This is a genomic window from Rhizobacter sp. Root1221 (genome assembly GCF_001425785.1).
Classification (GTDB): domain Bacteria; phylum Pseudomonadota; class Gammaproteobacteria; order Burkholderiales; family Burkholderiaceae_C; genus Rhizobacter.
Window position 1 is genome coordinate 1 of record NZ_LMDI01000007.1, and the last position, 57047, is coordinate 57047.

The 57047-nt window shown below is 68.3% G+C and carries 48 protein-coding genes (1 of these 48 running past the window's edge); 22 read left to right on the forward strand and 26 right to left on the reverse strand.

Features of this window, described 5'->3' with window-relative positions; translation table 11 throughout:
- Positions 1–334 precede the first annotated feature (334 nt).
- The gene (locus ASC87_RS31635; RefSeq protein ID WP_157603875.1) at positions 335–1885 is read left to right on the forward strand and encodes a hypothetical protein; all 1551 of its coding nucleotides are present in this window, start codon (positions 335–337) and stop codon (positions 1883–1885) included.
- A gap of 7 nt (positions 1886–1892) precedes the next feature.
- On the opposite strand, the gene ASC87_RS06575 is transcribed toward ASC87_RS31635, so the two are convergent.
- Complete coding sequence (locus ASC87_RS06575) at positions 1893–2768, reverse strand: alpha/beta fold hydrolase (protein ID WP_056658532.1); 876 nt, start codon at positions 2766–2768, stop codon at positions 1893–1895.
- 100 nt (positions 2769–2868) lie between these two features.
- A complete protein-coding gene (locus tag ASC87_RS06580) occupies positions 2869–3705 on the reverse strand; it encodes a class I SAM-dependent methyltransferase (RefSeq protein ID WP_235582084.1) in 837 nt (278 codons plus the stop codon).
- Between the two features lie 137 nt (positions 3706–3842).
- Between ASC87_RS06580 and ASC87_RS06585 the strand changes: the two genes are divergently transcribed.
- Positions 3843–5399, forward strand: coding sequence for a hypothetical protein (locus ASC87_RS06585; protein WP_056658536.1), 1557 nt, complete (start codon positions 3843–3845; stop codon positions 5397–5399).
- Positions 5400–5403: 4 nt separating this feature from the next.
- Here ASC87_RS06585 and ASC87_RS06590 read toward each other — a convergent pair whose 3' ends face one another.
- Entirely contained in the window at positions 5404–6102 is a 699-nt protein-coding gene (locus ASC87_RS06590) for a helix-turn-helix domain-containing protein (RefSeq protein ID WP_056658539.1), read from the reverse strand.
- A gap of 175 nt (positions 6103–6277) precedes the next feature.
- Between ASC87_RS06590 and ASC87_RS06595 the strand changes: the two genes are divergently transcribed.
- On the forward strand, positions 6278–7162 hold the full coding sequence (locus ASC87_RS06595) for a class I SAM-dependent methyltransferase (RefSeq protein WP_056658541.1): 885 nt from the start codon (positions 6278–6280) through the stop codon (positions 7160–7162).
- Between the two features lie 179 nt (positions 7163–7341).
- Positions 7342–8736 (forward strand): YopJ family acetyltransferase, encoded by a 1395-nt coding sequence (locus ASC87_RS06605; protein ID WP_082568444.1) that lies wholly within the window; start codon positions 7342–7344, stop codon positions 8734–8736.
- Positions 8737–8806: 70 nt separating this feature from the next.
- Here ASC87_RS06605 and rraA read toward each other — a convergent pair whose 3' ends face one another.
- From rraA to ASC87_RS06620, 3 genes are read right to left on the reverse strand one after another with little or no spacing between them, the layout of a single operon-like run.
- Positions 8807–9304 (reverse strand): ribonuclease E activity regulator RraA, encoded by a 498-nt coding sequence (gene rraA / locus ASC87_RS06610; RefSeq protein ID WP_056658548.1) that lies wholly within the window; start codon positions 9302–9304, stop codon positions 8807–8809.
- A 59-nt stretch (positions 9305–9363) separates the two neighbouring features.
- Positions 9364–11079, reverse strand: a complete 1716-nt coding sequence (locus ASC87_RS06615) for a thiamine pyrophosphate-binding protein (RefSeq protein WP_056658551.1) — start codon at positions 11077–11079, stop codon at positions 9364–9366.
- Complete coding sequence (locus ASC87_RS06620) at positions 11076–12329, reverse strand: MFS transporter (RefSeq protein WP_369820738.1); 1254 nt, start codon at positions 12327–12329, stop codon at positions 11076–11078. Before ASC87_RS06620 ends, ASC87_RS06615 begins: the two co-directional genes overlap by 4 nt.
- A 97-nt stretch (positions 12330–12426) precedes the next feature.
- Between ASC87_RS06620 and ASC87_RS06625 the strand changes: the two genes are divergently transcribed.
- A complete protein-coding gene (locus ASC87_RS06625; protein ID WP_056658554.1) occupies positions 12427–13263 on the forward strand; it encodes a helix-turn-helix domain-containing protein in 837 nt (278 codons plus the stop codon).
- On the opposite strand, the gene ASC87_RS06630 is transcribed toward ASC87_RS06625, so the two are convergent.
- A complete protein-coding gene (locus ASC87_RS06630) occupies positions 13264–14292 on the reverse strand; it encodes an MBL fold metallo-hydrolase (protein WP_056658892.1) in 1029 nt (342 codons plus the stop codon). It abuts the gene before it with no gap.
- Between the two features lie 134 nt (positions 14293–14426).
- Between ASC87_RS06630 and ASC87_RS06635 the strand changes: the two genes are divergently transcribed.
- Both ASC87_RS06635 and ASC87_RS06640 read left to right on the forward strand, forming a co-directional pair.
- Complete coding sequence (locus tag ASC87_RS06635; RefSeq protein WP_056658558.1) at positions 14427–15095, forward strand: TetR/AcrR family transcriptional regulator; 669 nt, start codon at positions 14427–14429, stop codon at positions 15093–15095.
- Positions 15096–15171: 76 nt separating this feature from the next.
- A complete protein-coding gene (locus ASC87_RS06640) occupies positions 15172–16422 on the forward strand; it encodes a hypothetical protein (RefSeq protein ID WP_056658560.1) in 1251 nt (416 codons plus the stop codon).
- Positions 16423–16453: 31 nt separating this feature from the next.
- Here the strand turns inward: ASC87_RS06640 and ASC87_RS06645 are convergent, their stop codons facing one another.
- The 3 genes from ASC87_RS06645 to ASC87_RS06655 form a co-directional block, all read right to left on the reverse strand.
- A complete protein-coding gene (locus tag ASC87_RS06645) occupies positions 16454–17095 on the reverse strand; it encodes an ankyrin repeat domain-containing protein (protein ID WP_056658563.1) in 642 nt (213 codons plus the stop codon).
- Between the two features lie 23 nt (positions 17096–17118).
- Positions 17119–18654: a catalase gene (locus ASC87_RS06650; RefSeq protein WP_082568445.1), complete on the reverse strand. Its 1536-nt coding sequence runs from the start codon at positions 18652–18654 to the stop codon at positions 17119–17121.
- Between the two features lie 223 nt (positions 18655–18877).
- Positions 18878–19600, reverse strand: coding sequence for a hypothetical protein (locus tag ASC87_RS06655; protein WP_056658565.1), 723 nt, complete (start codon positions 19598–19600; stop codon positions 18878–18880).
- 356 nt (positions 19601–19956) lie between these two features.
- Here ASC87_RS06655 and ASC87_RS06660 point away from each other — a divergent pair, with 356 nt between their 5' ends.
- Both ASC87_RS06660 and ASC87_RS06665 read left to right on the forward strand, forming a co-directional pair.
- The gene (locus ASC87_RS06660; protein WP_082568446.1) at positions 19957–20997 is read left to right on the forward strand and encodes a helix-turn-helix domain-containing protein; all 1041 of its coding nucleotides are present in this window, start codon (positions 19957–19959) and stop codon (positions 20995–20997) included.
- Positions 20978–21442 carry an ester cyclase gene (locus ASC87_RS06665; RefSeq protein ID WP_162255136.1) on the forward strand — a complete coding sequence of 155 codons (465 nt, stop codon included), beginning with the start codon at positions 20978–20980 and terminating at the stop codon, positions 21440–21442. The genes ASC87_RS06660 and ASC87_RS06665 overlap by 20 nt, the downstream gene beginning before the upstream one ends.
- Here the strand turns inward: ASC87_RS06665 and ASC87_RS06670 are convergent.
- A complete protein-coding gene (locus ASC87_RS06670) occupies positions 21418–22326 on the reverse strand; it encodes a LysR substrate-binding domain-containing protein (protein ID WP_056658573.1) in 909 nt (302 codons plus the stop codon). The genes ASC87_RS06665 and ASC87_RS06670 overlap by 25 nt on opposite strands.
- Positions 22327–22455: 129 nt before the next feature.
- Entirely contained in the window at positions 22456–22890 is a 435-nt protein-coding gene (locus ASC87_RS06675) for a VirK family protein (RefSeq protein ID WP_056658575.1), read from the reverse strand.
- A gap of 203 nt (positions 22891–23093) precedes the next feature.
- On the opposite strand from ASC87_RS06675, the gene nadA reads away from it, so the two are divergent.
- From nadA to ASC87_RS06690, 3 genes are all read left to right on the forward strand, one after another.
- Positions 23094–24200: a quinolinate synthase NadA gene (gene nadA / locus ASC87_RS06680; protein ID WP_056658578.1), complete on the forward strand. Its 1107-nt coding sequence runs from the start codon at positions 23094–23096 to the stop codon at positions 24198–24200.
- Positions 24201–24217: 17 nt separating this feature from the next.
- The gene (gene nadC, locus ASC87_RS06685; protein WP_056658581.1) at positions 24218–25084 is read left to right on the forward strand and encodes a carboxylating nicotinate-nucleotide diphosphorylase; all 867 of its coding nucleotides are present in this window, start codon (positions 24218–24220) and stop codon (positions 25082–25084) included.
- Between the two features lie 112 nt (positions 25085–25196).
- Positions 25197–25487 (forward strand): late competence development ComFB family protein, encoded by a 291-nt coding sequence (locus ASC87_RS06690; RefSeq protein ID WP_056658584.1) that lies wholly within the window; start codon positions 25197–25199, stop codon positions 25485–25487.
- A 36-nt stretch (positions 25488–25523) separates the two neighbouring features.
- On the opposite strand, the gene ASC87_RS06695 is transcribed toward ASC87_RS06690, so the two are convergent.
- Positions 25524–26912 carry a polysaccharide lyase family 1 protein gene (locus ASC87_RS06695; protein WP_157603876.1) on the reverse strand — a complete coding sequence of 463 codons (1389 nt, stop codon included), beginning with the start codon at positions 26910–26912 and terminating at the stop codon, positions 25524–25526.
- Positions 26913–27087: 175 nt separating this feature from the next.
- The gene (nadB, locus tag ASC87_RS06700; protein WP_056658588.1) at positions 27088–28755 is read right to left on the reverse strand and encodes an L-aspartate oxidase; all 1668 of its coding nucleotides are present in this window, start codon (positions 28753–28755) and stop codon (positions 27088–27090) included.
- A 263-nt stretch (positions 28756–29018) separates the two neighbouring features.
- On the opposite strand from nadB, the gene ASC87_RS32685 reads away from it, so the two are divergent.
- On the forward strand, positions 29019–30284 hold the full coding sequence (locus tag ASC87_RS32685) for a hypothetical protein (protein ID WP_235582086.1): 1266 nt from the start codon (positions 29019–29021) through the stop codon (positions 30282–30284).
- Positions 30285–30292: 8 nt separating this feature from the next.
- Here the strand turns inward: ASC87_RS32685 and ASC87_RS31645 are convergent, their stop codons facing one another.
- On the reverse strand, positions 30293–31138 hold the full coding sequence (locus ASC87_RS31645; protein ID WP_056658595.1) for an AraC family transcriptional regulator: 846 nt from the start codon (positions 31136–31138) through the stop codon (positions 30293–30295).
- A gap of 111 nt (positions 31139–31249) precedes the next feature.
- Here ASC87_RS31645 and ASC87_RS06715 point away from each other — a divergent pair, with 111 nt between their 5' ends.
- Positions 31250–33433 carry a glycoside hydrolase family 52 protein gene (locus ASC87_RS06715; protein ID WP_056658598.1) on the forward strand — a complete coding sequence of 728 codons (2184 nt, stop codon included), beginning with the start codon at positions 31250–31252 and terminating at the stop codon, positions 33431–33433.
- A gap of 62 nt (positions 33434–33495) precedes the next feature.
- On the opposite strand, the gene clpB is transcribed toward ASC87_RS06715, so the two are convergent.
- The 9 genes from clpB to ASC87_RS06760 are packed head-to-tail and all read right to left on the reverse strand — an operon-like array spanning position 33496 to position 43028.
- On the reverse strand, positions 33496–36090 hold the full coding sequence (gene clpB, locus ASC87_RS06720) for an ATP-dependent chaperone ClpB (protein WP_056658612.1): 2595 nt from the start codon (positions 36088–36090) through the stop codon (positions 33496–33498).
- A gap of 48 nt (positions 36091–36138) precedes the next feature.
- Positions 36139–36534 carry a fluoride efflux transporter CrcB gene (gene crcB, locus ASC87_RS06725; RefSeq protein ID WP_082568448.1) on the reverse strand — a complete coding sequence of 132 codons (396 nt, stop codon included), beginning with the start codon at positions 36532–36534 and terminating at the stop codon, positions 36139–36141.
- Entirely contained in the window at positions 36531–37007 is a 477-nt protein-coding gene (locus tag ASC87_RS06730) for a molybdenum cofactor biosynthesis protein MoaE (protein WP_056658615.1), read from the reverse strand. Before ASC87_RS06730 ends, crcB begins: the two co-directional genes overlap by 4 nt.
- A gap of 3 nt (positions 37008–37010) precedes the next feature.
- Positions 37011–37262: a MoaD/ThiS family protein gene (locus tag ASC87_RS06735; protein WP_056658617.1), complete on the reverse strand. Its 252-nt coding sequence runs from the start codon at positions 37260–37262 to the stop codon at positions 37011–37013.
- Positions 37259–38503: a gephyrin-like molybdotransferase Glp gene (glp, locus tag ASC87_RS06740; protein WP_056658619.1), complete on the reverse strand. Its 1245-nt coding sequence runs from the start codon at positions 38501–38503 to the stop codon at positions 37259–37261. The genes ASC87_RS06735 and glp overlap by 4 nt, the downstream gene beginning before the upstream one ends.
- On the reverse strand, positions 38454–39005 hold the full coding sequence (gene mobB / locus ASC87_RS06745; RefSeq protein WP_056658622.1) for a molybdopterin-guanine dinucleotide biosynthesis protein B: 552 nt from the start codon (positions 39003–39005) through the stop codon (positions 38454–38456). Before mobB ends, glp begins: the two co-directional genes overlap by 50 nt.
- Complete coding sequence (thrC, locus tag ASC87_RS06750; protein WP_056658626.1) at positions 39002–40417, reverse strand: threonine synthase; 1416 nt, start codon at positions 40415–40417, stop codon at positions 39002–39004. Before thrC ends, mobB begins: the two co-directional genes overlap by 4 nt.
- A 15-nt stretch (positions 40418–40432) precedes the next feature.
- Positions 40433–41743, reverse strand: coding sequence for a homoserine dehydrogenase (locus tag ASC87_RS06755; protein WP_056658629.1), 1311 nt, complete (start codon positions 41741–41743; stop codon positions 40433–40435).
- Positions 41744–41795: 52 nt separating this feature from the next.
- Positions 41796–43028 (reverse strand): pyridoxal phosphate-dependent aminotransferase, encoded by a 1233-nt coding sequence (locus ASC87_RS06760; protein WP_056658635.1) that lies wholly within the window; start codon positions 43026–43028, stop codon positions 41796–41798.
- Positions 43029–43101: 73 nt separating this feature from the next.
- Between ASC87_RS06760 and ASC87_RS06765 the strand changes: the two genes are divergently transcribed.
- From ASC87_RS06765 to ASC87_RS06790, 6 genes are all read left to right on the forward strand, one after another.
- Positions 43102–43482 (forward strand): Mth938-like domain-containing protein, encoded by a 381-nt coding sequence (locus ASC87_RS06765; RefSeq protein WP_056658639.1) that lies wholly within the window; start codon positions 43102–43104, stop codon positions 43480–43482.
- A gap of 115 nt (positions 43483–43597) precedes the next feature.
- Positions 43598–44074 carry a peroxiredoxin gene (locus tag ASC87_RS06770; protein WP_056658642.1) on the forward strand — a complete coding sequence of 159 codons (477 nt, stop codon included), beginning with the start codon at positions 43598–43600 and terminating at the stop codon, positions 44072–44074.
- A 204-nt stretch (positions 44075–44278) separates the two neighbouring features.
- Positions 44279–45931: a PhoH family protein gene (locus ASC87_RS06775; protein ID WP_056658646.1), complete on the forward strand. Its 1653-nt coding sequence runs from the start codon at positions 44279–44281 to the stop codon at positions 45929–45931.
- Between the two features lie 243 nt (positions 45932–46174).
- The gene (locus tag ASC87_RS06780) at positions 46175–51235 is read left to right on the forward strand and encodes a putative Ig domain-containing protein (protein WP_157603878.1); all 5061 of its coding nucleotides are present in this window, start codon (positions 46175–46177) and stop codon (positions 51233–51235) included.
- Entirely contained in the window at positions 51232–51672 is a 441-nt protein-coding gene (locus ASC87_RS06785; protein WP_056658649.1) for a hypothetical protein, read from the forward strand. The genes ASC87_RS06780 and ASC87_RS06785 overlap by 4 nt, the downstream gene beginning before the upstream one ends.
- A complete protein-coding gene (locus tag ASC87_RS06790) occupies positions 51669–52217 on the forward strand; it encodes an SCO family protein (RefSeq protein WP_056658650.1) in 549 nt (182 codons plus the stop codon). The genes ASC87_RS06785 and ASC87_RS06790 overlap by 4 nt, the downstream gene beginning before the upstream one ends.
- A 94-nt stretch (positions 52218–52311) precedes the next feature.
- Here ASC87_RS06790 and ASC87_RS31650 read toward each other — a convergent pair whose 3' ends face one another.
- Positions 52312–52908, reverse strand: a complete 597-nt coding sequence (locus ASC87_RS31650; protein ID WP_235582087.1) for a hypothetical protein — start codon at positions 52906–52908, stop codon at positions 52312–52314.
- A 145-nt stretch (positions 52909–53053) separates the two neighbouring features.
- Entirely contained in the window at positions 53054–54949 is a 1896-nt protein-coding gene (locus tag ASC87_RS06800; RefSeq protein ID WP_056658653.1) for a propionate--CoA ligase, read from the reverse strand.
- Between the two features lie 243 nt (positions 54950–55192).
- On the opposite strand from ASC87_RS06800, the gene ASC87_RS06805 reads away from it, so the two are divergent.
- Both ASC87_RS06805 and moaA read left to right on the forward strand, forming a co-directional pair.
- Positions 55193–55903 (forward strand): C40 family peptidase, encoded by a 711-nt coding sequence (locus ASC87_RS06805; protein WP_056658901.1) that lies wholly within the window; start codon positions 55193–55195, stop codon positions 55901–55903.
- A gap of 43 nt (positions 55904–55946) precedes the next feature.
- A protein-coding gene (gene moaA / locus ASC87_RS06810; RefSeq protein WP_056658655.1) for a GTP 3',8-cyclase MoaA crosses the window boundary here: on the forward strand, positions 55947–57047 show its 5' portion. Its footprint extends 15 nt past the window's final position; the window shows 1101 of its 1116 coding nt (coding positions 1–1101); it begins with the start codon at positions 55947–55949; the stop codon falls past the right edge of the window.

The following is a 57047-nucleotide window of genomic DNA, read 5'->3' on the forward strand; positions in this document are numbered from 1 at the left end:
CCACTTCTACAACTGGCACCGCCAGCACCACGGCATCAATCTCAAGTCGCCAATGAGCCGTCTCTCGACTTCACGAAAGAACCTCTTGACTCTTCACAGCTAGCGGCTGGATTTTCGCGTCAAACCCGACACCTTCGCCCGCCTCGGGTTCGGCCCCGAAAGCCGGCGTGCTACAACCTTGGGTCGTTCGCGCCACTGGCATTCAAGCGATGCCCTTCTTGCAGGGTGGAAGCCGCAGCCGCCGCATCGTGTCGCCTCCCGCGACGCTGCCTGCAGCAGCCGGCCATGGGCGAACCAGAAGAAGAACCACCGCGTCGTTGCCGCCCCCGTCCTGATGCACATTCCCCGCCGATCCCTTCCCCACGTCCTCGTCCCGTCCCTCCTGAGCCTCGCCGCGTGCGCGGCGATGGGCGCCCCGGCAGACCCGGCGCCCCAGGGCCACGTCTTCCCGGAACGCCGTGAAGCCGCGCTCGAATTCAACTGGACACCGCTCGGGATGCCCAACGGCGACCGCACGGCGCTGCTGGGCGGCACCTACATGGTCGCGGTCAACCCCGACTGGGGCTTCGGCCCGTCGGTGTATGCCGCGGCCCAGGGCGACTACGGCGGCCTGTTCACCGTCGGTGTCACGGCGCAACGGCGCTGGCGGCTCCTCTCGTCGCAGTGGCATCTCGCGGCAGGCCTCTACGCCGGAGCAGGCGGGGGTGTCGGTTCGAAAAACGCGAACACCGGGGGCGGGCTCATGCTGCGCCCCGAACTGTCGTTGCGCCGCGCCTTCGGCCCGATGTACGCCGGCCTGGGCGTGGCCCACGTGACCTTCCCGAGCGGCAACATCCGCGACACCCAGTGGACCGTCGTCGTCGGGCGGTCCCACAGCTTCCTCAGCTTCCTGCCCACGGACGCCGGCCTGCCGGGCCGGGCCGACGACCGCAGCGGCCTCAAGTTCGACGAGTTCGCGCTGAGCGCGGGCGCCGAGAACTTCCGCCACGGCAGCCGCAGGCGCAATGGCGTGCCACTGACCGGCCGCCTCGACAAGGCGGGCGCCGACCTGCGCCGCTACACGGCGCCGGGCCGCTGGTGGGGTCTCGAGGCCTCCGGCGCGGCCGGGGGCGGCGTGGACGGCTACATGGAGATCCTCGGCAATGCCGGTGCCGACTGGGGACTCTTCGGCGAACGCCTGCGCGTTGGCGCCCAGCTCTCGGCAGGCCTGGGCGGCGGCGGCAACGTCGACACGGGCAGCGGCTGGTTGCTGCGCGCCGGACCGACGCTGCGCTGGATCACCCCCTGGGGGCCCACGCTGCGCGCCGACGCGTCGTACCTGACGGCACCGGACGGCCACTACCGATCGGAACAGTTGCGCCTGTCGCTGTCGCTGCCGCTGGAAGACATGGCGCGCGCGCGCGCCCCGTATTCGGTCCTCACCGGCACCGTGCGCGAGACGGCCTGGTACCTCACCACGCCGCACTTCCACAAGCTCCACCTCAAGGACGGCAGCGAGGACAGCGTGACCGGACTGGGCCTGTCCTTCAACCGCGACTTCGACCGCACCTGGTACGGCACCGCGCAGGCGGGAAGCGCTGCCTGGGGCAAGGCCGGGGCCTTCTCGTATGGCCTCGTCGGTGTCGGGGCGAAGACCCGGCGGATGAACGGCATGCGCCTGGGCATCGAAGGCCTGGCGGGCGCCGCTGGCGGCGGCGGCGTGGACGTGCGCGGCGGCGCGATCGCCAGCGGCGAGGTCTGGGCGCAATGGGAGGGGCTCGTGCCCAAGGACCGCCTGCGGGTGAAGGCCGGCATCGGGCGCATGCAGGCGCTGGGCGACGGCGGACGCGGCACCCCGGTCGCTTCGCTGTCCCTCGGCTGGGCCTTCGGCACGCTCACGCCCTGAAAAGCCATCACTGTCGAGTGCGGCTGATGAAGTCGAGCATCAGCGACGCGGCGGCGGCCGCATGCGTCTCGAGTAGCAGGTGGCCGGCGTCAAGGACATGGGCTTCCATCCTCGGGAGCGCGCGCATCCATGACATCACCTCGGCGAGATCGAAATAGATATCGTGCCGTCCCCAGACCATCAAGGCTGGGGGTTGCCAGCGCTCGAGGTACTTGGCGATGTCGGCGAAGCGGGCGGCGTAGTTCCCGTAGTCCCTGATCAGCGCTCGCTGCGTTTCCATGTGACCCGGGAGGTTCATCACCCGCCAATCCTCTTGCCAATGTTCGGAAGGGATCCGCTCGGCCACCTCCGGAGGGACGCCGGAGATGTACGTATCGCGCGTACCCTCCAAGGTCAGGTGCGCCGTGGCCAGCGCTTCGTTCTCCGCGTTCGGGTCCGACCAGTAGGCCCGCGTCGCGGCCCACCCGGATCCCCACCCCGTTCGATGCGCGTTGGCGTTCTGGACGATGAGGCCAAGGACCTGCTCGGGGGCCTGCATGGCGATCTGCAAGCCAACCGGCGCTCCCCAGTCATGCAGGTAGATGAATCGCCGCCCGATCGCCAGCCGGTCCAACAGTTCGGAGATCGCCTGACCGATGGCGGCGAACGAGACCCCCGGCAGCGCATCGGACCCGCCGTGACCAGGTAGATCGGGAGCGATGACATAAGCGGCCTGTGCCAGCGCTGCGGCAACCTGCCGGAACATCGACGCGGAGTTCGGTGTACCGTGCAGCAGCAGCACGGCGGGCCTGGATGCTTCGCCTGCAGTGAAGAACGACAACTCGGTTCCCATGGACAGGGAAAGTCGTTGCCGGATGGCTGACGCAGCGTTTTCTTCCGCCATGGCATCTCCCGTTCGCATCACTCTGCGCAGTGCCCTGTCGGGCAAAGGACGTGCCCGGACGCTGACTGATTCTTGGCGCCCTATGCGAAAGCACCGCCCATCACGCCACCCGCGCAACCACCAGGCGCGTGACACCCCCCAGGCGATACAGGCCATCCGCGCCGCGATGCCGCCCTGCCTCGGCCAGCATGTCCCTCTGCCACGCCTTGCGCACCGACTCCGGCTGCTCGGCGAGTTCACGGGGGAGCCCGAAGGCAAGGCACCATTCGACCAAACCGCCGGGCGTTGCGGCTTCCATGAGCGGTGTGTCCAGTTCTTCCTCTCGGTCGAACGAGAAGCCCGCGCCGGCCAGGTCAATGCGAAAAGCCTCTGACTTGGCGTAGCGGAAGGGACCCGGCGCCGTGCCATTGACCGGCGGCAGGCCGACGTGCCTTGCGAGGACTTCCCGGGGCATGGACCACCAAGGCACATGCTCGGGCGACGCCCACAACGCCGCGACCAGGGTGCCACCTGGCTTCAGGCGACGTCGTGCCGAGGCCAGCGCCTCGCCAGGGTGCTCGAAAAACATGAAACCCCAGCGGCACAACTCGGCGTCGAACGCCTGCTCCGGAACGCCGGCCAGGGCCTCGCCGCCAGTCACCACGATGGCCAGGTTCGTCACGGCCTCGGCGGCCACCCGTGCCCTGGCGAAATCCAGCATGTCGTCCGACACATCCGTCCCCACGACAAAACCGTCCGGGGCCACCCGGGCCGCGGCACGCAGCGCCGGCTCGCCACGCCCTGTGGCGATGTCCAGCACCCGGGCCCCGGGCCGCAGGCCCGCAAGGTCGAGCATGCGCTCGCTGACGTGCGCCGACAGGCGCTGCTCGTCGTGGTCGTAGCGCCGCCAGGCGTCCACGATGGACACAGGGCGGCCGCGAGGCTCGGAGGGTGACACGTGGTCGCGTTCCATCTGGCACAGGATAGAACATCACCGCACTTCGCGCCGCCACGCCGGGGCGCGACGGACGCCCGGCCCTATAGACTCACCGGCTCCGGCGCGGAGCGCGCCGCCTTCCACCGAGGACCACATCCATGTCAGAACAGATGCCGTCGCCTGGCGACGTGCTGGGATTTCCGATCGAACGAATCGGCCGGTTCGGGGCGTGCCAGGTCGTGGCCGCCGACGTCGAGAACCAGAAGGTCACGGTGGCGCTGCTGGACTGGACCGGCGAGCAGATGCCGACCCTGGGCGACGTGACCGAAGCGCCGCGCCTGGAGAAGAACTTCATGTTCTGGAAAGCGCAGGAGATGGTCAAGAACGTGCAGCTGCCCGCACCCTCACGATTCCGCGCGATTGGCAAGCTGCCTGTGCGTGGCACCACTGAATCGCGCAGCTATGGTGGCTGGGACTTCGACAATGACGTCGCCCGCCAGCGGTGGTGGAATACGCTGCCCACCGAGCTCACGGCGGCGTTCAAGGCCAGCCTCGACAGCGACGAGACCGTGTCCATCCCGGGGCTCGTGAACGAGCAAAGCGGCGAGCCCATGCAGACGCGCATTCGCACCGAGCGCTTCGGTGACGACGCGGCCTACCGCATTGCCAGCGACTTCCGCATGGCGTCACTGCGGGCCTGGCCGGCGCTGTACCAGGTCTTCCTGCACGCATGGCGCGAAGACCTGGTGCCCTTCCTGCGATCCGCGCCGCTGGTCTCGGAGCTGTCGCTGCTCGAACATGGCCAGCGCGAGATCGACCTCTCGGGCACACACCTCGATCGGCTCGTCATCGACATCGACGGGCTCGAGCGGCTGGTGCTGCCGAAGAGCATGGCCACGCTGGTGGTGCACGGCAAAGGCGCGGTCAACACCGTCGGCGCCACCGATGCCCCCCTGCCCCTGCAGGTCGTGGCCGAACAGAACGGGCGCTGGATCTCGGTGCGGGCCACCGGTGCCGTGCCGCCGTTGCACGGGCTCGACCAGGCGCGAGGGCTGCGCATGGACAAGGTGAACACGCTTGACCTCGACGACGTGGCCCACACCTTCCCGAACATCGAGTATCTGCATCTGTTCGGCTCCCCCGGCACACTGACCGGACTGGCGTCATTGTCCAAACTGCCGAAGCTGGAATCGCTGTGGCTGTGTGACCTGTTCGGCTACGCCGCCCACGAGTTCCCCGCACCCGACACGCTTGCGACCCTGACGAGCCTGAGCCTGGACAGCGTGCCGGCGGAAGTCGCGGCCGCCGTACGCAAGGCTTACAAGAAGGTGCCGCGCGTGGATCTGTCGGTGAGCAAGCCGCGCAAGCCCGAATGGCTCGCGGAGAACCTCGACAACCCGCTGCGTCACTGGGATGGCCGCGAAGGCATTCCGGCCGCTGCGGTCAAGAAGACGCACACGGCCTACGTGGCTGCGCTGCGACAGGTGCGCGAGGCTGAAGCCGTCCGTGTGGACGACGCCGCCTACGCCGATGTGGTCACCCGCGCGATCTCTGACTTCCTCGAGGTGATCGCCGGGCTGAACCGCAAGAACAGATTCCTCGACACGTTGGAACGCGACGAGGTGATCGATGCGGTGAACACGCTCACCGCGCAACTCCCCGCCGACGCGCGAGCCGCGCTGGAACCGTTGGTCGAGGACGCACTGGACGATTGAGTCGTCACCTCTCCGCGCGGGACGCTTCCCGCGTATTGGCGAACGCACTGCGCCCGAGCCAGCGCCACAAATCGCGTGCGTCACGCGCGGCACCACGCACGCGCACCGCACGGCTTTCCACGGCGTCGAGGGCATCGCGGTCGCCGGTCCAGATCTCGGTGAGCGCCAGTACCGTGGACTCCACCACCAGGGTGGGTTCAGGCCCCGGGTCGTCGCGGCACAGGTCGGCGCTCCCGCCCTCGACGACGAGCCACCAGCGGCGCTCGCCGGCGTGCGCGTCGGTGAAGCGGAACTGGATGTGCACCGAACGGTCGCGCGGGAACTCGTCGAGATGCACGAAGCGGCGGATGTCCCACATCAGGAAGCCCGCGTCGAGTTGACCGCGCTTGAGGCGGCTGCCGATCCAGCGCGCGCCCCACTCGCCCAGCGCCATGACCAGCGGGCGCAGCTCCTCGCCGGCGCCGGTCAGATGGTATTCGGCAGGCCCGCCGGCCGCACCGGCGACTCGCTTGACGACACCGGTCTCCTCGAGGCTGCGCAGCCGCTGCGTCAGCAGCGATGCCGACATGCGCGGCAGGCCGCGGCGAATGTCGTTGAAGCGCGTGCTGCCACAGAGCAGCTCGCGCACGACCAACGGCGTCCAACGTTCACCGAACACCTCCGCGCCGCGGGCGACCGTGCAGAACTGGCCGTAGTCGATCATGACCCAAGACTACAGGACGCAAGGCGGGTGCGCCAGTCCAGATTCTGGACTGGCCGTCGAGAGCGGGTGCGTAGTGCGCCAGGTGCAATTTCTGGACTGGCGCGACCGTCCGTCTGGAACCAAAGTTTCTCCATCCGCCGATACCCGGCGGGCTTCGACAACAGGAGACATCCAAATGAGCACCGTACTGCAACCCTCCGCGCCGGCCGCGTTCGACGCAGAGAAATTCAAGACCACGACCCGCGCGCAGTGGCAAAACGCCGCCGAGGCGTGGCACCGGTGGGGCCCGTTCATCGGCAGCTGGCTGGCCGATGCCACCGAGGTGATGTTCGAGGTGGCGCGTGTGGGCCCCGGATGCCGCGTGCTCGATGTGGCCGCGGGGGCCGGCGAGCAGTCGCTCGCTGCGGCGCGCCGCGTGGGCGCTGGCGGCCACGTGCTCGCCACCGACATCGCACCGGCGCTGCTGGCGTATGCCGAGCGCGACGCGCAAGCTGCCGGCCTCGGCGGCATCGTCGCCACGCAGGAAATCGATGGCGAGGCGCTCACGGGCTTGCCGGCGGCATCATTCGACGCGGCCATCAGCCGCGTGGGACTCATCTACTTTCCCGACCAACAACGCGCACTCGCCGGCATGAAGCACGCGCTGAAGCCCGGCGGACGCGTCGCGGCGATTGTCTACTCGACGCCCGACTGCAATGCCTTCTTCTCGATCCCCGTGAAGATCATCCGCGAGCGCGCCCAGTTGCCGGCGCCCCTTCCGGGCCAGCCCGGGCCGTTCTCCCTGGGCGGCGCGGGCGTGCTCGAGGCCGCGTTCGCGAAAGCGGGATTCAAGGACATCGCGGTCCAGCGCGTCCCCTCGCCGGTGAAGCTGCCGAGTGCAGCCGAGTGCGTGCGGTTCGAGCGTGAGTCCTTCGGTGCGCTGCACCAGATGATGTCCGGGCTCGATGAGCATCAACGTGCGCAGGTCTGGCTGGACATCGAGGCGGCATTGACCCAGTTCGAGACGAAGGACGGCTTCGTGGGTCCGTGCGAGATGCTGGTCGGCGTGGGGACGGCGTGAAACACCAGCGCGCGGCCGCCAAACGCACGCGTGCGGCGCGCGTGCATTCCGCCGGCACCTTCACCCCCAGTGTTTCGCGGAGTTCGTTCCGCGTGCCGCGGCTTCGCGCAGGATGAAACGCGACCCACGCCGTCGTGTACCAATCGCTCTGCTGCCTCCACTACCCCAACCGAAGAAGCATGTTGAACCCCATCGGCCTCGGCAAGTCCACGTTCAAGGAACCGCGGCAAGAACAAGTGGATGCGCAAACCTCCAAGGCGCCTTCCTCGAGTTCCGGCGGACACCATGAGGGTGAACTCGCGGGGCTGAAACCCCGGACGCTGACGAGAAGTCCCGTAATCCGAAGGAACGACAAAACCCGCGCCGAAAACCTCGGCATCCCGCCGACCGCTCGGGCGAGCGGGTCACGGCCGTCGACCAGCGTGGACGTTCCCAGCGCCCTGCCCTCTACCTCGCGGCCGCGCTCCAGCATGGTCACGGAGGGCAAGCAGGAGTTGCTCAGCAAACTCCAGACCATTCGGCAGCACTTCACCACGCTGCTTGCCGGGAACTGGTCGCCCGGGCCCATGGACGATGACTTTGACCACGCGATGTTGCCCATCATGGTCGCAGCGGAGAACAAGCGCACGCCGAATTTGAAGCTGACCGTGTTGCCCACCGGAACGGGACTCGTGCAATGGCTTGAAAACAAGCCGCAGCCGGAGCCCAAATGGTACGAAAAGGCGAAGCCCTACAACGAGCGGGTGATGTTCACCATGCCGGGATTTTCCGCCCACAAGGTCGTGGCCGATGTAATGCAAGACAGCAAGGGAAACGTTTCCGTGCTGGTGGTGGAGCCGCTCGGTTTCAAGGAGAACGCGCAGATAGCGATGCGTGACGTGGCGCTGCCGACAATATTGAAGGCCGTGCAGAACAGCCCCTTGGGAAAGAAGATTTCCGTGACGGTGCTGGCGCTCGACACGATGAAGTCCGACAACGACTGTCGCATCTTCGGATTGTCTGCCGCATCAAAGATGGCTGATCAACCCAAGTATTTCGAGGCCCTGCACGCGCAGAACATCAAGGGCCGAATGAAGGCGGCCAACGGGGGAACTGCACAAGTGCTGGCCGAACGGGGCGGCATCAAGATCATCGAGGGCAAGGACGTTCTGCCCTTTGGCTTCGTCAAGCACTCGCAGTCCGAGACCACCCTCAACCACTGGCGTGAAAAGAATCCGTCGGCAGCTGCCCATGCCGTCAACAAGAAGGGGCAGACATTGGCCGTGCGATATGCCGATCACAGGACCATTCGCCATGAGGATCCGGTCACGACACAGGGACGGCAGCGCATGGTTCGCGGAGTCCAGTCCAAAACGTCCCCCGTGAGTACGTCAATCGAGAAGAAGCGACTCGAGTACATCGATCGCACCATGCACTATCTCGCGAACCTGCCCGACACGGATGTCCAGGAGTTCATTGCACCGTTTGACCACGCACTTCGATTTCAAGGAGTCCCTGAAGTGATCGACCCACTCTATTACAAGCGCACACTGGGACCAAACCCTGCTACGTTGCCGTTCATGGCGGACATCTGACGGCGCATCGACAGATTGGCCGCGTTCGACCAAGGCAGGGTCTGAACGTTCAATGCACAGGTCACCACGTTCAGGTCAACACACAGGCCGACACCACGATGCCGTCTTCGTCGGCGTAGAGCCAGTCGCCCGGGCGCACCCACACGCCCTGCACCTTCACGGCCACGTCGCGCTGGCCTTCGTTGCGGCGCTCGGTGGGCAGCGGGATCAGCGCCAGCGCGCGGATGCCCACGTCGCACACCGCGAGTTCGGCGGTGTCACGCACGCAGCCGTCCACCACCACGCCCGCCCACCCGTTCCTGGCCGCGGCCGCGCCGATGTTGCCGCCAATCAGCGCACGGCGCAGCGAGGCGCCACCGTCCACCACCAGCACACGGCCGTCACCCGGGGACTCGAGTGCGGCCTTCACGAGCGAGTTGTCCTCGAAACACTTCACCGTGGTCACCTGCCCCGAGAACTTGCGGCGCTGCCCGTAGTCGTGGAACACGGGGGGCAGCACGCGGAAGGTGTCGTCCGAGGTGGCCTTGTGGGTGTCGCAGAAGTCGCAGGTCGCGAAGTTCGTGGTCATGCGATGGAGCCTTCCTGAGGATCGTTCGGAGACGTCGGTGGCATTGTAGGCATCGGGCCTCACCCCACCCGGCGGGCCTGCGCGGCCTGGCAAATGGCGGTGAGCGTGGTGCGGCTGGTGCTGACGTCGGCGTCGAGCCGCAGGTGCAGCAGCGTGGGCTGCCCGCTGGACAAGGCGGCGGCGAAGGCCGGTTCGAACGCCGCAGTGGTGTCCAAGGTGTCGGCCCGCCAGCCGAATGCCCGGGCGAGCGCCGCGAAGTCGGGGTTGAACAGGTCGCTGCCACTCACGCGGCCGGGGTACTCGCGCTCCTGGTGCATGCGGATCGTGCCGTACGTGCCGTTGTCCACCACGATGCACACCAGCCGCCGTGCGCCGTAGCCAGTGGCCGTGGCCAGTTCCTGGCCGGTCATGAGGAAGTCGCCGTCGCCTGCGATGTTGACCACGGTGCGCTCCGGGTACAGCAGCGCCGCGGCCACCGCCGCCGGCACCCCGTAGCCCATGGCGCCAGCCGTGGGGGCGAGTTGCGTGCGGCCGTGGTGCTGCAGCCCGTGGTACCGCACGAATCGGTGCAGCCAGCCCGAGTAGTTGCCGGCGCCGTTGGTGTACACGGTGTCGGCCGGGGCCAGGCGCTGCACGGTTTTCATCACCACCGCCATGTCGAGCGGTTCGACGGCATGGGTGGCGTGGTTGGTTTCGTAGTCGGCATGGGCGGCGGCCGTCCAGTCGGCCCACGGCAGCGTCACCGGCGCCGCCAGGGTCTCCAGCGCCTTCGCGGCGTTCTGCATCGACGCCTGCAGCATCAGGTCGGCGGCGTACACCCGGCCCAGTTCCTCGGGGCCGGCGTGCACGTGGATCAGCTGCTGGTCGGGGCGCGGTGCCTTCAGCAGCGTGTAGCCGCCGGTGGTCATCTCGCCGAGCCGCGGCCCCACCGCGAGGATCAGGTCGGCCGCACGCACCCGTTCGGCCAGCCGCGGGTTGATGCCGATGCCCACGTCACCCGCGTAGTTCGGGTGCCGGTTGTCGAACACGTCCTGGAAGCGGAAGGCACAGCCCACGGGCAACTGCCAGTTTTCCGCGAAACGTTCCAGGGCCTGGCAGGCGGGACCGTCCCAGCCGCTGCCGCCGGCGATCACGAACGGACGCTGGGATGCCAGCAGCAGGCGGCGCACGTCGCGCAGCGCACCCGGGGCGGGCCACGCGGTGGCCGGTTCGGCGCGCGGCAGCACTGGCGCGGTGGTGAGGTGGGTCAGCATGTCTTCCGGCAACACCAGCACCACCGGGCCGGGCCGCCCCTGCATCGCGGTGTGGAAGGCACGCGCCACGTACTCGGGCAGGCGGCCGGCGTCGTGCACCTCCCCCACCCACTTCGCAAACCCGAGCGTGCCGGGGCCGAACACCTGGCGGTAGTCGAGTTCCTGGAAGGCCTCGCGGTCGCGCTGGTCACTGGCCACCTGGCCGATGAACAGCACCATCGGCGTGCTGTCCTGGAACGCGGTGTGCAGGCCGATGCTGGCGTTGGTGGCCCCCGGCCCGCGGGTGACGAAGCAGATCCCCGGACGGCCGGTCAGCTTGCCCTGGGCCTCGGCCATGAACGCCGCCCCACCCTCCTGGCGGCACGCCACGAAACGGATGCGGTCGCGGTGTTCATGGAAACCGTCGAGGACGGCGAGGAAACTCTCGCCCGGCACACCGAAGACGGTGTCGATGCCCTGGGCGATCAAGGCCTCCACCAGGAGGTGGCCGGCCGGTCGGTTCAGCGGGGTGGCGTGTGTCATGCGGCCACTTTAAGCCCCCCGCGGCGGCGCGCCACCCCCGCCCCCACCAACGAGGCCGACAACACCCCGAGCGCCAGCGTCAGCGCCGAGCCGTAGAACACACCGCTCGCCGCCCCATGGTCCAGCAGCGAGCCGAAGATGGGCGCGGCCAGCGCGAATCCGAGGTCGAGGCCGGAGTAGACCGTGCCGTACACACGGCCGGTGGCCCCCGGGGGCGAGGCCTGCTTGATCAGCATGTCGCGCGACGGGCCCGCGAGGCCGGTGCCGAACCCGGCCACCGCGGCCACGCCGGCTGCCACCATGCCGGGCAACACGCCGGTGGCCACGAGGCACAGCAGCACGGCCGACGCCAGCAGGCACGAACCGATGATCTTCTCCAGGCGGTCCGCCCCGGCGGCCAGGAACCCGCCCACCACCATGCCGGCCGCACCGAACAGCATGTAGCCGGTCACCACGAACGCGGTGGCCTCGAACGGCAGGCCATACATGCTCTTGAGCGCCGGGCTCGCAAAGCTCTGGATCGCGCTCAGGGCGCAGGTGGAGAAAAAGAAGAACGAGAAGCACAACCACACCGACGGCAGTTGCAGGAACGCGAGCGGGTGTTCGGTGCGCGCGGCGGCACCGGCCTTCGCCCCACCCTCGTGGGCCCAGGCCCCTGCCCTGTCGTCGATGGCATCGCGGTTCCACCACAGGACGGCCATCACGAACACCGCCCAGCCGGCCATGCTGGCCGACGCGATGCGCCACGAACCGGTGGCCGCTGTCAGGCCCGCCAGGAACACCGGCGCGGCCGCCCACCCGAGGTTGCCGCTGATGCCGTGCACCGAAAACGCGTGGCCGAGCCGGGGCTGCGAGACCCGCTTGTTCAGGATCGTGAAGTCGACCGGATGGAAAGACGCGTTGCCGAGCCCGGCCAGGGCCGCGCCCAGGAACAGCCCCGGGTAGCCATTCGCCGTGGCCGTGGCGATGGCCCCGAGCACGAAGCAGCTCAGTGCAGCGAACAGGATGGGCCGCGCCCCCACGCGGTCCACGAGGAAACCCGACAGCGCCTGGCCCACGCCGGAGATCACGAAGAAGGTGGAGACCAGCAGGCCCAGTTGGGCGTAGTTCAGCCCGAAGTCCCGGATGAACAGCGGGAACAGCGGCGGCAGCATCAGGTGGAAGAAGTGCGAGGACCCGTGCGCCAGGCCGATGAGGCCGATGGTGCGGGCATCCTGTCGCAAGGGGGCAGCGGTAGCGGAAGAGGACATGCGAATGGTCGAACCAATCAAGGGGATTGCTGGACTCTAGGCGCCAGCGGCACGTCCGGGTTACGATAACTCGTCAAGTTCTATCGAGATCCTGCCAATGGCCCGCCCTGCCCCAGCCGACCGCCACCGCGCCAGCGTGCCACCGGTGGACCCGAACCAGTTCACCCCCACGCGGGAGCACCCGGTGCGCGCGAAGAGCCGCAAGCTGCAGGCCGACACCCGGATCGACCCGCACCAGCACCCGTGGGCCCAGGTGGCGTTTTCGATGACGGGCGTGATCCGCCTGACGGCCGGCCGGGGCTCGTACATCGTGCCGCCGTCCCGGGCGGTGTGGATTCCCCCGGGCGTGGAACACGTGGTGAGCGTGCTGGAAGACGCCGAGCTGCGCACCATCTACCTGTTCCAGGACGAGCACCACTGCGGCCCCGACGGCCCCGCGGCACCCGACTCACCATGGCGCGAATGCCGGGTGCTGGAGGTGTCGAGCCTGATGCGCGAGCTGGTGATGCAGCTCACCGTGGAACCCGGCGAACGGGCACCCACCGACCGCGAATTCCACCTGAGCATGCTCGTGCTCGACGAACTGCGCCGCGCGCAGCCGGTGCCCCTCGGCGTGGATCTGCCGCACGACAAGCGCCTGCTGGCGTTGTGCGAGGCCGTCATCGACGACCCGTCGCGCTGGAGCACGCTCGACGAATGGGCGCGCAGCATCGGCGCCAGCCCGCGCACGGTGGCGCGGCTCTTCCGCAGCGAGCTGGGCTCCACCTTCCTGCAGTGGCGCCAGCAGGTGCTGCTGTCGAAGGCCCTCGCGATGGCCGCGCGCAAGCTGCCCATGGCGGTGATCTCCGCCGAACTGGGCTACGCGAGCCCCAGCGCGTTCACGGCGATGGTGCGCCGCTCCGTGGGCGCGCCACCCAGCCGATTCTTCAGCTGATCAGCGCCACCACGCCTGGCCCGCGGCGGGCGCAAGCAGGTCCAGGCGCTCGCCCATGCGCGGTGTGCTGACGGACACCCCCTTCTCCGCCGCCAGCGCGAGGATGCGCTCGAACGGTTCCGTCCACGGGTGCAGTGCCAGGTCGAAGGTGCCGTTGTGGATGGGCATCATCTGGCGCCCGCGCAGGTCGAGGTGGGCCTGCAGGCTCTGTTCCGGCTGCATGTGCACGTCGGGCCAGGCCTTGTCGTACGCGCCGGTCTCCACCATCGCGAGGTCGAACGGGCCGAAGCGGTCGCCGATGGCCTTGAACCCGTCGAAGTAGCCGCCGTCGCCGCTGAAGAAGACGCGGGCCTCCGGGGCGATCACGGTCCACGACGCCCAGAGCGTGCGGTCGCGGTCGGTCAGCCCTCGGCCGGAGAAGTGCTGCGCCGGGGTGGCCACCAGCTGCACGTTCCCGATCGTGACGCCCTGCCACCAGTCGAACTGCTCCACCTTCGCCGCCGGCACGCCCCACTCGACGAGCCGGTCACCCACGCCCAGGGGCGCGAGGAAGCGGCGCACCTTGGGCGCCAGCGCCAGCACGGCGTCGTGGTCGAGGTGGTCGTAGTGGTCGTGCGACAGGATCACCGCCTCGATGTCGGGCAGGTTCTCCAGCGCGATGGGCGGCGCGTGGAACCGCTTCGGCCCGGCGAACCCGACCGGGGACGCCCGCTCCGAGAACACCGGGTCGGTCAACCAGAACTTGCCGTCCAGCTTGAGCAGCATCGTCGAATGGCCGAGGCGCCACAGGCTGGCACCGGGCGCCGCCAGCAGATCGGCCTGGGTCAGTGGCAACACCTGGATGGGACGGGCCGGGGCGGCATCGGCGGGTTTGTCCGTCATCAGGCGCCACACGATCTTCAGCGTGCCGCCGAACCCGGGCTGGGTGGTGGGCGCGAGGTTGTGGAACCGGCCGTCACCGAAGTGATCGGACGCGGCAGGGCCGTCGGCAGCAAGCGACGGGCGGCAGCAGGCGATGGAGAGGGCCATGAGCGTGGTGATCAGCAGGCTGGGCACGAGGACCCGGGTTTGACGGAGATTCGGCACGGGGCAATCCATTAATTACACTGCACAGTGTAGTTTACTCGCGAAGAAAGTAAACTCACCCGTGTAGAATTTTTGGCATGTCTTCTGAGTCCCCCTCGAGCCCTGCCCCCGCCCGCCTCACCGACCGCAAGCGCGAGGCCATCGTGCAGGCCGCGATCGACGAGTTCCGGCAGCACGGGTTCGCTGGCACCAGCATGGACCGGCTCGCCGCCGTTGCCGGGGTCTCCAAGCGCACGGTCTACAACCACTTCCCGAGCAAGGACGAGCTCTTCGCCGAGATCCTCCACCAGCTGTTCGAGCACAGCCAGGCGGTGACCGGCGTGGCCTACAGCCACACCCGCCCGTTGCGCGATCAGTTGCGAGAGCTGATGGCCCAGAAGATGGCCTTGCTGAACGACGCCACGTTCATCAGCCTGGCGCGCGTGGGCATTGCCGAGGTGATGCACGCCCCCGAACGGGCGCTGGCCATCGTGGGCCGCATGGCCGAGAAGGAGGAAGCGCTCGTCACCTGGCTGCGAGCGGCCCAGGCCGACGGGCGGCTGCGCGCCGTCGATCCCGCGTACGCCGCCCAGCAGCTGCAGGGGATGGTGAAGGCCTTTGCCTTCTGGCCGCAGCTGACCCTGGGCCAGCCACCGCTGTCCGCCGCCGAACAGACCCGCGTGCTCGACGACTGCGTCGACATGTTCCTCGGATTCCACGACACGGGGCCGTCCGCCAATTCCTGGAAACCCGCCCCCTACCTTTGATTGCAGATGGGGGGTACCCAGCCCTCGGCCGGTGTGACATATTGCTCGGAAGCCAGCCCTGTGCAAAGGACACACCATGCTCTCATCCCTCTTCGGCGACCTGCGTGCCAACCGGGGTCACCGCACCGGCGGCGCCGATGGCGAGGAACACGGCTTTGCGGCCACCACGCTGATGGAAAGCACGGCCACCGAGGTCAACGACCAGGGCCAGATGATCGACAACCAGCAGCGCGACCTGGTGGTCGTGGGCTCGCCGGCCCAGGCCATCCGCGACCACTTCGCCACCACCCGCGCCGACCTCGACACCGCCAACCGCCAGATCACGCTGGTGGACCCCACCGGGGTGTGGGCCCCGTCGGTCATCAAGGCGCTGTCCGACGCCACCGGGCGCGCGGTCGAACGCCTGCACTTGCGCGAGCAAGGCACCTTGCGCACGCTGGCCGTCATCGAACGCACCACGGTCGACCGGCGCAACGAAAACACGCTGCGCATCTACCACGCCGCGGTGCGGGCCCCGGGCTCCGCCAACGCCGCCATCCCCACGGCCCTGATGGAACGCAGCCACATGACGGCCGTGATCGTGGGCGCCATGTCGCCCCACGACATCGACGACCTGCTCGTGAACCTGCAGGAAGCGGTCCAGGAACCCAACTGGCGCTGCCCCACGCTGCTGTTCATGCTGCCGCCCAACGCCGTCTGGATCGCCAACAAGATCGCCATGTACGACTGGCCGGCGGCACTGAAGGTGCAGGTGCTGAACGAGGCCCTGACCAGTGCATCGGCCGTGTGGAACTCGCTGCTCGGCATCTGGAACCGCGTCAAGGCGGTGCCCCCGTGGCAGCCGCCCCAGGCGCCCAACGAACACGGCATCGAGGGTTACCCCATCAAGGTCGCCGACCTCGACCGCCCTGACTCGCCCCCCGCCGTGCTGGTGGAAGGCCACATCGGCCGCGTGCCGCTGGCCGTCGAAGCTGCCGACCGCGCGGTGGCCGCCATGCTCGGCATCGAAGGGCTGCTCGGCTGCGCGGTGGTCGACGCCGCCACCGGCTTCACCCTCGCCCGCCAGAGCCGTGAAGGCGAACCGGTGCACCTCGAACTCGCTGCCGCCGGCAGCGCCCAGGTGCTGCGCGCCCACCAGCAGGCGTCCACCAGCATGGGCCTCGACCACGACATCGAGGAAATCATGACCAGCGCCGGCGGCCGCCACCATGTGCTTCGCACCGTGTCGCGGCACAAGGGGTTGTTCCTGTTCGCGCTGCTCGACAAGAAGCGGGCGAACCTGGCCTTGGCCCGCTACAAGCTGATGGAGGCGGAGCAGGCCCTCTGAGGGTCGCCCAACCGGCCCCCGGGTGGGGGCATCAGCGGCCCGTCGACTTGACGATGCCTTGCGCCAGGCCGTCGACGGTGTTGCCCGCAGCGTCCGTGGCCTGCGGATCGGCACCTTGCGACTTCAGCGTGTTCAACACTTCCAGGCGGCCGAAGAGGGCCGCGTACATGGCGGGGGTCTGGCCGGAAGCATTCCGGTGGTCGGGATCGCATCCGGCTTTCATCAGGAGTCGCGCCACCCCGATCTCGGCCTTGAAGATGGCGCCCATCAGCGCCGTGTTGCCGCGGAGATCCTCGGCGCACGGGTTCGCACCCGCAGCGATGAGCAACCGCACCGCGTTCTCATGACCGTGGTAGGCCGAGAGGATGAGCGCGGTGTAGCCCTTCTCGTCACGCGTGTCGAGGTCGTAGCGCGCAGCGACGAACTCCTTCAGGATGGCTTCGTTGCCACTGCGTGCGGCGTCGAACAGGTAGGCATGCAGCTTTCGTGACACGGCGTCGGCATCGAGGGAGGTGGCGCCGGCCGGGGCCGGTACCACCTCGCTGCGGTAGCCCCCGGCCGAGGCAGCAGGTGCCTCGGCCGGGGATGCCATGGGCTCCGCGAGCGCGCCGCCGGCCCACAGCGTGACCGACAACACCGCCGCGACGGTCTTCGAGAAACGGTAGTGGCCCATGGCTGCGCTCCGGAGCATCGCGCTTACTCGCTCAGGGCGGCAGCAAGCCGCTGCACGCGGCCCGCATCCGCCTTCACCGCCTGCGCCACGGCCGCACCGTATTGGCTGTCGGCCTTGTAGAAGTGCGACAGCATCGTGTACTTGGTGGTGTCGTCCTTCACCTTGCCAAGGTCTCCGGCGAGGTTGGCAACGAGGTTGGCCTGGTCTTGCTTGGACAGCGAACGGTAGAACTCACCGGCTTGGCGGAAGTTCAGCGTCTTGGCGATGCGCGCCTGCTGCGTGCTGCCCGCGAGTGCCGAGCTGCTGTAGCGCACGGCGGCATCCTGCGGCTTCGGCGCGATGCGGGACGGCTCGTAGTTCACCGTGCCGTTGCGGGCCGCGGAGTTCGATTCCCCGTCCTGGTTGTTGTTGTTCGACGTGCCCTTGGGCGCGTTGATCGGCAGCTGGAACACGTTCGTGCCGACCCGGTAGAGCTGCGTGTCGTTGTAGCTGAACACGCGCCCCTGGAGCAGCCGGTCTTCCGACGGTTCGATCCCCGGAACCAGGTTGCCTGGCGCGAAGGCGGCCTGCTCGGTCTCCTGGAACACGTTGGCCGGGTTGCGATTGAGCGTCATCGTGCCGACCTTGGTTTCAGGCACGCCGTTCCAGACCTTCGTGGCATCCAGCGGGTTGAAGTCGAAGCCGTCGAGCTGGTCGGGGCGGAGCGTCTGCACGTACAGGTCCCACTTCGGGAAATCGCCTTTCGAGATGGCTTCGATCAGGTCCTCGGACGCGTGGTTGAACGTCTGGCCTTGCACGGTGGACGCTTGCGCGCCGGTCAGGTTCTTCTGGCCTTGCAGGCTCTTCCAGTGGAACTTGACGTAGGTGGTCGCGCCGCGTGCGTCGACGAACTTGTAGGCATGCACGCCGTTGCCGTCCATCGTGCGATAGCTGGCCGGGATGCCGAAGTCGGAGTACACGCGCGTCAGCATGTGCGTGGCTTCCGGCACGTGCGAGAAAAAGTCGAAGACGCGGTTCGGGTCCTGCACGTTGGTGTCGGGGCCGGGCTTCAGGCTGTGGACCATGTCGGGGAACTTGATCGCGTCGCGGATGAAGAAGATCGGCAGGTTGTTCCCCACCAGGTCCCAGTTGCCCTCCGAGGTGTAGAACTTGGTGGCGAACCCGCGCGGATCGCGCAGCGTCTCGGGCGAATGGTTGCCGTGGATGACCGTGGAGAAGCGCACGAACACCGGGGTCGTGGTGCCCGGCACGAAGACCTTCGCACGCGTGAAGGCCGAGATGTCAGCGGTGGCGATGAACTGGCCATGCGCGCCGGTACCTCGTGCGTGCACCACGCGTTCGGGGATGCGTTCGCGGTCGAAGCGTTGCAGCTTCTGGATCAACTGCACGTCTTGCAGCAGCACCGGCCCGCCGGGGCCGGCGGTCTGCGAGTTCTGGTTGTCGCCCACCGGCGCGCCGTTGTCACGCGTGAGCCCCTGCTGGGCCCACACGGGCACCGAGACCGAGACGCACACAGCGGCGCACACCGCCGACGATGCCAGTTTGAGGGAATTCTTCATGAGGCCACGCTCCACCGAGGTTGTTGATTCGGTGGAGCGTAGGGGGAGCGGCTTGGGGCCGGAAGTCGATAACTTCAATTCAACCCATTGAGAATGCCGATGACCGGCGAGCGTTCAAACACCCGCTTGGCCGGCTCCAATTCAAAACACGACAAGACCCCATCGCGTTACCAGCCCCCAACCGGCGAAACGGCAGAGCAAGGCCGAAAGGCCTTGCCACGCATCACCACTCGAGCGGTGCCGTCGTGATGGCGTCCAGGGCCGACTCCGCAACGACCTGGCCGGCACTGTCCGTGTGCCGGAAGCGAATGACGCCGAAGCCCTTGGCGAACCAGAGCGTCGACGGCCCATCTGTGGTGTTGCCGGCCTCGACCACCCGGATCTTGCAGGTATTCGCGAATGTGTGGCCCCCCAGGGTCTGCGCCTCGAAGCCCTCTAACGTCCAGGTTTCCTGCCGTGCGATCGTCTGGGTCTGGCCCGCATTGCTGCCACTCAGCTCGGACACCGTGTCGACATAACTCATCGTGGCGGCCTGCCCGGCCTGCAGGTCCAGCGGCAGCAGGAAGCCGTCTGAGTGCACGACCTTCGTCTCGGCCACACCGGCCTGGTCATAGCGGATGAAACCCCAGAAGCGGATGCCGCTGGATTGCTGCGACCAGTACGTCGCCGTGGTGCGGAGGTTGGTCGCGTCTTCCAGGTCCACCATGGCGCCGCGCGTCGCGCCCTCGAAGGGTTCCTCAAGCATCCGGACGCCGTCGGAGGGGCCCCCCTCGGGATCGGTCATGGTGTATGCCACACCGGCGGTGATGCCGAGGCAGCTGGCCAGCGTGGGCGCGGCAGGCGCCGTGGGGCTGCTTTCGCCGTCGTCATCGCCGCCGCCGCAAGCGGCCAGGGCGGCGCACACGGCCGTGGTGAGCAGGAGGGTCTTGGTCCGGGGGAACTTCATGGGATCAGGCACGTACAGTGTTGGGGAAAATCACGACCGCGCGCAGCTACCGCGGCACGAGGCGTTCGGCGCCCAGGTTGGCGGGCGAGACCATTCGGGTCCGAGCCGCAGAGTAGACGGCCTTCGCGGCCGGTACGCTGCCCCAAAGGCCTCCGTTCGCTGACGCACCTGTGAACGTTCGCCCCTGCACCAGCCGTGTTGCGCAGCACACACAAGGCCCAGTGAAGGCACGTTGCCGACGGTTCTGGCACCCGCCCGCCATCGAGCCGTGATCGCTTCCTGGTGATTTTTGGCTACCGATCTCTTATCCTGCTGTCGTCGCCAAGGCATGCCCAAGCCCTCCCCGCCATCAAACCATGAACACCCTCCCTCCCGACGAAAGAACGCAGGAAGTCTGGACCACTACCGCCTTGCGGCCCGATCGCCAGTTCGAGGCTTGGCGCGAGGTGATCGTCGATGCGCACCTGAGCTGGGACATTCCGAAGATCGACTGCGAGAGCTTCCCGGCCTCCATGCGCCAGCACCGCCTCGGCGGACTGCGGCTGACGGACTGCACGGCGCCCACACGTGTGACCGGCATGCGCGGCCGAGCGCAGATCGCGCGCGACGATGAGGCTTATCTCACCGTCGTGATGATCGCCGAAGGCAGCGAAACCTTGGGGCTCGGCGACCACGAGGTGCATCTCACCGAAGGCATGTTCATGCTGTGGGACAGCACTCGCCCGATGGCCTTCGCAACCGGTGAACACCTGCGTCAGATGTCGCTGCTGATCCCCGAGGCCGAGTTGCTGCGCCGCATGCCGCGGGTGCGCGACCTCGTCGGCCGCCCGATGGGCGGCCTGCACGGGGCCGGCGGCCTGTTCATGGATCACTTCCGTTCGCTGATACGGCGCTTCGACGAGTTACCGGCAGCCAGCCGCGAGCCGGCACTGCATGCCACGCTCGACCTGCTCGGCGTGTGCCTCGGCGGGCAACCCGAGTTGCCACCGCCCCGGCTGCGGCAACTCATGCACCAACAGGTGCAGAGCCACATCGAGAAACACCTCGCGGACCCCGCACTGGGCATCGCCTCACTGGCGGGCCACTTTCGCATGTCCGAACGCAACATCCACAAGCTGTTCGCAGGCACCGGCACCACGGTATCCGCCCACATCCGCGACCGGCGCCTCGCCATGTGCCGGCGAGACCTGATCAGCTGCTCGCTGAGAGCCCGGCATGTCTCCGAGATCGCCCATCACTGGGGCTTCACCGACCTCAGCCACTTCAGCAAGGCCTTCCGCGCCGCCTACGGGATGTCGCCGAGCGAGTGGCGTGCGCAAACCCCGGTTGACGCAGCACCGGGAGCGGATCAAATTCCCGGTATGCAGGGAGGTGTCCATGTCACAAGACAATCGTGAACTGGCTCGGCGATGGATGGACGAGGTCTGGAACCAGCGACTGGAGCCGACCATCGGCGACATGCTCGCACCGAACGTCATCGGACACGCCGAAGGCAACGTCGACATCCGCGACGTGCCCGGGTTCCGGGCGTACCGGAGCGCTCTGTTGAACGCCTTCCCGAACCTGCGGATCGAGGTGGAGGACGTGATCAGCAGCGGCGATGACGTCGCCGTGCGGTGGCGTGTCTGCGGAACACACGACGGCGACGGATTGGGCATCGCCGCAACCGGCCAACCCGTCGAGTTCTGGGGCATGACGTGGTTGCGCTTCTCCGACGGGCGCATCGTCGAGGGTTGGGATGCCTGGAACCAAGGCGGCGTGGTGCAGCGGCTGCAGACGGGGTGGGCGGCGTCCCGGGCGCCTGCCAGCCCTGGGGTTCATGCCGCCAGCCGCACGCCCTGAGGAGGCGCCTCCCGCAGGCTCGCGCAAAGCTGCCGCAGTTCATCCGTCATGGCGTGCCCGGTGGGCCACACCATGCCGATGCGACGGCACTCGCCCGACGCCAGCGGCCGGATCACGAGACCGGCACCGCCGAGGTAGCCGACCGCGAGCGCGGGCAGGAGCGTGCAGCCGAGACCCGCGGCCACCAGGTGGCGCAGCGTTTCGAGGCTGGTGGCACGGCAATCGGCGGAATCGTCCTGGGCCGACTCCAGCTGCCCGCAGGCGGCGAGCGCCTGCCCGCGCAGGCAATGCACGTCGGTCAGCAACATCAGGCGCAGTCCACTCAGCACATCGGTGCCGACGACCGACGCCGGCGCGATCGGGTGATCGGGCGGACATGCCACGAAAAAGGGTTCATCGAACAAGGGCTGCTCCACGAGCTTGCCCGGGTTCGATGCGGGCAGCGCAACGAAGGCCGCGTCGATGAGGTGGTCGTCCAGCTTTTCCTCGAGGCGCCGCGTCGTGTCTTCATGGATCACGAGATGGAGCCGCGGGTAGCGTGACCGCAGCTCAGGCAGCAGCCACGGAAGGAAGTACGGCGCCAACGTCGGGATCACCCCGATGTTGAGCGCGCCCTGCAGCGGTCCGCGGCGCAGCCGCGTGAGCCGCAGGATGTCGTCGGCCTCGGCAAGCAGCCGGCTGGCCCGCTCCACGATCTGCTCCCCGAGCGGCGTGGGCACCGGCTGCTTGCCGCTGCGGTCGATCAAGGTCATGCCGAGATAGGCTTCGAGTTTGCGTACCTGGGCGCTCAGCGTCGGCTGTGTGACGTTGCAGGCCTCTGCCGCACGCCCGAAATGGCGATGTTCGGCGATCGCGACCAGATAGCGGAGTTCACGCAGGGTCATGGTGTTCTGTCGAGTGCCGGGGAAAATTGCCGGGAAAAGCGGCAGAACCCGGGACGGTCCGCTCGGACACGCCCCGGGTTGGGTCCATCGAACGCAGGATCAGCCCGAGGACTGCGCCTGCGCTTCAACTCACCACGGCGATCCGATGAAGTTCACGCCATTGCCGATGGCGCAACGGAACGAGACCTGGTTGACCTGGGCGTAGTCGGGCAGGCTCAAGGTCGTGGACGTGAAGGCGATGGAGCCATCGGGCTTGACCCGGTACCGCAACACCTGCTGGAGCGGTTTGTTGTCGGCGGAAACGGCCACGACGCTGTCCGAGAACGCCAGCGTCGAGTCCGCCAGGACGCGGTAGGAGCCGATCGTCAGGCCGCCCTTGGTCTGCGAAGGCTGGCCGGTGCCCTCCGGCGTGCAACGGCTGAGGTCGATCACCGCGGAGACACGATGTCCGGCATCGAGCGAGCGCTGGATGGAGGCCAGGTCGTTCAGTGGCGGGCTGGCATGGCTGGCCGTTCCGAAAGCCAAAGCGGCGCAGGGCAAGAGATGCTTGAGTTTGATTTTCATTTTGGATCCTCCTTGAAGATGGCAGCGGGCTTCTGCTGCACGGCGCACCTTACAGAAAGATCCTCGGCAGACCGGTGACAAAACGAAGCAGTGTCCGGAATTCCGAAACAGGAAACGCCAGATACCCTGCCGCGCGGCGATTCCCGCGCTCGGCTAACATCGACCCGTGGCGGACACCGTGCCCGCCTGTCGGTTGCCGAGCCATGAGCCAAGTTCTTTTCGATTACACCAAGCAGGATTCGAGCGGGGAAAGCTGCACCGCCCACGCGTGGGCCAAGGTGCCCGAGCCGCTGACGCCAGACCGGCGTGAGGCGCTGAAGGCCCGCGCCAAGGCGCTGCTGAAGGAGCGCAACGCGGTGCTCGTGGCGCACTACTACGTCGATGGCGACCTGCAGGACCTCGCGCTCGAGACCGGCGGCTGTGTGGCCGACTCCCTCGAGATGGCCCGCTTCGGCCGCGACCACGCCAGCACCACGCTGGTGGTCGCCGGCGTGCGGTTCATGGGTGAATCGGCCAAGATCCTGAGCCCCGAGAAGCGGGTGCTGATGCCCGACCTCGACGCCACCTGCTCGCTCGACCTGGGCTGTCCGGCCGACGAGTTCGCGCAGTTCTGCGACGCCCACCCCGACCGCGAGGTGGTGGTGTATGCCAACACCAGCGCCGCCGTGAAGGCCCGTGCCGACTGGATGGTGACCAGCTCGTGCGCACTGGCCATCGTGCAGAGCCTGAAGGACCAGGGCAAGAAGGTGCTGTGGGCACCCGACCGCCACCTGGGCCGCTACATCCAGGAGCAGACCGGCGCCGACATGCTGATGTGGAACGGTGCGTGCATCGTGCACGACGAGTTCCGCGGCCTCGAACTCGACCTGCTCAAGGCGCAGTACCCCGACGCGAAGGTGCTCGTGCACCCCGAGTCACCGAAAAGCGTGGTGGAGCAGGCCGACGTGGTGGGCTCCACGTCGCAGATGCTGAACGCCGTGGTGCAGATGGACGCGCAGACCTTCATCGTGGCCACCGACAACGGCATCCTGCACCGCATGCGCCAGCTGGCGCCCACCAAGACCCTGATCGAGGCGCCCACCTCCGGCAACAGCGCCACCTGCAAGAGCTGCGCGCATTGCCCGTGGATGGCCATGAACGCGCTGCAGGGCGTGGTCGACTGCCTGGAACAGGGCACCGGCGAGATCTTCGTGGACGAACCCATCCGCTCGCAAGCGCTCGGCTGCATCGACCGCATGCTCGACTTCGTCAAGAACAACCCGGCCAGCGTGCAGAAGCCCGGCTTCGTCAAAAACATCGGCGCCGCCTGAACGGCCGCCCCACCCCCATGTTCGACTACAACGAAACCCTCGAGCAGGCGCGTGCGCGCAACATCCGCGATGCGCTGATGGAAGACATCGGCCGCCAGGACTGGACCGCCCGGCTGGTGCCCGCCGGCCAGCGCGTGCGCGCCCGGGTGCTGGTGCGCGAGGACGCCGTGCTGTGCGGCCGCGACTGGTTCGACGGCTGTTTTGCCGCCATCGACCCGGCCGCCCGCATCGACTGGCACGTGGCCGAAGGTGCCCGCATGGCCGCCGACACACTCGTGTGCCACATCGAGGCCGACGCGCGCGCGTTGCTCACTGCGGAGCGGCCCGCGCTGAACTTCCTGCAACTGCTGTCGGGCACCGCCTCCATCACGCGCCAGCACGTCGAGGCGATGGGCAACGCGTCCACCAACCCGAACGGCTGCGCCGTGCTCGACACCCGCAAGACCCTGCCCGGCCTGCGCCAGGCCCAGAAGTACGCGGTGCGCACCGGCGGCGGCCAGAACCAGCGGCTGGCGCTGTGGCACGGCATCCTGATCAAGGAAAACCACATCGCGGCGGCCGGTGGCGTAGCCGCGGCGCTGCGCAACGCGCAGGCGCTCGATTCGGGCGTGGACATCCAGGTGGAGGTGGAATCCATCGACCAGCTGCGCGAGGCGCTGGGCGCCGGGGCGCGCAGCGTGCTGCTCGACAACTTCACGCCGCCCATGATGGTGGAGGCCGTGGCCGTCACCGCCGGGCGGGCGCTGCTCGAGGTGTCGGGCAACGTCAAGATCGACCAGATGGCGGCCATCGCCGCCACCGGCGTGGACCGCATCTCGATCGGCCGCCTCACGAAAGACGTGCGGGCCACCGATTACTCGATGCGGGTGCTCGAACGCCTCTGAGACGCTGAGCCCGGCGCCGGCGTGGCAGCCGTCACGCTTTTGCGCCCCCTCGCGCCGGCCGGCAGGCCTACAGTGGAAGGCACCAGCCCGTCCAGGGCGCGAGGTGCCTGCCATGAGTTCGTCCGACTTCGAATCCATCCACAACTTCCACGAGCGCGCGGTGCTGGACGCGGTGGTCGCGGCCCTGCCCGACTACCCGCACCTGCAAGGCAGCGAGCTGCTCGCCGACATCGCCTGCGTGGCGTTGAACCGCCTGCCGCCACGGTACATCCGCCACAGCGTGGACTTCTCGTTCTACCTGAGCGAGAAGGAACGCCACGAGATGGACGTGGCGATCCGGGAGTCGGTGTCGTACGCGTTCCAGTTCGTGCAGGCGCGCGCGGCGATGCGCGCGCGGTCCTGACGCGAAAGCGGCGCCCCTGCGCGCGCTTGCGGTGCGTCAGCGGCTCTGCTGCCCCAGTTTGCCCACCCCTGCGTTGGCCTTGACTGTGTCCGGCACGTTGGACGCCGAGTAAGCCTTGACGATCGAGGCCTTGTACGGCTTCATCGCGTTCAGCACGGATGAGTCCTGCTTGAGGTAGTTCTGCGCCGGCGCCGGGGTCACGGCGTTGCCGGTGCAGATGCGGCCCAACGCGGCCGTGCAGCTCGACTGGGAAGCCGCCGTCTGCTGGTAGATGCCGTAGACCTGGCCATGAGGCTGTTCGATCGGATAGGGCATGTTCTTGAAGTAGTTCCCCTCGACCAGGACCTTGACGCCTTCGCCGGTTTCAAGCGCGTGCCCGGACGTGCCGCCATCCTCGAAGAAGTTGTTGACGAGGTGGACCTGCAGGCCACTGCCGCCCGAATTCAACTTCGGTGCACGCCCGGTGGTGTGATGGAACCAGTTGCCGGCGAGCGTCATCTGGCCATTGCCGGCCAGCAACACGTTCCAGTAGTGCCGGCCGTCACAACCGAAATCGGTGCGCCCGTCGAACTCGTTGTTCGAGATCGTCACGTCGTCGACGGTTTCCTTCGCCGAACCGCTGCCGCTGACGATCATCTGGCGGGCGATGCGCGAAAAGTAGTTGTGATCGATCCACACGCGGCTGACTTCGCCGAGCGTGATCGCGTCCCCACCGAAGACCTTGCCGGCGTTGATGTCCGTGATCTTCAGGTTGCGGATGATGACGTTGTTGGCGCCGGTCCAGAGGCGGAAGCCCTTGCCCTTGACCCCCGAGTTCGCGCCGATGCCCACCACCGTCTTGTTCGCGCCCACGGTCATGCCCTGCAGGCCGGCCTTCGAATACGTGTACTTCGCAAAGCCGGGCTTGTTGGTGCAGCGGTACCGTTCGCTCTCGGAGATCAACAGCGTGACCTCGTTCCGGGCTTTCGGATCGGCGCAAGCCGTGGCATAGCAACCGTCGACGGACGGCGAACCTTCCGAGCCGGTGAGGTCGATGATGCCCTCGATCTCGATGATGCGCGGCTCCTTGTCCAGGCAAAGGTTGCCGTCCGTGCCTCTCCGATCGTTGCAAAGCGCATTCTTCAGGTCGTCCGCGTTCTTCACGCGCACCGTCTTGCCGCCCGCGCCGCCCGTCACCCCGGCCCCGAAGCCCACCGGCTTGCTGGAGACAGCGACCACCGCGGCCATCTCGACCCCGGGTTCGGCGCTGGCTTCCGACTGGGCCTCGGCCTGCACCCCTGCCGTCGGCTCCTCCCCCGCATCCCCAGAGCCACCGCAGGCTGCCAGGATCGAGCTCAAGCCCACGGCAGCGAGTCGCGCCACCACGGCGGGTCCGAACCATGGGTCGCGCTGTGCCGGGAGGGGACGGTCGAAAGAGTGCTTCATGTTGAGTCGCTCATCAGGGTGATTGGAGGTGAGCGAATCTTCAACCAGCAGTGCCCCCGCGGTCATGATGGATTCTTGACCTTGCGAGCCAAGGGCATGATGGATCCTTGACCTTACGTTCGGTTGCACGGCGGTGCACGCCGAGCCATTCGGCAAGGCCGGGTGGGCACGGGGTTCAGTTCCCCCAACCCGACAGCAACCCGTCGGGGCGTTTCCCCGACGTGGACAGGTGTGCGCCGCTGGCGGCGGGCCGCACGAGCACCGTGGGGAAACTCACCGGCAGGGTGAGCGGGAAGTCGCGGCTGTAGTGCAGACCGCGGCTCTCGTGGCGCATCAGTGCTGAACGAACGATCAGCTCGGCGCAGTCGACGAGGTTGCGCAACTCGAGCAGGTCGCGGCTGACGCGGAAGTTGGCGTAGTAGTCCTGGATCTCGCTGCGCAGCAGCAGGATGCGGTGCAACGCCCGCTCCAGGCGTTTGGTGGTGCGCACGATGCCCACGTAGTTCCACATCAGCAGCCGCAGCTCGTCCCAGTTGTGGGCGATGACCACCTGCTCGTCGGCGTTCTCCACCTTGCTTTCGTCCCACGCCGGCAACGCCGGGTGCGGGCCGGTGCGGCGCGACAGGATGTCGCCCGCGCAGGTGCGGCCGAACACCACACATTCGAGCAGCGAGTTGCTGGCCAGCCGGTTCGCGCCGTGCAGCCCGGTGTACGTGGCCTCGCCCACCGCGTAGAGCCCCGGCAGGTCGGTGCGGCCCAGCAGGTCGGTGACGACACCGCCGCAGGTGTAGTGCGCCGCCGGCACCACGGGGATGGGCTGGCGGGCGATGTCGATGCCCAGCTGCAGGCACCGCGCGTGGATGGTGGGGAAGTGTTCCTTCAGGAAAGCTTCACCCAGGTGGGTGGCGTCGAGCAGCACGTAGTCGACCCCGTGCTTCTTCATCTCGAAGTCGATGGCACGCGCCACGATGTCGCGCGGGGCCAGCTCACCCCGTTCGTCGTGCGCGGGCATGAACCGCGTGCCATCGGGCAGCAGCAGCCGGCCGCCCTCGCCGCGCAGCGCCTCGGTGATGAGGAAGCTGCGCTCCTGCGGGTGGTACAGGCACGTGGGGTGGAACTGGATGAACTCCATGTTGCCCACCCGGCAGCCCGCGCGCCAGGCCATCGCGATGCCGTCGCCGGTGGAGGTCTCCGGGTTCGTGGTGTAGCGGTACACCTTGCCGGCGCCACCGGTGGCCATCACCACGGCGGACGCGGCCAGGGTCTCGACCCGCTGCGTTTCGATGTCGAGGGCGTAGATGCCGTAGCACCGCGCCGGCTCCTCGCGCTTGAGGTGGCGCGACGTGATGACGTCGAGGGCCATCCAGCGCTCCAGCAGGCGGATGTTCGGGTGGCGGCCCACCTCGGCGAGCAGCACGTCGTGGATGGCCTTGCCGGTGGCATCGGCCGCGTGGGCGATGCGGCGCACCGCGTGGCCGCCTTCGCGCGTGAGGTGCAGGCCGAGCGGGCCCTCGGGATCGGGGGAAAACGGCACCCCGCGCGCCACCAGCCACTCGATGACCTCGGCGCTGTGCTGCGCGATGAAGCGGGCGGTGTGTTCGTCCACCAGGCCGGCGCCGGCCTCCTGGGTGTCTCGCACGTGGGATTCGATGCTGTCGTCGGTGCCCAGCACACCCACGATGCCGCCTTGGGCCCACGCCGTGGCCGCCTCGTTCAGGCCGCGCTTCGCCAACACCACGACCGGCCGGTGTTCGGCCAGGTGGAGCGCCACCGTCAGGCCCGCCAGCCCGGCCCCCACGATCACCACGGGCAGGGCGGACAGGTCGGCTTCGTTCGAGGACATGGCAGGGAAGCCGCCCGGAAAGCCGCTTCGGAGTTCAGTGAATCGCTGATTCTATCGACGTAGGCGTTTTGTGACAGCCGCCCCGTGTCCGCGGGATTTTCGTGTCGGGCGCCGCATGAAACGATCCAGCCCGGCAGTCACATCCTGAAACAATCAGCGATACTGCCCACAAGGCCTGTGTGCGGAGGCGGTGGGTCTGTGGCGCGGGAAATGCAACAGGCCACCTGCACCGCACCGGACACAACAAGAAGGGGGAAGGATCCATGGCAGTGACAATGACCGGCCAAGCCGGCACACCGACCGCCGCCGGGCCGGAGGCGTGGCAGGCGACGCGGACGCAGACCAACATCGCCACCCAGTTCCTGGGCGACGAAAACGACTACCTGGCCGCCAAGTCCGACGCGGGCAACATCGGCCGGCACGTTGGCGGGGACCAGCACGAGTTGTTCGTCTCGTGCGACGCCGCCGAGGCCATGCAGCAGCAACTTGACCACCTGCGGCCCGACTACATCGCGCTGCACGACCTGGGCACCACGTCCTCGCACAAGCTGCTCACCGGGGTGGCCGCGGCCACGCAACGGTCGATGCAGAAGCTCGTGATCCGCCGCCAGGGCTACGGCACACCGCTCGCCACGCTCGAGTTCCTCGACCTGCCCACCGGCGACGGCACCGCGTTGCGCCTGTACACCACCGAATGCGACGCCGACAGCCACACCCGCCAGGGCATCGCCAAGGTGCTGCTGGCCTACAGCCGCCTGGGTGTGCTGATGGTGGGCGACCTGCCTCCGCACTTGCTGAAGTCGTCGCTGGAGTCCCTGCACGAAGCGATGGTGGTGGGGCCCTGGTTCAACCGCAACCTGTTGCTGCTGCCCCTCGCGTCATCCGCCACGCTCGCGCATGAGGGCCTGTCGCTCGGGCGCGGCACCGGTGTGCAGGTGCGCACCACGCCGCAGGTCACCCGGCCGGCAGACGCGTGGTCGTTTGTCAGCGGCACGTGGAACAAGCTGCGCGAACAGTGGAAGCCGGCCACCCCGCCCGCAGCCGCGGCCGCCGCACCCGCGCCCGCACCAGTCCAGCCTCCCCCGCCACCGCCGCCCGTGGCCCCTCGGCCGATGACCCCGATGCCGGTGCCACGGCATGCCATGGTGGTGCCCCCGGTGGAATCCACGCTCGGCCGGTATGTGCGCCTGCTGGCCGACCTGCCGGGCATGGTGAGCTGCTGCGTGTTCGACGTGTCGAACGGCCGCCCGCTGGTGCACGCCGGCGCACGCCCGGGCCCCGAGGAACTGGCCACCCATGGCAGCACGATGCTGGCCGCGCTGGGCAACGCGAGCCGGGCCCTCGGCCTGGGTCACGCGTTGCCGGAGGCCGCCATCACGCTGGGCTCGCACCACCTGCTGCTGCGCGGGGTGCCCAAGCATCCCGGCGTTGCGTTGCACGCCGTGCTCGACAAGACCCACGCAAACCTGACGCTGACACGCCTGCAGATCGGGCGCATGGACACCCTGTTCGACGAACCCACGAGCTGACCCCAACGTCAGCCCGGCGCCGCCTGGCGGAATCCTGCCGGAGACACCCCCGCCCACCGCCGGAACTGCCGGCTGAAGTGGGCCACGCTGGAGTAACCCAGGCGCTCGCTGACCTGCCCCACGCTCAGTGCGGCGTCGAGCAGCAGCAGTTTCGCGCGGCGCAGTTTCAGCATCGACCGGTACTGTTGTGCCGAGAGCCCGTAGACCTGGCGGAACAGCGTGTTGCCGTGCCCCGGCGTGTACCCGAGCCGGCGGATGGCCGCTTCGATGGGGGTCTCGGCCCCCTGCTCCACCTCGCGTTCGATCAGCGTGGCCAGCCGCTCGGCGGTCTGCAACGCCGCCTGCGGCAAGGCGGGCGCGCGGGCCGGGCCCTGCGCCAGCGCGGCAAACAGCGCGTACAGCGACGCGCACACCTCGAGGCGCCACGCGAGCGCCGGGACGGCCGCAGGATTGGCACGCCCCATGCGCTCGAGCACCGGGGTCACGTGGCGCAGCACCTCGTCGCCCGCGCTGAACACCCTGGACCCCATCAGGCACAGCACGCGGCGCAGCTCGATGTCGTCCACGTCGAAGTGCAGGCAGTAGAAGGCCGAATCGGCCGGCGCCATGGCGCCGTGCGCCTCGAACGGCGTCAGGAAGATCAGGTCGCCCGGCCGCTGCACCAGCGTGCGCCCGGTGAGCCGGGTGTGCTGTTCGCCGTGCAGCAGCAGGCCCAGCTCGAAATGCGGGTGGTCGTGCCGCCCGTACTGCCAACCCGCCGGCACGTGGGCCGTGTGGGCGCCCGTCAGCATCAGCGCGGCGCGCAGTTCGGGTTGCGGGTAGAGGGTGGGCTCCAGGGGGCGGTGTGCGGACATCTCCGCCGAGCATGCCCGAAAATCGTGGGTTTGGGCAACTGGGCCCGCCCTTTGGGGATCGTGCTGCGGTGCGCGGCCACGAAAAATGGGCGGGTCGTCCACGGAGCCCCCATGTCGAACATCTTCTTCAACACCCAGCACGCGCCCATCGGCGCCCACGCCAGCCTGACGCTCGGCTTCCCCGGCGCCCGCGGCGGGATGGACCTCGAACTGTGCCGCGCGCCGAATCAGTCGGTGCTCGTGGCAGTGGAATCGCGCACCCAGCCGAACCTGTTCGAGGCGCTGCCGTTCTCGGATCTCCCCGACCCAGCCGAGCGCCGCAAGTTCGTCAACGAGGAGCTGATGACCCACGTGGGCGAAACCCGCCCGTTCGACCGCGCCGCGGTGTCGCGCGACTTCCACCTCACCACCGACACCTGGCGCGCCGGCGACCTGCGCTACACGCTGTACACCCCGGTGCGCGACCTGCCCGACCTGGACCGCGACCTGCCCACCCGCGACGCCGACGCGCGGCGGGCGCTGGTGCCCGCGGTGCGCGGTGAGATCACCGTCGACAACCGGCGCGGCGAGTTCACGCGGCGCGTGGTGGTGGGCCTGTCCCGCATCGACCCGGTGCGCGGCCTGCGCCACGTGCGGCAGGACGGCCTCGTGGGCATCGGTGACGGGCTCGACCTGGGGCTGTTCACCGACGCCGAGGGCGCCTGGTCGTGCATCGGGTTCGATCCGCTGTCGGTGCTGAACGACCCGCACCCGTCGAACCGGCACGCGATGCTCGGCAACTGGGGGTCGCTCGTGTTCGAGGTGCCGGCGGGTGCGCTGCGCACGTTCCGCGTGGCCTACTGCTTCCATCGTCCCGGCGTGGTCACGTCGGGCCTGGCGGCGCGCTACTTCTACACGCGCTGGTTCGACTCGGTGGAATCGGTGGCCGCCTTCGCACTCTCGGAGTTCGACGAGGCCGTGGACGCCTGCCGCGCCGCCGATGCCGCGCTGGATGCCCGGGGCCTGAGCCCGGAACAGCACTTCACCGTGGCCCATACCACCCGCTCGTACCTGTACTCCACGCAGATGCTGGCGCACGACGGCCGCGCGCTGTGGGTGGTCAACGAGGGCGAGTTCAACATGATGAACACGCTCGACCTCGCCGCCGACCATGCGCTATACGAGGTGCAGCACCACCCGTGGACGGTGCGCAACGTGCTGGAGCAATACGCCGAGCGGTTCGCCTACGTGGACCGCCTGCACTTCGCCGCCACGGGCCTCGTGTGCGACGGCGGCGTGACCTTCCCGCACGACATGGGCATCAACGGCCACTTCGCCCTGCCCGGCCGGTCGGCGTACGAAATGGCGGGCCTGACCGGCTGCTTCTCGTACATGGCCACCGAGGAGCTGCTGAACTGGATCCTGTGCGCGGGCCTGTACGTGCAACACGCCAATGACCTGGCATGGGCCACGTCGTACGCCACGCTGCTGGAGCAGTGCCTGCAGAGCCTCGAACAGCGCGACCACCCCGACGACACCCAGCGCATCGGCGTGCCCCGTGCCGACAGCAGCCGCTGCGAAGGCGGCCGCGAGATCACCACCTACGACTGCCTCGACCCGTCGCTGGGCCAGGCGTCGGGCAACACCTACATCGCCGGCAAGGCGTGGGCGGCCGGCGTGATCCTGCGCCATGTGTTCGAGCGCATCGGCCTGCCCGGCCCCGCCCGGCGTGCGCACCTGCAGGCACGGCGGGCCGCGGCCACCGTGCGGGCAAGCGCGCGATCCGACGGCCGCATCCCGGCGCTGCTCGACGGCGGTGGCGACGCGGTCATCCTGCCGGTGATCGAGGGCCTCGCGTACCCCTGGTTCGCCGGCTGCCGCGACGCGCTGGACCTCGACGGCGAATACGGCCCGTACCTGCGCACCTTGAAGCGCCACCTCGAGGAGCACGTGTTGCGCGAGGACACGTGCCTGTACCCCGACGGCGGCTGGCGCATCACGTCGAGCAACAGCAACACGTTCCCGGCGAAGGTGTACGTGTGCCAGTTCGTCGCCAGGGAGATCCTGCGTTCACCGCTGGGCGCCGTGGGCGACCGGGCGGACGCCGCCCACATGGCGTGGCAACTGCACCCGGAGCACAGCGCCGGGTGCTGGACGGAGCAGGTGGACAACGGCATCGCCCACACCGCGAAGTACTACCCGCGTGGGGTGTCGAGCAACATCTGGCTGACCGAGAAGGCACCGCGGCGAAGGCCGGGGTCTCCAGCGTTGTCCAGTGCACCGTCGGTGGAGGTGTCTGGCGAAGGCGGTCGCTGACTGGCGGTCATCGGTGGAGATCCCGGCCTGCGCCGGGATGACCGCGGTGGGGCGACACGCCGTCAGTGCACCACCCGGCTGAACCGGAACTCCCCTTCCTCCACGTCCACGGGGATCACGTCCTTCGGCCCGAAGCGCCCTTCCAGGATCAGCTTGGCCACCGGGTTCTCGATGTGCTGCTGGATGGCGCGCTTGAGCGGCCGCGCGCCGAACACCGGGTCGAAGCCGGCCTTGGCCAGCTCGACCAGCGCGCTCGGCGACACGTCGAGCTTCATGTCCATCTTCTCCAGGCGCAACTCCAGTGTTTTCAGCTGGATCTTCGCGATGGACTCGATGTTGGCCCGGTCGAGCGCGTGGAACACCACGGTTTCGTCGATGCGATTCAGGAACTCGGGGCGGAAGTGCTGCTTCAGTTCGACCCACACCGCCTCGCGGATCAACTCGCTCGACTGGCCGGCCATCTGCATGATGTGGTGCGAACCGAGGTTCGACGTCATCACGATCACGGTGTTCTTGAAGTCCACGGTGCGGCCCTGGCCGTCGGTGAGGCGGCCGTCGTCGAGCACCTGCAGCAGCACGTTGAACACGTCCGGGTGGGCCTTCTCCACCTCGTCGAGCAGCAACACGCTGTAGGGCTTGCGCCGCACCGCCTCGGTCAGCTGGCCCCCTTCGTCGTAGCCCACGTACCCCGGGGGCGCGCCCACGAGGCGGCTCACCGAGTGCTTTTCCATGAACTCGCTCATGTCGATGCGGATCAGGTGGTCCTCGCTGTCGAACAGGAAACCGGCGAGCGCCTTGCACAGCTCGGTCTTGCCCACACCCGTGGGGCCGAGGAACAGGAACGAGCCGGTGGGCCGGTTCGGGTCGGACAGGCCCGAGCGCGACCGGCGGATCGCGTTCGAGACCGCGGTGATGGCCTCGTCCTGGCCGATCACGCGGTCGTGCAGCTTCACCTCCATCTGCAGCAGCTTCTCGCGTTCACCCTGCATCAGCTTGGCCACCGGGATGCCGGTAGCGCGGGCCACCACCTCGGCGATCTCCTCGGCACCCACCATCGTGCGCAGCAGCTGCGGACGGCCTTCGGGCGAGGCGCCCTTCTTCAGCTCCTTCGCCTGCGCGTCCTTCAGCGTGCGCTCGAGTTCCGGCAGCCGGCCGTACTGCAGCTCGGCCACCTTGTTGAAGTCGCCCTTGCGCTTGAGGTCCTCGATCTGCGTACGGATGCGGTCGATCTCTTCCTTGACGTGGGCCGAACCCTGCGCCGCGGCCTTCTCGGCCTTCCAGATCTCGTCCAGGTCGGCGGCCTCGCGCTGCAGCTTCGCGATCTCGTCCTCGAGCAGCGAGAAGCGCTTCTGCGATGACTCGTCCTTCTCGCGGCGCACGGCCTCGCGCTCGATCTGCAGCTGGATCAGCCGGCGGTCGAGGCGGTCCATCAGCTCGGGTTTCGAGTCGATCTCGATCTTGATCTTGGCCGCCGCCTCGTCGATCAGGTCGATGGCCTTGTCGGGCAGGAAACGGTCGGTGATGTAGCGGTGGCTCAGCTCGGCCGCGGCCACGATGGCCGGGTCGGTGATCTCGACACCATGGTGCACCTCGTACTTCTCCTGCAACCCGCGCAGGATGGCGATGGTGGCCTCCACGGTGGGTTCACCCACCAGCACCTTCTGGAAGCGGCGTTCGAGCGCGGCATCCTTCTCGACGTACTTGCGGTACTCGTCGAGCGTGGTGGCGCCAATGCAGTGCAGCTCGCCGCGCGCCAGGGCGGGCTTGAGCATGTTGCCCGCGTCGATGGAACCTTCGGTCTTGCCGGCGCCCACCATCGTGTGGATCTCGTCGATGAACACGATGGTGCGGCCTTCGTCCTGGGCCACTTCCTTCAGCACCGACTTCAGGCGTTCCTCGAAGTCACCGCGGTACTTGGCCCCGGCGAGCAGCAAGGCCATGTCGAGCACCAGCACACGCTTGTTCTTCAGCGAATCGGGCACCTCGCCGGCCACGATCCGCTGGGCCAGCCCCTCGACGATGGCGGTCTTGCCCACGCCGGGTTCGCCGATCAGCACCGGGTTGTTTTTCGAGCGGCGCTGCAGCACCTGGATGGTTCGGCGGATCTCGTCGTCGCGGCCGATCACCGGGTCGAGCTTGCCCCGGCGGGCGCGGTCGGTCAGGTCGAGCGTGTACTTCTTCAGCGCTTCGCGCTGGCCTTCGGCGTCGGGGCTGTCGACCTTCTGGCCGCCCCGCACCGCGTCGATGGCGGCTTCGAGCGACTTGCGGGTGAGGCCATGTTCCTTCAGGAACGGCCCGAAGGCATTCTTGCTGTCGGTGCCGGCCAGCAGGAACATCTCGCTCGCAATGAACTGGTCCCCGCGCTTGTTGGCCTCCTTCTCGGCGGCCTGCAGCAACGCGCCGGTGTCGCGGCTGGCCTGCACGGGTTCACCCCCCTGCACCTGCGGCAGCTTCTTGATCTCGGCATCGAGCCCGGCCTGCAAGGCTGTGGTGTTGACACCGGCGCGCTGCAGCAGGGCCTTGGGCCCATCGGCCTCGGCCAGCATGGCCGACAGCACGTGGACGGGTTCGATGTAGGGGTTGTCTCGCGCCAGCGCGAGGCTCTGGGCCTCGGACAACGCGGTCTGGAACTGGGTGGTGAGTTTGTCGAGTCGCATGGGAACAATCCTCCGATTGCCCATCATGTGAGGAGACACGCCCGGAATTCAAGCGGAACCGAACCACCCCCGGGCCATCGCCGCCCCCAACGCCGCGAAACCCAACGCCCCCAGCACGTGGGCCAGCGTGTGGGCCAGGGCCCAGCCGAAGGCGCCGCGTTGCAGCAACGCCAGCGATTCGCCGGAAAACGCCGAGAACGTGGTCAGCCCGCCCAGGAAACCGGTGACCAGCAGCAGCCGCAGCATCTCGTTCGGCACCCGCGCGAACGACACCAGCGCGATGCCGATCAGCAGCCCGCCCACGCAGTTGACCAGCAAGGTACCGAGCGGCAGCGCCGCGCCGGGGGTGTTGAACCACACGCCGGCCAGCCAACGGAGCACGGCCCCCACGGCGGCGCCCACGGCCACCGCCACCATCTGCCACCACGGGAAAGCACCGGTCATGGGCCGGCGTTCCCGCTGTCGAGGCCCCAGCGCCGCAGCGCCTCGTCGTCGGTGGTGCGGGCATCCACCCAGTGGGCGCCCTCGGGCGTGTGTTCCTTTTTCCAGAACGGGGCCTGGGTCTTGAGGTAGTCCATGAGGAATTCGCAGGCCTGGAAGGCCTGGCCGCGGTGGGCGGACGACACGGCCACCAGCACGATCTGGTCGCCAGCCTCGAGCGCGCCCACGCGGTGGATGATGCGCACGGCGCGCAGGTCGAACCGGGCCTCGGCCGCGCCGATCATGGCCTCGATGGACGCCTCGGTCATGCCGGGGTAGTGCTCGAGTTCCATGCGCAACACGCCCTGCCCCGCGCTCACATCGCGCACGGTGCCGACGAAGCTCACCACCGCGCCCACCCCGCCGTCACCCCGGCGCAGCGCGGCCACCTCGGTGGAGAGGTCGAAGTCGGCGGCCTGGACAGTCACACGGGCCATGGATCAGCCTCCGGTGACCGGCGGGAAAAACGCCAGTTCGGCGCCGTCGGTGACCGCCGTCGACTCGGGGCACAGCGTCTGGTTGAGCGCACAACGCAGCGCCCGCCCGCTGGCAAGGGCCTGCGCATGGACGTCGTCTCGTGCCTGCAGCAAGCGCCGCACGTCGGCCACCGTGGCGCCGTCGGGCACTTCGAGCAGACCGCCGGCCCCCAGGGCCTCGCGCAGCGAGGCAAAGAATTTCAGCGTCACCTTCATGCGAACCACTCCGAAAACGGCACGTAGCGCACAGTGTCACCCTGGCGGATGGCGGTCTGCGCCGGGTTGTCGACCAGCCCGTCGCCCCACACGGCCGAGGTCAGCACGCCCGAGCCCTGGTTCGTGAACAGGTCGAGCCCGCCCTCGGCGTTGCGGCGCACCCGCAGGAACTCGCGGCGGCGGTCGGCCGGCCAGTCGAAGTGGGCGGGCAGCATCAGCGGGGCCGGCAGGTCGGCGCTGGCCCCCTGCAGGCGGCGCAACACCGGCCGTGCAGCCAGCAGGAACGTGACGAAGCTCGACACCGGGTTGCCGGGAAGCCCGATGAACCAGGCGTTGCCGCCGCCTGCGCGGCGCACGCTGCCAAACGCCAGCGGCTTGCCGGGTTTGACGGCGAGTTGCCAGAGGTCGAGCGCCCCTTCGGCCAGCACGGCCGGGCGCAGGTGGTCTTCCTCGCCCACCGACACCCCGCCGCTCGTGACGATCAGGTCGTGCCCGACGGCTGCGCGGCGCAGCGCGTCGCGGGTGGCGTCCAGGCGGTCGGGCACGATGCCAAGGTCGGTGCACTCGGCGCCCATGGCCTGGATCAGCGCGCGCAGCGTGAACCGGTTGGAGTTGTAGATGGCGCCGGGTTTCAGCGCCTCGCCTGGCATCGCCAGCTCATCGCCCGTGGAAAAGAGCGCCACACGCGGGCGGCGCACCACGTCCAGCGACGCTGCACCGACAGACGCCGCCAGCCCCAGCGCCTGCGGCGTGAGCCGCGTGCCGGCCGGCAGCACCACGCTGTCGCGGCGCACGTCCTCGCCACGGCGGCGGATGGCGAGCCCCGCATCGGGCACGATGCCCACCCGCACGGCGCCATCGAGCGCCTCGCACTGCTCTTGCATCACCACCGCGTCGGCACCGTGGGGCACCGGGGCGCCGGTGAAGATGCGCGCCGCGGTGCCGGGCTGCAGCGCGGCGCCCACGTGACCCGCTGCCACGCGCTGGCTGACGGGCAGCACGGTGCCGGCGGCCGGCACGTCGGCGCGGCGCATCGCATAGCCGTCCATCGCGCTGTTGTCGGCGGGGGGCACATCCACGAGCGCCACTACATCGCGGGCGAGCACTCGGCCCAGGCCGTCGAAGGTGGAAACCGTCTGCACCTCGGTGGCCGGCAGCGGCGACACGGCGTCGCGCAGCCGCGCCAGCGCGTCATCCAGCGGCAGCAGCGCCGGGCGGGAAGTCGGGGAAGGTGTACTCATAGCGGTCGGGGTCGGAAAGCAGGAAGGCCGCCACCGCGGGCGCGTCGCCCAGGTCCAGCAGCGGCAGGCCCGTGCGCTCGGGCAACCGGGCGGGGTCGTCGGTGGCAATGGCCACGATGTAGGGATCAACCGGATATTGCACCGGATGCCCGGTTTCCGCTCGCCAGACCTCGATTTTCGGAAGGTCGGCGTGCTTGAAACCTTCGACCAGCGCCCAATCGCACACCGACAGCTCGGCGAGCATCTGGTGCACGCCGGTGTCCACCTCGACCTCGTACTCGCGCACGATGGCCAGGCGCCGGCTGGATGCCACCACGGTCTCGAACGCACCGGCCTTGCGGTGGCGGTAGGAGTCCTTGCCGGGGTGGTCGATGTCGAAGTCGTGGTGGGCGTGCTTGAGCACCGAGACACGCTGGCCCGCGGCCCGCAGGGCCGGGATCAGCTGCTCGATCAGCGTGGTTTTTCCGGAACCCGACCGGCCACAGAAACCGATGACCTTCACGCGTGTTCAGCGATGAACCGCTTGATGCGTTCGGCGTCGGCCGGCATGGCCTCGAACCGCTTGGGCAGTTGTTCGATGCCCACGAGCGCGGCGGGGCGGTCGGGCTCGCGCCCCAGGGCCTCGACGATCGTGTCGGCGAACTTCACCGGGAGCGCCGTCTCGAGCACGATCATGGGCACGTCCGCCTCGGCGAAATCGTGCGCCACCTTCAGGCCATCGGCCGTGTGGGTGTCGATCATGGTGCCGAAACGCGCGAAGGTGTCGCGGATGGTGGCCAGGCGGTCGGCGTGGGTGCTGTGGCCCGACTGGAAGCCGTACGCCGCGATGCGCTCGAACTGCTCGGGCGCCAGCGTGAAGTGGCCGTGCTGCTCCAGCTGGGTCTTGAAGAGGTCGCGGGTGACCGCACCGTCGCGCCCCAGCAGGTCGAACACGAAACGCTCGAAGTTCGAGGCCTTCGAGATGTCCATCGACGGGCTCGAGGTTTCGTACGTCTCGGCGCTGGCGCGCGGGCGGTAGGTGCCGGTGCGGAAGAACTCGTCGAGCACGCGGTTCTCGTTGGTGGCCAGCACCAGGTGCTTGATGGGCAGGCCCATCATGCGGGCCACGTGGCCGGCGCAGATGTTGCCGAAGTTGCCAGAAGGCACTGCGAACGTGACGCGCTCGCCCTCGCCCTTCGTGGCCTGGAAGTAACCGGCGAAGTAGTACACCACCTGGGCCAGCAGGCGGGCCCAGTTGATGGAGTTGACCGTGCCGATCTTGTGCTGGCGCTTGAACGCCAGGTCGTTCGAGACGGCCTTGACGATGTCCTGGCAGTCGTCGAACACCCCCTCGACGGCGAGGTTGTGGATGTTGGCGTCCTGCAGGCTGAACATCTGCGCCTGCTGGAACGGGCTCATGCGCCCGAGTGGCGACAGCATGAAGACGTTGACGCTCTTCTTGCCCCGCATGGCGTACTCGGCCGCGCTGCCGGTGTCGCCCGACGTGGCGCCCAGGATGTTCAGCGTTTCGCCGCGGCGGCCCAGTTCGTACTCGAACAGGTTGCCGAGCAACTGCATCGCCATGTCCTTGAAGGCGAGCGTGGGACCGTTCGACAGCGCCTCCAGGTGCAGGCCCGGCTGCAGCGTCTTCAGCGGCACGATGGCGTCGGTGCCGAACACCTCGCGCGTGTAAGTCTTCCTGGCGATGGCACGCAGGTCGTCCGCGGGGATGTCGTCGATGAACAGCGACAGGATCTCGAAGGCGAGGTCGGCGTACGGCAGGTTGCGCCACTGCGCGAGCGTGGCCTTGCCGATGACAGGATAGTGCGTGGGCAGGTACAGCCCGCCGTCGGGCGCCAGGCCCTCGAGCAGGATGTCGGAGAACCCGCGCGGGGTCTGTTCGGCCGCGGGGCTGCGGGTACTGATGTATTTCATGTCAAGGCCGCCAGGTCAGCTCAGCTCTTCCTTGCGGATGCGCACGATCGGGGCGAGCACCGTGGGCAGCGCCTGCATCGCGGCGATGGCCTGGTTCATGTCGCCCTCGCGGGTGTCGTGCGTGAGGATGATGACGTCGGTCTTGGACTCACCTTCGGCCGACTCGCGCTGCAGCAGCGCGTCGATCGAGATGTTGCGCTCGCCGAGGATGCCGGTGATGCGGGCCAGCACGCCGGCCTGGTCGGCCACCTGCAGGCGCAGGTAGAACGCCGTGACCACGTCTTCCATGGGCAGGATGGGCGTGTTGGCCAGCTCGTCCGGCTGGAAGGCCAGGTGCGGCACGCGGTGGTCCGGGTCGGCGGTGTGCAGGCGGGTGATGTCCACCAGGTCGGCCACCACGGCGGATGCCGTGGGTTCGCTGCCGGCGCCCTTGCCGTAGTACAGCGTGGTGCCCACGGCGTCGCCGTGCACCACCACCGCGTTCATGGCCCCTTCGACGTTGGCGATGAGGCGCTTGGCCGGCACGAGCGTGGGGTGCACGCGCAGCTCGAAGCCCGTGTCGCGGCGCTTCGTGATGCCCAGCAGCTTGATGCGGTAGCCCAGCTGTTCGGCGTAGGTGATGTCGGCGGCGGCCAGCTTCGTGATGCCTTCGACGTAGGCACGATCGAACTGCACCGGGATGCCGAACGCGATGGCGCTCATCAGCGTGACCTTGTGGGCCGCGTCGATGCCTTCGATGTCGAACGTGGGGTCGGCTTCGGCGTAGCCGAGGCGTTGCGCTTCCTTGAGCACGACGTCGAAGTCGAGGCCCTTGTCGCGCATCTCCGACAGGATGAAGTTGGTGGTGCCGTTGATGATGCCGGCGAGCCACTGGATGCGGTTGGCCGTGAGGCCTTCACGCAGCGCCTTGATGATGGGGATGCCGCCGGCCACGGCCGCTTCGAACGCCACCATCACGCCCTTGGCCTGCGCCGCGGCGAAGATCTCGGTGCCGTGCACCGCGAGCAGCGCCTTGTTGGCGGTGACCACGTGCTTGCCGGCCGCGATGGCTTCCATCACGAGCGCCTTGGCGATGCCGTAGCCGCCGATCAGCTCGACGACGATGTCGATCTCGGGGTTGGCGATGACCTGGCGGGCATCCGACACCACTTCGACGTCGGTGCCGACGACGGCGCGGGCCCGGGCGGTGTCGAGGTCGGCCACCATCGCGATGCGGATGCTGCGGCCCGCGCGGCGGCGGATCTCTTCCTCGTTGCGAAGGAGCACGTTGTACGTGCCGCTGCCGACGGTGCCGATGCCCAACAGGCCGACTTGGATGGGTTTCATGGTCAGACCGGCCTCGTGGGCCGCAGTAAAAAGCTCGAAGCGGAGCGGGAAATCAGAGTGCCAGGCGTTTGCGGTAGCCGTGCAGGAACCGGGCGATGCGGCCGATGGCTTCGGTCAGGTCGTCGGAGTTGGGCAGGAACACCAGGCGGAAGTGGTCGGGGTGGATCCAGTTGAAGCCCGTGCCCTGCACGATCAGCACCTTTTCCTCGGCGAGCAGGTCGTAGGCGAACTGCTGGTCGTCGGTGATGGGGTAGACCTTCGGGTCGAGCCTCGGGAACATGTACAGCGCCCCCTTCGGCTTCACGCACGTCACCCCGGGGATGTCGGTGAGCAGCTGGTGCGCCAGGTCGCGCTGGCGGCGCAGCCGGCCGCCCGGAGCCACCAGGTCGTTGATGCTCTGGTAGCCGCCCAGGGCCGTCTGGATGGCCAGCTGCCCGGGGGTGTTGGCACACAGGCGCAGCGAGGCCAGCATGTTCAGGCCCTCGATGTAGTCCTGCGCGTGGCGCTTGTCGCCGGACACCACCATCCAGCCCGCGCGGTAGCCACAGGCACGGTAGTTCTTCGACAGGCCGTTGAAGGTGACGAACAGCACGTCGTCGGCGAGCGAGGCGATGCTGGTGTGCTGGTGGCCGTCGTACAGCGTCTTGTCGTAGATTTCGTCGGCGAACACGATCAGCTGGTGCTCGCGGGCGATCTGGACGATCTCGAGCAGCAGGCTGTCGGGGTACAGCGCGCCGGTGGGGTTGTTCGGGTTGATGACGACGATGCCCTTCGTGCGGGGCGTGACCTTCGCGCGGATGTCGGCGATGTCGGGCATCCAGTCGGACTGTTCGTCGCAGATGTAGTGCACCGGCGTGCCGCCGGACAGCCCTACCACGGCGGTGTGCAGCGGGTAGTCGGGGGACGGGATCAGCACCTCGTCGCCGTCGTTGAGCAGTGCATTCATGCTCATCGCGATGAGCTCGGACGCCCCGTTGCCCAGGTACACGTCGTCGACCGAAACGCCCGCCACGTTCTTCTGCTGCGTATAGTGCACCACCGCCTTGCGCGGGGCGAACAGGCCCTTGCTGTCGGTGTAGCCGGCGGCCACCGGCGACGGCAGGTTGCGGATCATGTCCTGCACGATCTCGTCGGGCGGCTCGAGGCCGAACGCGGCGACGTTGCCGATGTTCAGCTTGATGATCTTGTGGCCCTCTTCCTCCATCAGGCGGGCCTTGTCGAGCACAGGCCCGCGGATGTCGTAGGCGACGTTGGCCAGCTTGCCGGACTTGAGGATGGGCTTCAACACGGGTCTCCCGGAGGGGTCTATGGTGCACGAGATCTGGCGCGCACCTGCGGAAAACCTACAATTTAACCATATGAAACTGCATGCCGACCGCCTCGAAGGCGTCAACGCCGTGTTCGGGCACGGCCCGGGCGAGATCTCCATCAACAACACGGTGTTCCGTCACAGTGTGATCGTGCCGTGGCAAGGTGCCATCCTGCCGTGGGACGTGGCCGCGTTCGAATCGCTCACCGCGGCCCATTTCCAGCAGGTGGCCGACCTGAAGCCCGAACTCGTGATCTTCGGCAGTGGTGCCCGCATCCGCTTCCCCGCGGCGGCCCTGCTGCGGCCGCTGATCGAGCGTGGCATCGGCGTGGAGACCATGGACACGGGGGCCGCGTGCCGCACGTACAACGTGCTGGCGGGCGAGGGACGCCCGGTGGTGCTGGCCGCCGTGCTGACGCCCGCCGCGTGAGCTCGCGCTATCCCCCTAAGTGATGACCGGGTTGCACGGGGATCGATAACGGCGCAGGGCTTATAATCTCGGGCTACGCCTCTGCACCAAGGGCGCAACTTCCCCGAAATTCTTCATGACGCCAGCCCTCAACAAACCCCTCCCGGAATTTGAAGCGCTCGCAACCGGTGGCGTGAAGTTCACGCCGCAGGCTTTCGCCGGGCAAACCGTCGTTTTGTACTTCTACCCGAAAGACAATACTCCCGGATGCACCACGGAAGCCATGCAATTCCGTGATCGCCACAAGGATTTCGTGAAAGCCGGCGCCATCGTGTTCGGCGTCTCGCGCGACAACATGAGTTCGCACGACAAATTCAAGCAAAACCTTGAATTGCCGTTCGAGCTGATTGCCGATACCGAGGAAAAGCTCTGCCACATGTTCGGCGTGGTCAAGAACAAGATCATGTACGGCAAGAAGGTCAAGGGCATCGAGCGCAGCACGTTCCTGATCGACGGCGCCGGTGTGCTCCGGGCGGAATGGCGCGGCCTGAAGGTGGCCGGGCACGTCGACGAGGTGCTCAAGGAAGTCAAGGCGTTGAAAAAAACCGCTTGATTTTTCCCGCCTCGGGACCGCTTCCAGCAAAAAGCCGGCATTGCCGGCTTTTTTCATTTCCATGCCGCCGGTGGCGCTGCTTGAGCAGCAATCCAACTTGTGCATAATCAATTCATGTTTGTGAGCCGTGATACCCCGCAACCCCCTCCGAAGCCGCACGGGCGACTGTGCGGCTTTTTTGTTTCCCAGCCCACCTGAACGCCCATGCCACTGCCCAAGCCGCCTGCCAAACGTGCCAGTCTCCTGACCCCCGCCGATTTCGACTCGCAGGCCGCGCCCAAACCGGGCAAACGGACCACCCAGAAACACCCCGCCGCCGAGCCCGCCTCCGCCGCGCTCGATCTCTATGAGCCGCCTCGGGAAGCCGCCCCGGTGATCGCCCCGGTGCTTGCGCGCCCTGCCCCGGTGGCGCAACGCCCGGCCGCCCAGCCCAAGGCGCGCAAGCCGCGCACCGCCGGCCCGGCCAAGCTCTTCGTGCTCGACACCAACGTGCTGATGCACGACCCGATGTGCGTGTTCCGCTTCGAGGAACACGACGTCTACCTGCCCATGATCACGCTCGAGGAACTCGACGATCACAAGAAGGGCATGTCCGAAGTGGCGCGCAATGCCCGCCAGGTGAGCCGCGACCTCGACGCGCTGGCCGCCAGCCTCACCGACAACCCCGGCGCCGACATGGCCGACGGCCTGCCGATCGCCCACACCGGCCACCGCGAAGCCGGCGGCAAGCTGTTCTTCCAGACCACGTTGCTCGACGTCGACCTGCCCCGCGGGCTGCCGCAAGGCAAGGCCGACAACCAGATCCTCGGTGTCGTGAAGGCCCTGCGCGACCAGCACACCGGCCGCGAGGTGGTGCTGGTGTCGAAGGACATCAACATGCGCATCAAGGCCCGCGCCCTGGGCCTGGCCGCGGAAGACTACTTCAACGACAAGACCCTCGACGACGGCGACCTGCTCTACACCGGCGTGCAGTCGCTCCCGTCCGACTTCTGGGACTTGCACGGCAAGACCATGGAAAGCTGGAACCAGGGCGGCCTCACGTACTACCGCATCAGCGGCCCGCTCGTGCCGTCGCTGCTGATCAACCAGTTCGTATTCCTTGAAGCCCCGGGCGCCACGCCGCTGTACGCCAAGGTCACCGAGATCACCGGCAAGACGGCCGTGCTGCGCACGCTGCGCGAGTACACCCACCAGAAGAACGCCGTGTGGGGCGTCACGGCACGCAACCGCGAGCAGAACTTCGGCCTCAACCTCCTGATGGACCCCGACTGCGACTTCATCACGCTGACCGGCACCGCCGGCACCGGCAAGACGCTGATGACCCTCGCCGCCGCGCTGTCGCAGGTGATGGACGACCGCCGCTACACCGAGATCATCGTCACCCGCGTGACCGTGCCGGTGGGCGAGGACATCGGCTTCCTGCCAGGCACCGAGGAAGAGAAGATGTCGCCGTGGATGGGCGCCCTCGACGACAACCTGGAAGTGCTGTCGAAGACCGACGGCGCCGCGGGTGAATGGGGCCGCGCGGCCACCAACGACCTGGTGCGCAGCAAGATCAAGATCAAGAGCCTGAACTTCATGCGCGGGCGCACGTTCCTGAACAAGTTCGTCATCATCGACGAAGCCCAGAACCTGACACCCAAGCAGATGAAGACGCTGATCACGCGCGCCGGCCCCGGCACGAAGATCGTGTGCCTTGGCAACCTCGCGCAGATCGACACCCCGTACCTCACCGAAGGCAGCTCCGGCCTCACCTACGCAGTGGACCGGTTCAAGGGTTGGCCGCACAGCGGCCACGTCACCCTGGCCCGCGGCGAACGCTCCCGGTTGGCGGACTTCGCTTCCGAAGTGCTCTGATTCGTCATGCGCCCGAAAAACGCCCGGCCTGGCCGGGCGTTTTTTTGCCGCCTGCGCGGTCGCGCCACACGGCCTGCGCGTGAGAACTTCACGCTTGTGCGAGATTGATCAAACTAATCCATTTTTCGTCATCGATTGGTCATCGGGCGATCATGAGTAGCAGCGCGCAGCCTCGACACTGAATGCCGACAGGGCCCCCGCGCACCGCAAGCGGGGGGCAAACAGGTTCTCGGAAGGTATTCCATGCAAGTACGACTGCTGCGCTGCGGTGCGGCAATGATGACGCTCGGCCTGCTGGCCAGCTGCGGGGGAGGAGACGACACGGGCGAACCGGCCCCGATGACATCCAGCCGAAAGACGGTGCTCAGCATGGCGGCTCCGATGCAGGCCCAATGGTCCGAGCCGATCCCGCTGTCGCTGGTGCCGGCCGCCGCCGCCAACCTGCCCGACGGCAAGCTGCTCTTGTGGTCGGCACAGGCGCGTTTCAGTTTCAAGACGGCGCCGGGCAGCACCTATACCGCGGTGTTCGATCCGGCCACGGGCGAAAGCGTCGAACGGCTGGCCACCGAGAACAACCACAACATGTTCTGCCCGGGCACGGCGAACCTCCCGGACGGCCGCCTGCTCGTCAGCGGCGGCTCCAGCAGCGGGGCCACCAGCATCTACGACCCGGTGCTGGGCACCTGGACCAGCGCCTCGGCGATGAACATCGGGCGCGCCTACCATGCCAGCGTGCCACTGGCCGACGGCTCGGTGTTCGCACTCGGCGGCTCGTGGAACGGTGGGCAGGGCAACAAGCACGCCGAAGTGTGGACCGCTGCCGGCGGCTGGCGGCGCCTGACCGGCGTGCCCGTGGACCCGATGGTCGGCCCCGACCCGGCCGGCGTCTACCGCGGCGACAACCACATGTGGCTGATCCCGACCGGCAACGGCCGCGTCCTGCATGCCGGCCCGAGCAGCGACATGCACTGGATCGACACCCGAGGCAACGGCGCCATCACGCCGGCAGGAACGCGCGGCGACGACACCTACGCGATCAACGGCTCGACCGTGATGTACGACGCCGGCAAGATCCTGAAGACGGGTGGCGCGGCGGCTTACGAAAACGCCGACGCCACCGCCACGACCTACCTGATCGACACCACCGGGGGCAGTGCCAGCGTGCGCCGGCTCGCGCCGATGGCCTATGCGCGCGCCTACCACAACAGCGTCGTGCTGCCCAACGGACAAGTGATGATCGTCGGCGGCATGAGCTACCCGGTGCCCTTCTCCGACAGCCGCTCGGTGCTCGTGCCCGAACTGTGGGACCCCGTCACCGAGACCTTCACGCCGCTGCCGGCGATGAGCGTGCCGCGCAACTACCACAGCACCGCGTTGCTGCTGCCCGATGGGCGGGTAGCCTCGATCGGCGGCGGCCTGTGCGGCAACGGCTGTTCCGGCAACCACGCCAATCTGCAGATCTTCACGCCGCCCTACTTGCTTGACGCCCAGGGCCAGCCGGCCGTGCGGCCCGTCATCACCGAGGCCGCGGCCGAAGCGGGCTACGGCACGCACATGACGGTGGCCACGGACTCGGCCGTCAACGCGTTCGCACTCGTGCGCCTGTCGTCGACGACGCACACCGTCAACAACGACCAGCGCCGCATCGCGCTCACGTCCACCCCGCTCGGCGACAACCGCTACGCGCTCGCCATCCCGAGCAACCCCGGCATCGCGCTGCCCGGCATGTACATGCTGTTCGCGCTCGATGCCGCCGGTGTCCCTTCGGTGGCCAGGACACTGCGCATCGCCGGCGAGAAAACGCCGCTGCTGACCGCCCCCGGCGACCAGACCTCGGTGGCGGGCAACAACACATCGCTGCAGCTCATCGCCTCCGGTGCCGGAACGATCGCCTATGGTGCCATGGGCCTGCCCGACGGCCTGACGCTCGACAGTGCCAGCGGCATCATCGCCGGCACCCCGACAACGCCCGGCAGCCACCCCGTCAAGCTGACGGCTGTCAATGCGAATGGCGCCGTCAGCACCAACCTGGTCTGGACGGTGCAGCCCTCCGGCACGGTCGCCACACGCTACGTCAAGTTCGAGGCGCTGTCAGAAATGCAGGGTCGCCGGTGGACGTCGGTGGCCGAGTTCAACCTGCTCGACCCGGGCGGCGCCATCATCCCGCGCGACGGCTGGAAGATCAGCGCCGACAGCCAGGAAACGCGAGGCGAGTACGCGCCGGCGGGCAACGCGATCGACGGCAACACCGCCACCTATTGGCACACCCAGTGGCAGAACGGGAACCCGGCGCCGCCACACACGCTGGTGATCGACCTCGGCGTCGCCCGGCCGATCGGCGGTTTGCGCTACCTCGCGCGGCAGCGCTCCGACCTCGGGCACATCGCCAAGTGGCGGCTGCACGTCAGCAGCGACGGCGTGAACTGGCGCGCGGTGGCCTCGGGCACCTTCCTGAAAGACGCCGCCGACACAACCGTCTACCCGATCGACACCGGCGCTGCGAACGCCTGGCCCGAATTGCAGGCGCCCGCGAACCCGACCGTCACCGTGGGCGACGCGGTGACGCTGCCGCTCGCCGCGAGCGATGCCGACGGCGACACGCTGAGCCATGCAGTGTCCAACTTGCCGCCAGGGCTGACGGTCAACGCCGTCACCGGCCTGGTCAGCGGCACGCCCACAGCCACCGGCGTCTTTTCCTCGACCGTGCTCGCCAGCGACGGACGCGGCGGCACGGCCACGGCACCGCTCACCTGGACGGTGCTCAAACGCAGCGTCACCATCGACCCGGTCGCCGCTGCACCGTCGGGCGCTGGCAAGACCGTGACTTACAGCGCGAGCGCGAATGGCGGCCTGGGCGCAACCTGGGCCTGGGACTTCGGTGACGGCACCGCGATCGACACCTCGAGCCACGCCACCGCCACCCACACCTACACCACGTCCGGCCTGTACACCGTCACCGTGGCGGTCACCGACGCCAGCGGCGCCCGGACGGTGCGCCAGTTCACCCAGGCCGTGTACGGCGCGCCATCGAACACCCTGCGTGCGACGCAGTCGGGCAAGGTCGCGTGGGAGACCCCGGCCAGCGGCAACCCACGCGTGTGGGTGGTCAACGCCGACGGCGACACGGTCAGCGTCTTCGATGCCGTCTCGCTCACCAAGCTCGGCGAAGTGGCGGTGGGCACGGCGCCTCGCAGCGCGGCGCTCGCACCGGACGGCCGGCTGTGGGTGGTCAATCAAGAGGGTGCCAGCCTCAGCCTCATCGACACCAGGACGCTCACGGTCGCGCGGACAATTCCCCTGCCGCGCGCGAGCCAGCCGCATGGCATCGCCTTCGCGCCGAATGGCAGTGCGGCCTACGTCGCACTCGAAGCCAGCGGCCAACTGCTGAAGCTCGACGCCTCCACCGGCACGACGCTGGCAACGCTGGCCGTCGGCCCCCACCCGCGGCACTTGGCCGTGACGCCCGACAGCGCCCGCATCCTGGTGTCGCGGTTCATCACACCGCCACAGCCCGGCGAGGGAACCGCCCGCGTCGCAACGCAGCGCGACGGCGCCAGCGTGGGCGGCGAAGTCCTGGTCGTCGCGGCCGCATCGTTCGCGATCGAACGCACGGTGGTACTGCAGCACAGCGCCAAGGCCGACAGCACGACGCAGGGCCGCGGCGTGCCGAACTACCTCGGCGCACCGGTCATCTCGCCGGATGGTGCGAGCGCCTGGGTGCCGTCCAAGCAAGACAACATCCAGCGCGGCACGCTTCGCGACGGACAGAACCTGGACTTCCAGAACACCGTGCGGGCGATCAGTTCACGCATCGACCTGGCGAGCCTCGCGGAGGACCACGCGTCACGCATCGACCACGACAACGCGGGGCTGGCCAGCGCGGCGGCGTACCACCCGACCGGCGCCTACCTGTTCGTCGCGCTGCCGACGAGCCGGCAGGTGGCGATCGTCGATCCGTTCAAGCAGCTGGAGGTGGCGCGCATCGAGGTGGGCCGCGCACCCGACGCGCTGCTGGTCTCGAACGACGGCATGCGCCTGTTCGTCTCGAATTTCATGGACCGCACGCTTCAGGCGATCGACCTCTCGCGCCTGGTGGGCTACGGCGAATGGCACTTCGCGACGCTGGCCACGCTGCCGGCGCAGGCGATCGAGCGGCTCGGCGCACAGGTACTGATCGGCAAGCAGCTCTTCTACGATGCGCGAGACCCACGTCTCGCCCGCGATGGGTACATGAGCTGCGCCAGCTGCCACGACGGCGGCGGCCATGACGGCCGCGTCTGGGACATCACCGGCCTGGGCGAAGGCCTGCGCAACACGATCAACCTGCGCGGGCGTGCAGGCATGGGCCACGGCCGGCTGCACTGGAGCGGCAACTTCGACGAAGTGCAGGACTTCGAGGGGCAGATCCGCAGCCTGGCTGGCGGCACGGGCCTGTTGAGCGACGCGCTCTTCAACACCGGCACGCGCAGTCAGCCGTTGGGCACGGCCAAGAAGGGCCAGGGCAATGACCTCGACGCGCTGGCGGCCTACGTGGCCTCGCTGAACGCGACGGCCGCAAGCGTGGATCGCACGGGCGCGGGTGCGCTGACCGCCGCCGCCAGCGCGGGCCGAGGCGTGTTCATCGCGCAGCAGTGTGGCAGTTGCCACGGAGGCACCACGTTCGCGAACAGCGGCATGCTGCTGGTGGACATCGGCACGATCAAGCCGGGCAGCGGCAAGCGCCTGGGTGCTGCCCTCCCCGGGATCGACGTGCCGACGCTGCGCGACGTGCACGGCACCGCACCGTATCTGCACGACGGCTCGGCTGCCACGCTCGGCGCGGCGGTGCTCGCGCACCGTGGCGTCGCGCTGGGCAGCGAGGACTTGTCCAACCTGGTCGCCTACCTCGATCAGATCGGCAGCGAGGAAGCCGCTGCGCCGGTCGGCCTGCCCCAGGACGCGGTGCACTGCGCAGCGGAGCGTGGCACCTGCACGCTTCCCGCGGGCACACCGGCCACGGTGTACTACGGCGCCAAGGACCAGTGGTTCAGCCGCTCGGCGATGCGTGGTGCGGTCGCGTGCAGCAACGCCACCTTCAGCGACCCGCTGTACGGCACCACCAAGGCCTGCTACTACGTGCCGGCGGTGAAGTGCTCGGACGAAGGTGGCAACTGCACGGTGCCCGCGGGCAGCAGCGCCAGCATCCTGTACGGCACGAACGGTTCGTACTACCAGCGCACCGGGGTCCAGGGGGACATCGCGTGCAGCAACGCGATCTTCGGCGACCCGCTGTTCGGATCGGCCAAGGCGTGCTGGCGCCAATGACCTCGCGCACGACCACGGGCCTTGCCGCGCTGGCCCTGTTCAGCGCCATGTTGCAGGGTGCCTGGGCGCAGGGTGATGGCGCCCTCGGTGCGCAGCTGTTCGACGGCCGCGCGGCCCTGCCCGCACAACTCACCGGGCGGGGCCTGGCGCTGCCAGTCACCGCGAGCCGTTGCGCGAACTGCCATCGCCGCGACGGCCCCGCGACCGCGGCACCGGCCGCGCCCAGCTTCGGCCCGCCGCTGACGGCCGCGTCCCTGCGCAAACGCCAGCCGCGGCGCGGCGGCCCGGCATCGAACTATGACAACGCCTCGTTCTGCCGGCTGCTGCGCACCGGCATCGACCCGGCCTTCGTGCTCATTGACGAGCGCATGCCTCGCTACACGGCGACCGACGCACAGTGCGCGGCGCTCTGGGTCTACCTCGGCGGTTCGTCATGAAGCGCCGGCACCTGCTGGCTGCGCTCGCGTCCGCGCCGTTCGCGGCACGCGGGCATGATCCCTTCGGCCGTGTCGACCCGCCGAAGCCCGCGCCGCGGCTGCCACTGCGATGTGCCGACGGCTCGCTTCGCGACTTCGGCGAACGGCTGCGGGGGCACACCACCGCGGTCCAGCTGATGTTCACGACGTGCAGCGCCGTCTGCCCGATCCAGGGGGCGCTCTTTGCTGCCGTCGCGGCTCAACTCCAGGGCGGCGACGCGCGCCTGCTCTCGCTGAGCATCGACCCGCTGAACGACGACCCACGGGCCCTTGCCGCGTGGCTCGCACGCTTCGGCGCCGCACCCGCCTGGCAGGCCGCGGCGCCACGCCTCGCCGACGTCGACCGCTTGTTCGACCTGCTCAATGGCCGTGCCCCGGGGCCCGACCGCCACAGCACCCAGGTCTATCTGTTCGATCGCCGGGCGCGACTGGTGTACCGCACGCCCGAACTGCCGAAGGTGGCACATGTGGTCGAGATGCTGCGCGAGGTAGCGCGCACCTCTTGAGGCCCGCACCGGCCGGCCGGGCCCAGGTTTGCATTCCGACCAGCTCGTTGAACTCGGGTGGACCAGCATCTACGGATGCCGGGTCCATCGAGGACTAGAGCCCGTCTGCAAATTCAGTGAACGTAGCCCCAGGGCAACGCCCACTTGAACCACTGTCTTCGTAGTAGTTCCAACGGTATGCCATTTCTGTGTTGTCCCGACAAGCCACACCTTCGTACAACTTGCCATAGGTGGCCCTGGCACCCGAGGATGATCGAAAGCTGTCCTTCTCTTCAACCACCAGCACGCCGTTTTCAGGATAAACCCTCAACATACCATAAGACGCATTGCTCGGAATGTCGTAAACGACATACAGCGCGTTCCGCTCAGCATCCGGGTACATGCGGGTTATCAATATAAAAACAGCCTGTTGTTGCGAAACCAGCTCTTGCTGCGTCAGGTGGACAAATGATCGGGATTGGACTTTTGCGCTGAATTTCAGTGCTGGACCCAGCACCAGCAACGGCTTCCGCTCCCCCTTGTCAGCAGCGTTGAACCGATGCAGAAGCGACTTTTTGAACTTGCCGACAACAGCCGAGAGAATTTCATCATCGCTGAACCGTTGGTGCTGAAGCTCCAAAGCGCATACAGGACTTGCAGCACACAGCAGCATTACCGCTATTAATTTTTGCACGCTCAAATACATCGTCATTCAGCTGATAAAGCAAGCTGCCACAAAATAATTAAAGGGAATTGTACGGCCTTGGCCGGCTGTTTTTTGGGGTGAATCGGGCGGGCGCGGCGCACCGTCCAAACCGACAAAGCGCCGGTACACGGGGCCCTCGCGGGCCGCCGCCTCATGCGTCGGAGAGGTGGTCCCTGATCTGCTGCAGCGCCGCCGGGTCCTCCATCGTGGTGAGGTCGCCCGGATCCCGCCGCTCGCACACGGCCTGGATCGCGCGGCGCAGCAGCTTGCCCGAGCGGGTCTTCGGCAGCGCCGTCACGAACCGCACGCGCGCAGGCCGTGCGAGGCTGCCGAGGTGCTGGTCCACCGTCTTCATGATGTCGGCTTCGAGTTCGGCCGCGCTGGCCGCGCCCACGTGCTTCGGGTCCTTCAACACCACGAACGCCACCGCCACCTGCCCCTTCACCGCATCGGCCACGCCCACCACCGCAGCCTCGGCAACGGCGTCGTGCCGGGCGATGGCCTCCTCGATCTCGCGCGTGCCGAGGCGGTGGCCCGCGACGTTGATCACGTCGTCGGTGCGGCCGAGGATGTAGTAGTAGCCGTCCTCGTCGCGCACGCCCCAGTCGAACGTGCTGTAGATGAGGCGCCCCGGCACCGTCTTCCAGTACGTGTTGACGAAACGCGCGTCGTCGCGCCACACGGTCTGCATGCACCCGGGCGGCAGCGGCCCTTCGATCGCGATCACGCCCTTCTGGTTGGCACCGGTCAACTCGGCGCCGGTGTTTTCGTCGAGCAGCTTCACGTCGTACCCGTACATGGCCATGCCGGGGCTGCCGAACTTGCTGGGGGCAGCCTCCACGCCGTTGGCGATCGACAGGATGGGCCAGCCCGTCTCTGTCTGCCAGTAGTTGTCGATGACGGGTTTGCCGATGGCGCCGGCGATCCACTGCGCGGTGGGTTCGTCGAGCGGTTCGCCCGCCAGGAACAGCGCACGCAACGACGACAGGTCGTGCGCATGCAGGTACGACGCGTCGTGCTTCTTCAGCACCCGCACCGCGGTGGGTGCGGTGAACATGACGGTGACCTTGTACTTCTCCACCAGCTGCCACCAGATGCCGGGGTCCGGCCGCACCGGCAGGCCTTCGTACATCAGCGTGGCCATGCCGGCGATCAGCGGACCGTAGACGATGTAGCTGTGCCCCACGACCCAGCCGATGTCGCTGGTCGAGAAGTAGGTCTCCCCCGCGTTGCCCTGGTAGATGTGTTTCATGCTCGCGGCGAGCGCCACCGCATAGCCGCCGGTGTCGCGCTGCACGCCCTTCGGCTTGCCCGTCGTGCCACTCGTGTAGAGCGTGTAGCTCGGGTGGGTGGCCTCCACCCACACACAGGGCACCGCCTCGTCGAGGTGGGCTGCGCGTTGCGTCGCGTAGTCCTCGTCCCGCCCGGCCACCGCCGGCGCCGGGGCCAGGCCGCGATCCACCATCAGCACCCGCGACGGCTTGTGGGTCGCCAGGCGGATGGCCTCGTCGAGCAGGGGCTTGTACGGGATCACCTTGCCGCCGCGGCTGCCCGCGTCGGCGCTGACGATCACCCGGGGGGCGGCATCGTCGATGCGGTTGGCCAGGCTGCCACTCGCGAACCCGCCGAACACCACCGAATGGATGGCCCCGAGCCGCGCGCACGCCAGCATCGCAAACGCGGCCTCCGGAATCATGGGCATGTAGATCAGCACCCGGTCGCCCTGGCGCACCCCCAGGCCCAGCAGGATCGCCGCCATGCGCTGCACCTCGGCGTGGAGTTCGCGGAAGCTGTAGACGCGCTCCTGGCCGGTCTCGGTGGAGACCCAGATCAACGCGTTCTGGTCGGCCCGCGCGGCCAGGTGCCGGTCGACCGCGTTGTGGCACAGGTTGAGCCGCCCCCCGGCGAACCACCGCGCCATGGGCGGCCGGCTGTAGTCGCAGACCTGGTCGAACGGGCGGTGCCAGTCGACCAGCGCGGCCTGCTCGGCCCAGAAGGCCTCGCGGTCGGTGATCGAGCGCCGGTGGAAGTCGGCATACCGGGTCATGGGCTCACTCCTGAAACACGGCGCACGGCGCCGAAATTGCGTCCATTTGTGTCGGGAAGACACAGCGCGCCGACGCATTGCAGTCCTGGCGACTGACTCGTCACTGACGCGTGCCCCCCGGGAAAACGCGAAACCCCAGCCGATCCGATCAATTCCAAAGCATCAAAAAGACGCGCTAAGTGCCCGTTCCACAAAGGATTTCCGGGTTGACGCCCCGCACGGCCTTCCCCTATGCTCGCCGCCATGCTGTTGCCAGACCGTTCCATCCGCCGCTCCCTGGGCCTCGCGCTCGCGGGTGCCTTGCTGTGTGCCGCCGTCCACGCGTCACCGCAAGCGTCGGCCGACCCGGTCGCGTCGTTGTTGCAGGAGCGGGGCATCACGCCCGCACCGCTGCCGGCCACGCCACAAGCCACCCCGCATGCCCCGAGCTTCGTCGAGAAGGTCCGCGACTCCGCTTCGGGCATGGCGGTCTCGGCCATGAACTTCCTCGGCGTGCGCTACGTCCGAGGCGGCAACAACGCCGAAGAAGGTTTCGACTGCAGCGGCTTCACCCGCTACATCTTCGAGAACAGCCTCGGCCTCATCCTGCCCCGCCGGGCCGACGAACAAGCCGCCGACCCCGGCCTCGTGAAGGTCAAGCGCAACGAACTCCAGCCCGGCGACCTCGTGTTCTTCAACACGCTGCGCCGCACGTTCTCGCACGTGGGCATCTACGTCGGTGAAGACAAATTCATCCATGCCCCGCGCGCCGGCGGCAACGTGCGCGTCGAGAACATGAAGATCTCCTACTGGGCCAAGCGCTTCACCGGCGCACGCCGTGCGCCTGGCGCCGAAGCCCCCGAGTCGCGGCAGAACGCGCTGGCCGCCCCCGCGGCGCCAGCTCCTGCACCCGCCGCGGCGGCGCCAGCAGCCCCCGCCCGCCAGGCCGTCGGCACCGAGCCAGCCTACAACTGACCCGCGCCAGCGCCGCCGCCCCGCGGCAGGCACAATAGGCGCCATGGCCGCCAAAGTGATTCCGCTCGCCGACCACCGCCTGCTGGCGAGCGCCCCCCTCCTCCCTGCCGATGACACGCCGTTCAGCGGCCCGCTCCTCGACACGCTCGGCCGCCCCCTGCACGACCTCCGCATCTCGGTCACCGACCGCTGCAACTTCCGCTGCAGCTACTGCATGCCGAAGGAGATCTTCGACAAGAACTACCGGTTCCTGCCCCACGACGCGCTGCTGAGCTTCGAGGAGATCGCCCGCACCGCACGGGTGTTCGTGGACCTGGGCGTGCGCAAGATCCGCCTGACCGGCGGGGAGCCGCTGCTGCGCAAGAACCTCGAGCGCCTCGTCGAGATGCTCGCCAACCTGCCCACGCCGGACGGCCGCCCGCTCGACCTCACGCTCACCACCAACGCCTCGCTGCTCGCCCGCAAGGCGCAGGCCCTGAAGGATGCCGGCCTGCAGCGCATCACGGTGAGCCTCGACGCCCTCGACGACACCACGTTCCGCCGCATGAACGACGCCGACTTCCCCGTCGCCGACGTGCTCGGCGGCATCGAGGCTGCCCACCGCGTGGGCCTCGGCCCCGTCAAGGTGAACATGGTCGTCAAGCGTGGCACCAACGACCACGAGATCCTGCCCATGGCACGGCACTTCCGCGGCACGCCGGTGGTGCTGCGGTTCATCGAGTACATGGACGTAGGCGCCACCAACGGCTGGCGCATGGACGAGGTGCTGCCGTCGGCCGACGTCATCGCACGCCTGAACGCCGAATTCCCGCTCGAAGCCATGGCCGCGTCGCAATCGGGTGAAACGGCGGCGCGCTGGCGCTACCGCGACGGCCAGGGCGAGGTGGGCGTGATCTCCAGCGTCACGCAGGCCTTCTGCCGCGATTGCAACCGTGCGCGCCTGACCACCGAAGGCCGGCTGTTCCTGTGCCTGTTCGGCACGCAGGGCCACGACCTGCGGGCATTGCTGCGCGGCGACCGCACCGACCCGCAGGTGGCGCACGCCATCGCGGCCATCTGGCGCGGCCGCGGTGACCGCTATTCGGAACTGCGCGCGGCGCTGCCGCCAGCGCCGGCCGATGGCGCGCGCCGGGTCGAGATGCAC

Bases quoted from the DNA above. Each gene is read 5' to 3' on its own strand.
- ASC87_RS31635 (WP_157603875.1), top strand. From the start codon at position 335: ATGCACATTCCCCGCCGATCCCTTCCCCACGTCCTCGTCCCGTCCCTC.
- ASC87_RS06575 (WP_056658532.1), bottom strand. From the start codon at position 2,768: ATGGCGGAAGAAAACGCTGCGTCAGCCATCCGGCAACGACTTTCCCTG.
- ASC87_RS06585 (WP_056658536.1), top strand. From the start codon at position 3,843: ATGTCAGAACAGATGCCGTCGCCTGGCGACGTGCTGGGATTTCCGATC.
- ASC87_RS06590 (WP_056658539.1), bottom strand. From the start codon at position 6,102: ATGATCGACTACGGCCAGTTCTGCACGGTCGCCCGCGGCGCGGAGGTG.
- ASC87_RS06595 (WP_056658541.1), top strand. From the start codon at position 6,278: ATGAGCACCGTACTGCAACCCTCCGCGCCGGCCGCGTTCGACGCAGAG.
- ASC87_RS06605 (WP_082568444.1), top strand. From the start codon at position 7,342: ATGTTGAACCCCATCGGCCTCGGCAAGTCCACGTTCAAGGAACCGCGG.
- rraA (WP_056658548.1), bottom strand. From the start codon at position 9,304: ATGACCACGAACTTCGCGACCTGCGACTTCTGCGACACCCACAAGGCC.
- ASC87_RS06615 (WP_056658551.1), bottom strand. From the start codon at position 11,079: ATGACACACGCCACCCCGCTGAACCGACCGGCCGGCCACCTCCTGGTG.
- ASC87_RS06620 (WP_369820738.1), bottom strand. From the start codon at position 12,329: ATGTCCTCTTCCGCTACCGCTGCCCCCTTGCGACAGGATGCCCGCACC.
- ASC87_RS06625 (WP_056658554.1), top strand. From the start codon at position 12,427: ATGGCCCGCCCTGCCCCAGCCGACCGCCACCGCGCCAGCGTGCCACCG.
- ASC87_RS06630 (WP_056658892.1), bottom strand. From the start codon at position 14,292: ATGGCCCTCTCCATCGCCTGCTGCCGCCCGTCGCTTGCTGCCGACGGC.
- ASC87_RS06635 (WP_056658558.1), top strand. From the start codon at position 14,427: ATGTCTTCTGAGTCCCCCTCGAGCCCTGCCCCCGCCCGCCTCACCGAC.
- ASC87_RS06640 (WP_056658560.1), top strand. From the start codon at position 15,172: ATGCTCTCATCCCTCTTCGGCGACCTGCGTGCCAACCGGGGTCACCGC.
- ASC87_RS06645 (WP_056658563.1), bottom strand. From the start codon at position 17,095: ATGGGCCACTACCGTTTCTCGAAGACCGTCGCGGCGGTGTTGTCGGTC.
- ASC87_RS06650 (WP_082568445.1), bottom strand. From the start codon at position 18,654: ATGAAGAATTCCCTCAAACTGGCATCGTCGGCGGTGTGCGCCGCTGTG.
- ASC87_RS06655 (WP_056658565.1), bottom strand. From the start codon at position 19,600: ATGAAGTTCCCCCGGACCAAGACCCTCCTGCTCACCACGGCCGTGTGC.
- ASC87_RS06660 (WP_082568446.1), top strand. From the start codon at position 19,957: ATGAACACCCTCCCTCCCGACGAAAGAACGCAGGAAGTCTGGACCACT.
- ASC87_RS06665 (WP_162255136.1), top strand. From the start codon at position 20,978: ATGTCACAAGACAATCGTGAACTGGCTCGGCGATGGATGGACGAGGTC.
- ASC87_RS06670 (WP_056658573.1), bottom strand. From the start codon at position 22,326: ATGACCCTGCGTGAACTCCGCTATCTGGTCGCGATCGCCGAACATCGC.
- ASC87_RS06675 (WP_056658575.1), bottom strand. From the start codon at position 22,890: ATGAAAATCAAACTCAAGCATCTCTTGCCCTGCGCCGCTTTGGCTTTC.
- nadA (WP_056658578.1), top strand. From the start codon at position 23,094: ATGAGCCAAGTTCTTTTCGATTACACCAAGCAGGATTCGAGCGGGGAA.
- nadC (WP_056658581.1), top strand. From the start codon at position 24,218: ATGTTCGACTACAACGAAACCCTCGAGCAGGCGCGTGCGCGCAACATC.
- ASC87_RS06690 (WP_056658584.1), top strand. From the start codon at position 25,197: ATGAGTTCGTCCGACTTCGAATCCATCCACAACTTCCACGAGCGCGCG.
- ASC87_RS06695 (WP_157603876.1), bottom strand. From the start codon at position 26,912: ATGAAGCACTCTTTCGACCGTCCCCTCCCGGCACAGCGCGACCCATGG.
- nadB (WP_056658588.1), bottom strand. From the start codon at position 28,755: ATGTCCTCGAACGAAGCCGACCTGTCCGCCCTGCCCGTGGTGATCGTG.
- ASC87_RS32685 (WP_235582086.1), top strand. From the start codon at position 29,019: ATGGCAGTGACAATGACCGGCCAAGCCGGCACACCGACCGCCGCCGGG.
- ASC87_RS31645 (WP_056658595.1), bottom strand. From the start codon at position 31,138: ATGTCCGCACACCGCCCCCTGGAGCCCACCCTCTACCCGCAACCCGAA.
- ASC87_RS06715 (WP_056658598.1), top strand. From the start codon at position 31,250: ATGTCGAACATCTTCTTCAACACCCAGCACGCGCCCATCGGCGCCCAC.
- clpB (WP_056658612.1), bottom strand. From the start codon at position 36,090: ATGCGACTCGACAAACTCACCACCCAGTTCCAGACCGCGTTGTCCGAG.
- crcB (WP_082568448.1), bottom strand. From the start codon at position 36,534: ATGACCGGTGCTTTCCCGTGGTGGCAGATGGTGGCGGTGGCCGTGGGC.
- ASC87_RS06730 (WP_056658615.1), bottom strand. From the start codon at position 37,007: ATGGCCCGTGTGACTGTCCAGGCCGCCGACTTCGACCTCTCCACCGAG.
- ASC87_RS06735 (WP_056658617.1), bottom strand. From the start codon at position 37,262: ATGAAGGTGACGCTGAAATTCTTTGCCTCGCTGCGCGAGGCCCTGGGG.
- glp (WP_056658619.1), bottom strand. From the start codon at position 38,503: ATGAGTACACCTTCCCCGACTTCCCGCCCGGCGCTGCTGCCGCTGGAT.
- thrC (WP_056658626.1), bottom strand. From the start codon at position 40,417: ATGAAATACATCAGTACCCGCAGCCCCGCGGCCGAACAGACCCCGCGC.
- ASC87_RS06755 (WP_056658629.1), bottom strand. From the start codon at position 41,743: ATGAAACCCATCCAAGTCGGCCTGTTGGGCATCGGCACCGTCGGCAGC.
- ASC87_RS06765 (WP_056658639.1), top strand. From the start codon at position 43,102: ATGAAACTGCATGCCGACCGCCTCGAAGGCGTCAACGCCGTGTTCGGG.
- ASC87_RS06770 (WP_056658642.1), top strand. From the start codon at position 43,598: ATGACGCCAGCCCTCAACAAACCCCTCCCGGAATTTGAAGCGCTCGCA.
- ASC87_RS06775 (WP_056658646.1), top strand. From the start codon at position 44,279: ATGCCACTGCCCAAGCCGCCTGCCAAACGTGCCAGTCTCCTGACCCCC.
- ASC87_RS06780 (WP_157603878.1), top strand. From the start codon at position 46,175: ATGCAAGTACGACTGCTGCGCTGCGGTGCGGCAATGATGACGCTCGGC.
- ASC87_RS06785 (WP_056658649.1), top strand. From the start codon at position 51,232: ATGACCTCGCGCACGACCACGGGCCTTGCCGCGCTGGCCCTGTTCAGC.
- ASC87_RS06790 (WP_056658650.1), top strand. From the start codon at position 51,669: ATGAAGCGCCGGCACCTGCTGGCTGCGCTCGCGTCCGCGCCGTTCGCG.
- ASC87_RS31650 (WP_235582087.1), bottom strand. From the start codon at position 52,908: ATGACGATGTATTTGAGCGTGCAAAAATTAATAGCGGTAATGCTGCTG.
- ASC87_RS06800 (WP_056658653.1), bottom strand. From the start codon at position 54,949: ATGACCCGGTATGCCGACTTCCACCGGCGCTCGATCACCGACCGCGAG.
- ASC87_RS06805 (WP_056658901.1), top strand. From the start codon at position 55,193: ATGCTGTTGCCAGACCGTTCCATCCGCCGCTCCCTGGGCCTCGCGCTC.